General features: G+C 68.8%; 58 protein-coding genes (1 of these 58 cut by a window edge). 17 read left to right on the top strand and 41 right to left on the bottom strand.

All coding sequences use genetic code 11. The features are described 5' to 3' along the window. The 33 genes from IPJ59_RS31230 to IPJ59_RS31070 all read right to left on the bottom strand — a co-directional run. Positions 1 to 310, bottom strand: partial view of a hypothetical protein gene (locus tag IPJ59_RS31230; RefSeq protein ID WP_293274726.1) — the 5' portion only. It extends 299 nt beyond the left edge of the window; 310 of the gene's 609 nt are visible here — the first part of the coding sequence; it begins with the start codon at positions 308 to 310; its stop codon lies off the left edge, out of view. 55 nt (positions 311 to 365) lie between these two features. After that, a complete protein-coding gene (locus IPJ59_RS31225) occupies positions 366 to 1,121 on the bottom strand; it encodes a P-loop NTPase family protein (protein WP_293274724.1) in 756 nt (251 codons plus the stop codon). Beyond that, a complete protein-coding gene (locus tag IPJ59_RS31220; protein WP_293274723.1) occupies positions 1,109 to 2,359 on the bottom strand; it encodes a hypothetical protein in 1,251 nt (416 codons plus the stop codon). The genes IPJ59_RS31225 and IPJ59_RS31220 overlap by 13 nt, the downstream gene beginning before the upstream one ends. Before the next feature lie 4 nt (positions 2,360 to 2,363). Continuing rightward, positions 2,364 to 2,600, bottom strand: coding sequence for a hypothetical protein (locus IPJ59_RS31215; protein WP_293274721.1), 237 nt, complete (start codon positions 2,598 to 2,600; stop codon positions 2,364 to 2,366). 33 nt (positions 2,601 to 2,633) lie between these two features. Next, the gene (locus IPJ59_RS31210) at positions 2,634 to 2,864 is read right to left on the bottom strand and encodes a hypothetical protein (protein ID WP_293274719.1); all 231 of its coding nucleotides are present in this window, start codon (positions 2,862 to 2,864) and stop codon (positions 2,634 to 2,636) included. A 1-nt stretch (position 2,865) separates the two neighbouring features. Then, positions 2,866 to 3,387, bottom strand: a complete 522-nt coding sequence (locus IPJ59_RS31205) for a class I SAM-dependent methyltransferase (RefSeq protein ID WP_293274717.1) — start codon at positions 3,385 to 3,387, stop codon at positions 2,866 to 2,868. Positions 3,388 to 3,481: 94 nt separating this feature from the next. After that, the gene (locus IPJ59_RS31200; RefSeq protein ID WP_293274716.1) at positions 3,482 to 3,745 is read right to left on the bottom strand and encodes a hypothetical protein; all 264 of its coding nucleotides are present in this window, start codon (positions 3,743 to 3,745) and stop codon (positions 3,482 to 3,484) included. Between the two features lie 22 nt (positions 3,746 to 3,767). After that, positions 3,768 to 4,676 (bottom strand): hypothetical protein, encoded by a 909-nt coding sequence (locus tag IPJ59_RS31195; protein ID WP_293274715.1) that lies wholly within the window; start codon positions 4,674 to 4,676, stop codon positions 3,768 to 3,770. Positions 4,677 to 4,712: 36 nt separating this feature from the next. Next, complete coding sequence (locus IPJ59_RS31190; protein ID WP_293274714.1) at positions 4,713 to 5,318, bottom strand: hypothetical protein; 606 nt, start codon at positions 5,316 to 5,318, stop codon at positions 4,713 to 4,715. Then, positions 5,315 to 5,611, bottom strand: coding sequence for a hypothetical protein (locus IPJ59_RS31185; RefSeq protein ID WP_293274712.1), 297 nt, complete (start codon positions 5,609 to 5,611; stop codon positions 5,315 to 5,317). The genes IPJ59_RS31190 and IPJ59_RS31185 overlap by 4 nt, the downstream gene beginning before the upstream one ends. Continuing rightward, entirely contained in the window at positions 5,608 to 5,826 is a 219-nt protein-coding gene (locus IPJ59_RS31180) for a hypothetical protein (RefSeq protein ID WP_293274710.1), read from the bottom strand. Before IPJ59_RS31180 ends, IPJ59_RS31185 begins: the two co-directional genes overlap by 4 nt. Next, the gene (locus IPJ59_RS31175; RefSeq protein ID WP_293274709.1) at positions 5,823 to 6,509 is read right to left on the bottom strand and encodes an SDH family Clp fold serine proteinase; all 687 of its coding nucleotides are present in this window, start codon (positions 6,507 to 6,509) and stop codon (positions 5,823 to 5,825) included. The genes IPJ59_RS31180 and IPJ59_RS31175 overlap by 4 nt, the downstream gene beginning before the upstream one ends. Positions 6,510 to 6,520: 11 nt before the next feature. After that, complete coding sequence (locus tag IPJ59_RS31170) at positions 6,521 to 7,111, bottom strand: hypothetical protein (protein ID WP_293274707.1); 591 nt, start codon at positions 7,109 to 7,111, stop codon at positions 6,521 to 6,523. After that, positions 7,104 to 8,003 carry a peptidoglycan-binding domain-containing protein gene (locus IPJ59_RS31165; protein ID WP_293274705.1) on the bottom strand — a complete coding sequence of 300 codons (900 nt, stop codon included), beginning with the start codon at positions 8,001 to 8,003 and terminating at the stop codon, positions 7,104 to 7,106. The genes IPJ59_RS31170 and IPJ59_RS31165 overlap by 8 nt, the downstream gene beginning before the upstream one ends. Position 8,004: 1 nt before the next feature. Next, positions 8,005 to 8,352 (bottom strand): hypothetical protein, encoded by a 348-nt coding sequence (locus IPJ59_RS31160; protein ID WP_293274703.1) that lies wholly within the window; start codon positions 8,350 to 8,352, stop codon positions 8,005 to 8,007. Continuing rightward, the gene (locus IPJ59_RS31155) at positions 8,349 to 11,360 is read right to left on the bottom strand and encodes a hypothetical protein (protein ID WP_293274701.1); all 3,012 of its coding nucleotides are present in this window, start codon (positions 11,358 to 11,360) and stop codon (positions 8,349 to 8,351) included. The genes IPJ59_RS31160 and IPJ59_RS31155 overlap by 4 nt, the downstream gene beginning before the upstream one ends. A 198-nt stretch (positions 11,361 to 11,558) precedes the next feature. Then, the gene (locus IPJ59_RS31150; RefSeq protein ID WP_293274699.1) at positions 11,559 to 12,119 is read right to left on the bottom strand and encodes a hypothetical protein; all 561 of its coding nucleotides are present in this window, start codon (positions 12,117 to 12,119) and stop codon (positions 11,559 to 11,561) included. Positions 12,120 to 12,181: 62 nt separating this feature from the next. Continuing rightward, complete coding sequence (locus IPJ59_RS31145; RefSeq protein ID WP_293274729.1) at positions 12,182 to 14,272, bottom strand: helicase-related protein; 2,091 nt, start codon at positions 14,270 to 14,272, stop codon at positions 12,182 to 12,184. Next, on the bottom strand, positions 14,160 to 18,038 hold the full coding sequence (locus IPJ59_RS31140; protein WP_293274698.1) for an Eco57I restriction-modification methylase domain-containing protein: 3,879 nt from the start codon (positions 18,036 to 18,038) through the stop codon (positions 14,160 to 14,162). The genes IPJ59_RS31145 and IPJ59_RS31140 overlap by 113 nt, the downstream gene beginning before the upstream one ends. A gap of 22 nt (positions 18,039 to 18,060) precedes the next feature. Next, the gene (locus tag IPJ59_RS31135; RefSeq protein WP_293274697.1) at positions 18,061 to 18,726 is read right to left on the bottom strand and encodes a hypothetical protein; all 666 of its coding nucleotides are present in this window, start codon (positions 18,724 to 18,726) and stop codon (positions 18,061 to 18,063) included. A 170-nt stretch (positions 18,727 to 18,896) separates the two neighbouring features. Further along, the gene (locus IPJ59_RS31130; RefSeq protein WP_293274696.1) at positions 18,897 to 19,055 is read right to left on the bottom strand and encodes a hypothetical protein; all 159 of its coding nucleotides are present in this window, start codon (positions 19,053 to 19,055) and stop codon (positions 18,897 to 18,899) included. A gap of 479 nt (positions 19,056 to 19,534) precedes the next feature. Beyond that, the gene (locus IPJ59_RS31125) at positions 19,535 to 20,296 is read right to left on the bottom strand and encodes a hypothetical protein (protein ID WP_293274694.1); all 762 of its coding nucleotides are present in this window, start codon (positions 20,294 to 20,296) and stop codon (positions 19,535 to 19,537) included. Between the two features lie 2 nt (positions 20,297 to 20,298). Further along, positions 20,299 to 21,789 carry a hypothetical protein gene (locus tag IPJ59_RS31120; protein WP_293274692.1) on the bottom strand — a complete coding sequence of 497 codons (1,491 nt, stop codon included), beginning with the start codon at positions 21,787 to 21,789 and terminating at the stop codon, positions 20,299 to 20,301. A gap of 355 nt (positions 21,790 to 22,144) precedes the next feature. Further along, on the bottom strand, positions 22,145 to 22,585 hold the full coding sequence (locus IPJ59_RS31115) for a hypothetical protein (RefSeq protein ID WP_293274691.1): 441 nt from the start codon (positions 22,583 to 22,585) through the stop codon (positions 22,145 to 22,147). Continuing rightward, a complete protein-coding gene (locus IPJ59_RS31110; RefSeq protein WP_293274689.1) occupies positions 22,575 to 22,958 on the bottom strand; it encodes a hypothetical protein in 384 nt (127 codons plus the stop codon). Before IPJ59_RS31110 ends, IPJ59_RS31115 begins: the two co-directional genes overlap by 11 nt. Next, positions 22,958 to 24,439, bottom strand: a complete 1,482-nt coding sequence (locus IPJ59_RS31105; protein WP_293274687.1) for a hypothetical protein — start codon at positions 24,437 to 24,439, stop codon at positions 22,958 to 22,960. The genes IPJ59_RS31110 and IPJ59_RS31105 overlap by 1 nt, the downstream gene beginning before the upstream one ends. Continuing rightward, positions 24,436 to 24,738, bottom strand: coding sequence for a hypothetical protein (locus IPJ59_RS31100; RefSeq protein ID WP_293274685.1), 303 nt, complete (start codon positions 24,736 to 24,738; stop codon positions 24,436 to 24,438). The genes IPJ59_RS31105 and IPJ59_RS31100 overlap by 4 nt, the downstream gene beginning before the upstream one ends. Next, a complete protein-coding gene (locus IPJ59_RS31095) occupies positions 24,735 to 25,175 on the bottom strand; it encodes a hypothetical protein (protein ID WP_293274684.1) in 441 nt (146 codons plus the stop codon). The genes IPJ59_RS31100 and IPJ59_RS31095 overlap by 4 nt, the downstream gene beginning before the upstream one ends. Positions 25,176 to 25,177: 2 nt before the next feature. After that, entirely contained in the window at positions 25,178 to 26,050 is an 873-nt protein-coding gene (locus IPJ59_RS31090; protein ID WP_293274682.1) for a hypothetical protein, read from the bottom strand. 54 nt (positions 26,051 to 26,104) lie between these two features. Beyond that, positions 26,105 to 26,884, bottom strand: coding sequence for a hypothetical protein (locus IPJ59_RS31085; RefSeq protein WP_293274680.1), 780 nt, complete (start codon positions 26,882 to 26,884; stop codon positions 26,105 to 26,107). Between the two features lie 100 nt (positions 26,885 to 26,984). Continuing rightward, a complete protein-coding gene (locus IPJ59_RS31080; RefSeq protein ID WP_293274679.1) occupies positions 26,985 to 27,353 on the bottom strand; it encodes a hypothetical protein in 369 nt (122 codons plus the stop codon). Further along, positions 27,350 to 27,724 (bottom strand): hypothetical protein, encoded by a 375-nt coding sequence (locus IPJ59_RS31075; RefSeq protein WP_293274678.1) that lies wholly within the window; start codon positions 27,722 to 27,724, stop codon positions 27,350 to 27,352. The genes IPJ59_RS31080 and IPJ59_RS31075 overlap by 4 nt, the downstream gene beginning before the upstream one ends. Positions 27,725 to 27,795: 71 nt before the next feature. Continuing rightward, entirely contained in the window at positions 27,796 to 28,377 is a 582-nt protein-coding gene (locus IPJ59_RS31070; protein WP_293274676.1) for a hypothetical protein, read from the bottom strand. 297 nt (positions 28,378 to 28,674) lie between these two features. Between IPJ59_RS31070 and IPJ59_RS31065 the strand changes: the two genes are divergently transcribed. The 7 genes from IPJ59_RS31065 (at position 28,675) to IPJ59_RS31035 (ending at position 36,510) form a co-directional block, all read left to right on the top strand. Continuing rightward, complete coding sequence (locus IPJ59_RS31065) at positions 28,675 to 30,699, top strand: hypothetical protein (protein WP_293274674.1); 2,025 nt, start codon at positions 28,675 to 28,677, stop codon at positions 30,697 to 30,699. A 17-nt stretch (positions 30,700 to 30,716) separates the two neighbouring features. After that, positions 30,717 to 30,890 (top strand): hypothetical protein, encoded by a 174-nt coding sequence (locus IPJ59_RS31060; RefSeq protein ID WP_293274672.1) that lies wholly within the window; start codon positions 30,717 to 30,719, stop codon positions 30,888 to 30,890. Positions 30,891 to 31,094: 204 nt separating this feature from the next. Beyond that, on the top strand, positions 31,095 to 31,688 hold the full coding sequence (locus IPJ59_RS31055) for a hypothetical protein (protein ID WP_293274670.1): 594 nt from the start codon (positions 31,095 to 31,097) through the stop codon (positions 31,686 to 31,688). Positions 31,689 to 31,896: 208 nt separating this feature from the next. Next, a complete protein-coding gene (locus IPJ59_RS31050) occupies positions 31,897 to 33,840 on the top strand; it encodes a protein kinase domain-containing protein (RefSeq protein ID WP_293274668.1) in 1,944 nt (647 codons plus the stop codon). Continuing rightward, positions 33,837 to 34,772: a hypothetical protein gene (locus tag IPJ59_RS31045; protein ID WP_293274666.1), complete on the top strand. Its 936-nt coding sequence runs from the start codon at positions 33,837 to 33,839 to the stop codon at positions 34,770 to 34,772. The genes IPJ59_RS31050 and IPJ59_RS31045 overlap by 4 nt, the downstream gene beginning before the upstream one ends. A 10-nt stretch (positions 34,773 to 34,782) precedes the next feature. Beyond that, positions 34,783 to 35,478: an Ig-like domain-containing protein gene (locus IPJ59_RS31040; RefSeq protein WP_293274664.1), complete on the top strand. Its 696-nt coding sequence runs from the start codon at positions 34,783 to 34,785 to the stop codon at positions 35,476 to 35,478. Between the two features lie 264 nt (positions 35,479 to 35,742). Beyond that, positions 35,743 to 36,510, top strand: coding sequence for a hypothetical protein (locus IPJ59_RS31035; RefSeq protein ID WP_293274663.1), 768 nt, complete (start codon positions 35,743 to 35,745; stop codon positions 36,508 to 36,510). A 360-nt stretch (positions 36,511 to 36,870) separates the two neighbouring features. Here IPJ59_RS31035 and IPJ59_RS31030 read toward each other — a convergent pair whose 3' ends face one another. Together IPJ59_RS31030 and IPJ59_RS31025 are read right to left on the bottom strand one after the other, a co-directional pair. Then, positions 36,871 to 37,575 (bottom strand): hypothetical protein, encoded by a 705-nt coding sequence (locus IPJ59_RS31030; RefSeq protein ID WP_293274661.1) that lies wholly within the window; start codon positions 37,573 to 37,575, stop codon positions 36,871 to 36,873. Between the two features lie 115 nt (positions 37,576 to 37,690). Further along, entirely contained in the window at positions 37,691 to 38,485 is a 795-nt protein-coding gene (locus IPJ59_RS31025; protein ID WP_293274660.1) for a hypothetical protein, read from the bottom strand. Positions 38,486 to 39,149: 664 nt separating this feature from the next. Between IPJ59_RS31025 and IPJ59_RS31020 the strand changes: the two genes are divergently transcribed. Beyond that, the gene (locus IPJ59_RS31020; protein WP_293274658.1) at positions 39,150 to 39,563 is read left to right on the top strand and encodes a hypothetical protein; all 414 of its coding nucleotides are present in this window, start codon (positions 39,150 to 39,152) and stop codon (positions 39,561 to 39,563) included. A gap of 316 nt (positions 39,564 to 39,879) precedes the next feature. On the opposite strand, the gene IPJ59_RS31015 is transcribed toward IPJ59_RS31020, so the two are convergent. From IPJ59_RS31015 to IPJ59_RS30990, 6 genes are all read right to left on the bottom strand, one after another. Further along, positions 39,880 to 41,547, bottom strand: coding sequence for an RHS repeat-associated core domain-containing protein (locus IPJ59_RS31015; RefSeq protein ID WP_293274656.1), 1,668 nt, complete (start codon positions 41,545 to 41,547; stop codon positions 39,880 to 39,882). 222 nt (positions 41,548 to 41,769) lie between these two features. Further along, the gene (locus IPJ59_RS31010) at positions 41,770 to 42,327 is read right to left on the bottom strand and encodes a hypothetical protein (RefSeq protein WP_293274654.1); all 558 of its coding nucleotides are present in this window, start codon (positions 42,325 to 42,327) and stop codon (positions 41,770 to 41,772) included. 1,178 nt (positions 42,328 to 43,505) lie between these two features. Continuing rightward, positions 43,506 to 43,787, bottom strand: coding sequence for an RHS repeat domain-containing protein (locus tag IPJ59_RS31005; protein ID WP_293274653.1), 282 nt, complete (start codon positions 43,785 to 43,787; stop codon positions 43,506 to 43,508). Further along, the gene (locus IPJ59_RS38765; protein WP_293274651.1) at positions 43,777 to 45,816 is read right to left on the bottom strand and encodes a DUF6531 domain-containing protein; all 2,040 of its coding nucleotides are present in this window, start codon (positions 45,814 to 45,816) and stop codon (positions 43,777 to 43,779) included. Before IPJ59_RS38765 ends, IPJ59_RS31005 begins: the two co-directional genes overlap by 11 nt. Positions 45,817 to 45,818: 2 nt before the next feature. After that, the gene (locus IPJ59_RS30995; RefSeq protein ID WP_293274649.1) at positions 45,819 to 47,576 is read right to left on the bottom strand and encodes a hypothetical protein; all 1,758 of its coding nucleotides are present in this window, start codon (positions 47,574 to 47,576) and stop codon (positions 45,819 to 45,821) included. Between the two features lie 90 nt (positions 47,577 to 47,666). After that, positions 47,667 to 47,861, bottom strand: a complete 195-nt coding sequence (locus tag IPJ59_RS30990; RefSeq protein WP_293274648.1) for a hypothetical protein — start codon at positions 47,859 to 47,861, stop codon at positions 47,667 to 47,669. A 24-nt stretch (positions 47,862 to 47,885) separates the two neighbouring features. Here IPJ59_RS30990 and IPJ59_RS30985 point away from each other — a divergent pair, with 24 nt between their 5' ends. The 9 genes from IPJ59_RS30985 (at position 47,886) to brxC (ending at position 54,930) form a co-directional block, all read left to right on the top strand. Continuing rightward, entirely contained in the window at positions 47,886 to 48,311 is a 426-nt protein-coding gene (locus tag IPJ59_RS30985) for a hypothetical protein (RefSeq protein ID WP_293274647.1), read from the top strand. 163 nt (positions 48,312 to 48,474) lie between these two features. Then, on the top strand, positions 48,475 to 48,972 hold the full coding sequence (locus tag IPJ59_RS30980; RefSeq protein ID WP_293274645.1) for a hypothetical protein: 498 nt from the start codon (positions 48,475 to 48,477) through the stop codon (positions 48,970 to 48,972). Next, entirely contained in the window at positions 48,959 to 49,363 is a 405-nt protein-coding gene (locus IPJ59_RS30975; protein WP_293274643.1) for an FG-GAP repeat domain-containing protein, read from the top strand. Before IPJ59_RS30980 ends, IPJ59_RS30975 begins: the two co-directional genes overlap by 14 nt. Beyond that, positions 49,315 to 50,142 carry an FG-GAP repeat domain-containing protein gene (locus IPJ59_RS30970; RefSeq protein ID WP_293274641.1) on the top strand — a complete coding sequence of 276 codons (828 nt, stop codon included), beginning with the start codon at positions 49,315 to 49,317 and terminating at the stop codon, positions 50,140 to 50,142. The genes IPJ59_RS30975 and IPJ59_RS30970 overlap by 49 nt, the downstream gene beginning before the upstream one ends. A 712-nt stretch (positions 50,143 to 50,854) precedes the next feature. Further along, a complete protein-coding gene (brxE, locus tag IPJ59_RS30965; protein WP_293274639.1) occupies positions 50,855 to 51,352 on the top strand; it encodes a BREX-6 system BrxE protein in 498 nt (165 codons plus the stop codon). Continuing rightward, on the top strand, positions 51,328 to 51,459 hold the full coding sequence (locus IPJ59_RS30960; RefSeq protein WP_293274637.1) for a hypothetical protein: 132 nt from the start codon (positions 51,328 to 51,330) through the stop codon (positions 51,457 to 51,459). The genes brxE and IPJ59_RS30960 overlap by 25 nt, the downstream gene beginning before the upstream one ends. Beyond that, entirely contained in the window at positions 51,456 to 52,238 is a 783-nt protein-coding gene (locus tag IPJ59_RS30955; RefSeq protein ID WP_293274635.1) for a hypothetical protein, read from the top strand. Before IPJ59_RS30960 ends, IPJ59_RS30955 begins: the two co-directional genes overlap by 4 nt. Next, positions 52,235 to 52,870 carry a DUF1788 domain-containing protein gene (locus IPJ59_RS30950; protein ID WP_293274634.1) on the top strand — a complete coding sequence of 212 codons (636 nt, stop codon included), beginning with the start codon at positions 52,235 to 52,237 and terminating at the stop codon, positions 52,868 to 52,870. The genes IPJ59_RS30955 and IPJ59_RS30950 overlap by 4 nt, the downstream gene beginning before the upstream one ends. Next, a complete protein-coding gene (gene brxC / locus IPJ59_RS30945) occupies positions 52,870 to 54,930 on the top strand; it encodes a BREX system P-loop protein BrxC (protein ID WP_293274632.1) in 2,061 nt (686 codons plus the stop codon). The genes IPJ59_RS30950 and brxC overlap by 1 nt, the downstream gene beginning before the upstream one ends. Positions 54,931 to 56,122 lie beyond the last annotated feature (1,192 nt).

Below are 56,122 nucleotides of genomic sequence, written 5' to 3'. Positions count from 1 at the left end.
CTACCTCCTCGTCCGAGAATCGGCACAAGTCTTCGATCTCCCGACGCTTACAACAGCTGCACTCGTAAACCTGGGAGGGCCTCAGATCGCCGAGCCTGTCCGCAGCGCGAAGGATCGGACGCGAATGGGTGGCCTTGGCGACCAGGCCCACCAACTCCTCCAACGAAGCGAGCACAGCATCGTGGGTGATGAGCCTCAGCCGCCGCCATGACAGCGGCGGCCGATCAACATCGTCGTCGGACTCGGCCTGCTGTTCAGAGGACGATGGTTCGACCGCAACGACGGCCAGCGCCTGGAGCGTCAGGCCCATGCCGCGATTCATGAGGTGTCGCAGGAGGTGGATGGTCTGGTGCAGTGGCATTGCTTTAGCCCTGGCCGAGAGCAGAGACGATGCTGGCGAGCGCCGCTTCCTCGCGCGCGCGGTAGTTCCGGTGGATGCCCCGGCTCGCGGAGCCGGGCACATTCGGGAAGCTCCGGGGAGTCGGCGCGCCGGGCGGGTGCAGGCCCACGCGTGCAAGCACCTCGCTCACCAGCTCGAGTCCCTCTCTGGCGCCCGCCGACTCCACGTCGTTGGCCCACAGACACCCGGGCAGGATGTCGAGCTCAGGCCGCCGCGGGATCCGGACGTCAGCGAAGGTGACGCGCCCCGCGAGCGCCTCGGGCACCCGGAGCGGCGTCGGGTCGCTCGGATCGGGCAGCCTCTGGTTCCACACGCACAGCACCGGCCCCACGAGCTCCTCCGCGATGGCGCGCATCGCGTTGTGGAACGCCGTCGGCGAATCCATCAACATGACCCACAGGTCGGGGCGAAGGGCGTGCGCGACGTTGGAGCACGACCACACGTCGACCACGCGCAGGTCCCACGGACCGGGCGGGATAGCCTCGGTCGCGTCGGCCCATGGAAGGGTGGGCGTGAGGAACTGCGCCATGTCGTTGTTCTGGTCCAGCGAGATCCCCAGCGTCGAGAAGCCGAGCGCCTGGGCGTAGTAGACGGTGTGAGAGGCGGCGAGGGTGGATCCGACGCCACCCTTGCGGTTGAGGAAACAGATCGTTTTCGTTTTCATGGTTGTTGACTCCTGTGTTTGAACATCGATATCTCTGCGAGAACCTATGCGTGCCATCGGCCGTTGCTCCCACGCCACGGCCAGCGCGACAGCACCTGAACGTCGGCGATCACGCGATGAAGCAGGAGCGCAGAGGCGAGCGACTCCAGCGCCGGGCGGGCCCGCATGTTGGCACCCAGGCTGTAGAGCTTGCCTCGTTGCTGCTGAAAGCGGGGTTTGTCGTCGACGTGCATGACGTCGATCGTGGTGCCGCGCCACGTGAAGGTGATCAGGCCACGGTCGAGCCGGGTCGTCGTGTAGTCCAGCTCCAGCCTGGTCATCATGTAACCGAGCGCGGCTTCATCGACGAACAACTCCCCGGCGACCCAGACGGCGTGGCCGTCCGGGTTCATGGGCAGGGCTTGGCGACGCATGAGCCTCGTCCGTGCGTCGGTCTCGAGGTCCGGCCATTCCCCGCCCCAGGAGACGAGGTTGTAGTGCTCGAGCTCCACAAGGAAGTCCTCCAGCGTGACCTGCTCCAGCAGCGGGGTGATCGTGTAGAGCGGGCCCTCCTGCTCGGGGAAGCGGTGGACCCCGCTGTGCTTCGTCAACTGGATCGACCCGCGCTTCCAGGCCGGCACCACCACCCGGTCGTTGACGAAGTCGGTCCCGTGGAACCACTCGAGCGAGGTGAGCATCGCCTCATCCGCGAAGTAGTCGCCGGCGACCACGAAGTAGTGTCCGCGGGGGCGGGTCTTCGCGGCGGAGATTTCGGGTCGGCGACTCCATGAGTCGGCCATCCTCGGATTGAGCGCGGTCGGGTGCAGCGGCTGCGGTCGTGGCGTAATCCCGTCGCGGGTCTGTGTTGGCCAGCTCGGGTATGCGCCCCCGCTCTCGGCGAGCCCGTACTGCACGAGCAGCACCACGAAGTCCTCGAGGTCCTGGGACCCGCTCTCGTGCTCGATGCGATAGATCGCCGCACCGACCTGATCTGGGAGGGCCACACCTGCGGGGAGGATCTCGCCATCGACCCGGCGAAACACCACCTTCCCGCGCTGGTAGAGGAAGACCTCGACCACCGGTGACGGCCGACCCGGCTCGTGCGCCGGCCTGGCGTCGCCGGGCGCGGGCCCCGAACGCCGCGCGCCCGGGAGACGGCGGGCGAGGTCGTCGACCAGCGCCTGGTCGGCATAGAAGTGATCCTTGACCCGGTAGACGTGTCCGCGGCGGACCCGGGTCGACCACCACACGGTCGCACCGAGACCCGCGCCGAGGAACAGACCGGCTGCGGCTGCGGCGATTGTCTTTGTTTCCACCTCGTCACCTTCCTTCGTCAGACGCTATTTCGGGCGCGCCACAGGCCGCGGCAGCGCCCGACCCCGGACCGGGGGCCGGTGCAGTCGTGACCACACGCCCGTCGCCGGTCACGACCGTGACCCAGCCGCGCTCGTCCTCCACGATGGTCTTGCCATTGCAGGCACGCAAGAACGCCTGGCCGCGGGGCGACAGCGCCTGTGAAATGACCGCGTCACGAATACGCTTGCTTGGGATGAACATGGCTACCTCCGTTGATCGTGTTCTCGTCAGACGCTATTTCGGGCGCGCCACAGGCCGCGGTGACACCAGGCTCATCCCGATGGCGACCCCGACCAGCACCCCCACGGCTCCCGTGCACGCCGCGTAAACAAGGACGCGGTTCTGATCTGCGACGCCCAGACGGTGGAGGTCGCACCTCGCCTGACGCAGCTGATCGGCGAGGGCCTGATTCTCGGTCTTGAGGGCCACCATGGCCTGATCGAGCGTGAGGACGGGGTCAGCCATCTCAGCGCTTCCCCTTCCCCCTCGGCCAAAACGCGGCGGCCGCCAGCGCTCCGACCACGCCGGTGGCCACCAGCTTCTCGTCGAGGCCGACGGGGTGCATGTCGACCTTCGAGCCCACCGAAGTCGTGCCTCGCCAGCGCGCGTTCGGGTAGAGCCGGGCGGTGAGTGTCCAAGGCTGCACGTTGACGATGAAGACGTTGTCCGCGCTGCCGGCGATCCTGGCGATCTCGGCGAGCGCCGCCTCGAGATCGGGGACGTACTCCAGCACGCACGAGACGAACACGACCGACGAGTCCGCGGCGAGCTCCGGGACCGGGCCCTTGGTGATGTCGGCGACGATCGTCATCGGGCACTTCGGGCAACCGTTGAGATCCACGCAGACATCGCCGCAGCCGTATGCGCGGGCGAGCCGCGTGTGCATCCCGGCGTCCGGATCGCCGATCACGACCAGCCGACGGCCGAGCGCCGCGGCGCGCTCCATGGCCGACATGAACGCGACGGTTCGCTCGCGGAACCTGATCATGGCGGCGCCGCTCTCCACGAGCGCGGCGTAACCGAGGATCAAGCGTGCAGCAGTTCGAATGGACATTGTGAACTCCGATCGTCGTCGTGGGTCGTCACTCCAACCTCGACTCCGATGGTGGTGCCACGAGCCGACCCTGGTCGTCCTCGACGAGACGCCGGTCGGCTTCTTCGCCAACCATTCCTTCCAGGCGCACGACATTCTTGCGGAGCGCGCGAAGCTCCTCGTCCGTGGCATCCGCCTTCGCGCGGTCGCTCGTGAGCGAGGTGTGGACCCGGGTATGCGATTCGATGATCGTGCTGGAGACCTCGACGAAACATGCGCTGATCTTCGCGTCTACAACGCCATGAGTGTCCAAGGTCGCCGGGTCATTTGCGGGCTCATGAGTGTCCAGGTCGCCGGGGCGTTCGCGGCCGCCTGGGGCGGGGCTCCATGGGGCGTTCGGCCGGCTCGTTTGCCGGCGCAGCGACGGGTGCGGCGGCCGGCGCGACGACCGGCGCGGCGGCGGCGATGGGTGTGGCGGCTGGCACCGCGGCGTGTTCCTCGGTCGCGCTCGCTGTGGCGGCCGGCACGAGCTTGGACTCGAGGACCTGAATCCTGGCACGGAGCCCCGCAACTTCGAGGCTCTGGTGGATCATGCGGCCGCGGAGCTCAGCCTGCTCCACGGCGACAGCCTGCTCGAACGTTTGCAGGTGCCGCGCCACTTCCATCTTGAACGCGTTGAGAGTGGCCTCCAGTGAGCTCGTCGGGTCGGTGGTTGGTGCCGTTGCGGTGCGGGCCGTAGGTGCCGGTGCCTCTTGGGCCGTAGGTGCCGATGCGGCGCCAGGTGCCGATGCGGCGCTGGCCGCTGCCTGCCCGGCCCGCTTCGCGGCGGACGTGAACTCAGGTCGGAACGATGGCGGCGAGCCGTCGTTCGCCGGGCGTGGCGCTTGCGAGGATGCACGTCGTGGATCTCTCGCGCCTTCGCCAGCGCCGCCCTCGTCAGCACCGGCGAGCATGTCAGACACGGTGTTGTAGATGCCCATCAGGCCATGAGCGTGTGTCATGAGCTCGATCACCGACTTCGCTTTGGTTCGACCGGTGATATCGGCCAGCACCTCCTCGAGGTTGGCGATATGGACCTGTCCGTCCTTCATGACGTCGTCGAGCAGGTTCGGCTGCTGTCCGGCCTCGGCTCGCGCTTGGGCGTTCGCGTCCGCCTTGTCGAGCACCTCCTTGACATAGGCGCCCACTCGAATGAATGAGCGGAGCGCCTTCGGGAGCTCGACCTGTGCATTGAGCGTTTCCATCACACACCTCCTGTCATCACGATGTTTGTCAGTCTTTCACTTGCGGCTCGCCACGACGACCACCCCGAGCAGCACAGCGCCCCCGAGGACGTAGGGGGTCCAGCGGAGCAGCGTGGCGAGCCCGTCCGCGAGCCCGAGGCCCACCTTGCCGACCGCTGCGCCGGTCTCGATCAACACATCAGCGGCCGCCTTGCCGACCGCGGCGAACTCCTCGCCCCAGCGCGCGGCCCACACCGACCAGCTCGCGTCGTCGGCCGCGACCTCCGTGGCCAGCTTGTCCATCTTGGTCGCCCACGTCCTGCGGGGGTAGGCCGACTCGATGAGGGTCGTGACGGCTTCGCGGTGCTGGAACAGCGCCGCAGGGTCGTCCAGGGCGCGCGTCACTCCGAGGAATTGGACGATGGCATCGACCGGCGCGCGCGTCAGCAGCTCGGAGAGGAGGGCCCGCACCTCGCCGCTCTCGTGCTTGCTGGCGGCCGCCTCCGCGGCGACCTGCGTGGCGCCATACTTGCGGGCGTCGGCGACGTAATCCTCGTGCGCGTGGATGATGCTCGTCCACCACATGAGCCGGCTTTGTCGGTACTTCGCGGTCTCCGCCGATGTCTCCATCTCGAGGACCGACTCCTGCGCTTCGTCGTTCATCGTGCACCCTCCCCCGTACGCAACATCCTCACGCCGACCACCGGGTCGCGCGCCACGACGCAATAAGGGCCGGGGCTCGTCAGCCAGACGGGCTCTCCGATCCGTGGGCTCAGGTGTAGGCCGACCTGCGCGCCCTGCCGCTGCCGCGTGATGGTCACGCTGCCCTTGAAGATGATCAGGATCGCCATGGCGTCGTCCTCGATCGTCTCGATGAACGTCTCGCCGCGCATCAGGAGCAGCGCGCCGACCTGGTGGCGTTGACCGTGGAAGAGGCCGAGCAATGAGAACTTCATGGGGAGCGATCCTCCTGCGCTGGCCGCCTGGGCAAGCTGCTCTGCACACCGAGCACGAAGCCGACGACCGTGCCGATGACAGCGCACACGACCCCGGCCGAGACGGCCCCGGCGACGAACGCCTTGCGCGCGGCCGCCTCGGGCGACGGTATCTCCTCCACGAGCTCGACCGGCGGTCGATCCATCGGGATGCTTGTCTCGAGATCGTGGGTCATCGCCACCACCGCCTTCTGTATTCGTCGACGAGGTCCGCCCAGTGTGACGGCGCCGCCTCGACCGGGATGCCGAGCTGCGCCACCTCGGCCATCGTGATCGGCCACTCGTGCGGCGTGTGGTCGCCCATCAGCCGCGACATCGCCCGGTTGACGACGGCGAGCGGCGCGGAGGACCCCTGCCGGGCCGTGAGCGTGGTCCTCAAATAGTCCTCGATGGATCGGGCGTAGTCCCGGGCGCTCAGCACCTCGGTGTCCTGGCTCGCCTCGGGCATGTACTTCACGCGCACGCCCGAGACGATCGGGTCCACGGCCGAGAGCGCGGCGTTGCGGCCCATCTCCAGGCGCGTCGCGTTGAGCGCGATGAGCGTGCCGCCCGAGATCGCCATGTACGGCACGACCGCGGTGGAGGCCGCGAACCTCCGCAGGCCGTTGGCGATCATCACGCAGGAGAGGACGCAGCCGCCCTGGGTGTGGAGCACGAGCGTGAGCTCGTCGCCCGGTAGGTGCTCCATCGCCTCCAGCACCATCTCCGCGACCCGGAAGTCGATCACGGGCGTGATGATGGGGATCACCGTGGCGTGCCGCTCGATCGCGTGGGGCCCCTGCTGGCGACGCAGCAGGTAGGTCGCGCCGAGGAACGCGGCGCCAGCCACGGCCGTGGTGATGATTGCGGTCCTTTTCATCGCGGTTCCCATCAGTGGACATCGCGTCGGGTCGCCTGAGACGTGAGCTCGGCCAGCGTCGGCACCGTCGGATCCTCGCGGCAATACGTGGATGCGTGGAGCAGCACTTCGAGCATGTCCATCGGATCGGCGCCGCGTTTCGCCGCGGCGATGAAAGCCTCGTTCACGAGGCGAATCTGGTTCTCGTGTGTGCGACGAAGGATGTCGAGCGCACCGTGGGCCATCTTGATCGTGTCGCTGTCCCAGACGGGCTCTTTTGCTGGCTCCTGCCGTGGCGGCGGAATGTCGGCCTGCCTGGGGGCCTCGACTTCGTCGTCATCGTCGTCCCGCACGAGTCTGCAGATTTGTCGGCGTAGTTGCGCCATCTGCTCGGGCGTCGGGTCGGCGGGTGTCTCGGGCCGTGGCGGGCCGTCGCCCGCATCAGGTCGCGGAACTGCGCCCTCTGGCTTCCGCAGCCAGAGCCCGGGCAGGAGGTCCGTGGCGAACAGGGTGACGACCCGCTGCGCCGTCCGCTTCAGCTCGTCAGAGAGGTCGAGCTCGCTGATCGCCGCATTGATCACCCGGGCACCCTTGTGTAAGTATTGCGTTTTCGAGTCAGACATCACGCACCTTCCATTTCCAAATGAGCACACCCGTGGCGACCCCGGCGAGGCCGACGGCGCCGATCACGATCTTTCCGAGGAGACTGGCGGCCCTGAGAGGGTCAGCGCCGGTGGTGACCGCGGTCGCTCCGGCGCCGGGCTGGATGCTGCACTCGTCGCCGGCGCAACCCTGGAGGTCGGCCAGCTTGCGCTGGATCGCGTCCTCCGTCTTCGGCCCCCACTTGCCATCCGCGTCGACGCCGAGGGCTGTCTGTGCGGCCCGCAGGGCGGCCTCGGAGGCGGGGCCCCACGCCGCGCCGACGTCGCCCGCGAAGTAGCCGAGCGTGGCCAGGGCCTCGTGGCGCTGGCGTGTCTGCACGAGCGAGACCTTGGCGCCGACCATGCGCTCGACGTAGCTCGTCGGATTCTGCAGGCCGTCCGGCGGCGGCTCCGACTTCCACCACACGGAGTTTGCGACGCGCCCCTCGGCCGCGTAGGTCTCGAGGTGGATCATCCCGTAGGAGCCGAGGATCCGGCCGAGCTTCTCGCCCTTGCGGACCTCTCGCGCGGTCTGGATATCGAACTCCTTGTGCGAGCCGGCCTTGAAGCCGCCGAGCACCAGAAAGAGCCCGGTCTTGGTCCGCAGGAACGCGGCCTTGGCCCCCTCGCTCCACCCGCGGTCGATGCCGACGACGAGCGCGTCCTCGGGGGCGACGATCGTGGCGCCGTCGGGCGCCCCCGTGAGGTCGATGCCCGCGTGCCAGCGCTCGCAGGTCTCGAGCGTGCAGTTGAAGGGGCGCCCGCCGCCGACGCTCCACGTCGCGAACTTCGGCGCCACGCCGGGCAGCACCCAGGCCGGCGCCGGATCGCCAGCGGCCATCGGCAGCTTCTCCCAGTCGGTCGAGCGTGCCATGTTACTCGCGCGCCTCCCCGTCCGGCCCCGGCATCGGATTCGCCTCGAAGACCGCCATCTGGTGAACGAGGCCCGCAGAGCTGACCACCATCAGATTGGTCTCGAACTCCCGCAGCAGGGTCACGGGCACCACACGCAGGTACGCGCGACCGCCCGCGATTGCCTCGTGCATGGACTCCCACCCGTCCACCGTGATTGTTAGCACGCACGGCTGCCCGCGCATGTCGTGCTGAATGCACTGCTTGTGAACGACGAACCCGCCTTGGCGCTCGGAGACGTAGTTGTAGTTAATGTCCGGTGGCACATAGGTGCGCGTGGAGGGTTGGGTCTTGGTCGCTGGCTTGCTCATGCTTGCTGCTCCGTGTTCGCGTTCTTCTGCTGGTTGAGGAGGATGGAGGAGGCCCACCGTGGATCGGCGCGGCCCTCGAACTCGGCGTCCAGCAGCAGCTCCACGGCGCCGATGGCCGACTCGAACAGCTCGACGCCGGGCATGGGGTTACGCTGGGCCTCGTCGTAGACCTCGTGGCCGACGGCCTCACGCGCCCGGGCCTCGATGTCCTCGCGCGTGAGCAATTCGGGCAGGCCCGAGCGGGACCGGAAGATGTAGTAAACCGGCATGGCCTTCGCGTCGCCGGTGCGCGAGGACGCGGCGAAGCGCTCACGGAGTTGCTCCGGCGTCGGCTTGACGAGCGCCATCATCGCCGCAGCCGGGCGCACGAGCTGCGCCATCGTTCTCGCGGGTGCGGCGGCGGTAGCCGGCAGCGCCAGCGCGGCCCGATCGGCCGGTGTGACCTCGAAGGCCGGCGCGGCGCCCGGGAGGAGGGTTTGGCCGTCGCCGCAGCTCTTGGCGAGCTCGGCCGCCGCGGCGCTGATGCGTCGGAGCGCCTCGTGAATGCGGCGCGCGGCGTCGACGGTGCGGCCTTCGATGAGCTGGCGCCGCGCGGCGTCGTAGTAGCCCTGGGCCTGCTCGAGCGCCGTGGTGGCCCGCCGCTTGACCTCGCCCTGGCACAGCGGCGCGTCCAACATGGCGGCGGTCCAGTAGAGCAGGGTCCGCACGTCCGCGAGCCGCTTCGGGGCCTCGGCCAGGTGGTCCTCGAACGCGTTGATGTTGCTGTAGAGCAGGCGAAGGAACTCGTCCGGGTGGGTGTTGTCGTGGAGCGCGGCGCCAGGCTGGAGCCGCTCCGTGGCGTCCGACACGATCGACCACTTCGGGCGCGTGGCATCGCCGCGGACGCGGACCACGATCTCTCTCAGGGTCGCCCGCCCCTGACGAATGTGCCGCTCGAGCACGGTCGCCTGAACGCCGCCGTCGGCACGCACGCGGCGGAGCACGCTGTCGGGGACCACGAGCGTCCCCGAGGCAATAGCAGCGTCCGCGGTGGTCGGGACGGGCGAGGGACCGGCGCTGATCGTGGTGACGGGGACTGCGAGGAGGACCTCGCGCCACAGTCGGCGCATCAAGTCCGGGACCTTGATGTTGTCGCCCCGCGCGTCCGCCACGACCTCGGCGGCCTTGAGGAATACGCCGGTCGACTCGAGCCACACCTCGAGCTGCATCGCGTCCATCGGGGCCGGCTCGGCGAGCTCGGCGAGCGCCTCGGCGATGGCCCCGTAACCGTCGGCACGCTTCGGGCTCTGGCTGGCCTTCAGGTCGACGCCGCGGGCCTGTACGAGCCGCTCCATCATGTCGCTCAGGTCCTGCAGCGGCGAGCGGGCGTTGCCCTCGACGGCGTTCTCGGCGTCGGCGGCCGCCCACAGCGCGCGGTCCATGCGCTCGAGGATGGCGTCCTGGTCGTTCGCCGGCACGCGCAGGTCCAGCCAGCGCACGCCGTCCACGTCGTAGTTCACGACGTCGATCGCGGCGATCGCCTCGTCCGCGGAGCTGCCCTCGCGGAAGACGACGTACGTCTGAGTCCCGGCCCCCTGACGCTGGCTCGCCAGGCGAAAGCGGGGCTCGTCGTTGAATGTATCGAGGATCGTCGCAAGCTCCGACGATTGAGGCGCGCGGGCGGGCGATGCTTGGTTCTCCTCGGGGCGCTTGCCCAGGCCGAGCTTGTCGGCAGCCTTGCGCGCCCGCTTCAGGACTGGCTCGTAGCTCTTGCCGTCGGTGATGGCCGCCTCGGCCTGCCGAAGATAGCTCGCATACTTCGACGGGGGGAGCCCGAGCGCCCGGATCGCGCTGCGGGCCACCTCGTAGGTATTCGCAGGGTCCGCGGCCGGCGGGGTCGGCCTCGGATCATAGAGCTTCTGATCTCCATCCCAGACGCGACCATTGTACGAGATCGTATACGTCGGACCGTTCGGCAACACGATCCGTCCGGCCGGGAAGGTCGAGGTGCCTTCGCCACTCGCCTCGACGGCGCGGCGATACTCGCGGCTGGCTTCTTCCAGCGAGGAGACGCGCTTCTGAATGTCGAGCGCCGGATGGTCCGGGGTCGCCTCGCGCTGGATCCTGAGGATCATGGTCTGATCGACCGCGGCGCTGGGTCCTGCTGCGGTCGGTGTCGGCCCATCGCCCCGGTGCGGATCGTAGTGGTTGAGATCGGCGGCGAGGTTGCGGATGGCAGCCTTCCGGGCGGCTTCGTGGTCGAGGCCATTCTTGGCCGCCTCGTACGCGATGCCGAGACGAAGCGCCTCGGCCCAGGCGGCCTCCTCCTCATCCCGCGCGGCACGGAGCGCTGCCCCCATATGGGCCTCCTCGGCGGCTTCCTGCGCCGTGGGCGGGGACTGGGCGCCGGGCGGGGCGGTGCGCTTGAGGAGGATGGCCCGACCCGCCGATGTCGTCTTGTAGCGGGGGAATCCTCCGCCCTTGCCATCGAGAGCGACGACCAGGCCGCGAGCGACCAGCGCGTCCTTCGTCGAATCGTGCACTCCGGGCCACGAATGCGGCTCCCACGGCCGGGCGTCCTCCTCGGCGTGTAACGCGGCGAGCGCCTCCATCATGATCACCGAGAGCTTCTGCTCCGGCTCCACGGGCACGCCGAACCATTGTGCGAACGAGACCTCGCTCATCGCGATCAGCTCGGCGAGCTCAATGACGATCCAGTCGAAGCGTCGGACGACGCCGCCGTCCCCGTCGATCAACTCGCCTCGAAGGTCTACCTCGCGCTCCTGCCGTGGAGCCACATACAGGACCAGCTGAGGCCCGTCACTCGACTGGAAGCGGACGACGACCTGATCGCCGACCGCCTCGCTGTCTGCCGAGCCGTAGCGGTAGCGATCGATGCGAACCGAGCCGGTGAGCAGCTTTTGCAGCCTGCGAGCGACTGTCTTCGCCGCCTCGGCCCCCGCCCGTGGACGGGTGATGGGCTTGTTCCGTGCCTCCTCGTAGGGCTTCTCGGCCCTGTTCACGTCCATGCGGGGTGTCCGCTGGCCCTTCTTCTGCGCCGTGATGGCCGCGCCGATCTCGTCCGCGAGCGCGGGTAGATCCTCCCACGCGAGGAGCTCGCGTCGCAGGTTGTGATCGCCGAGCTCGACCGTGACGTCGACAGAAGCGGGTGCGTCGAAACATCGAAGCGAATCGTCAGCTCGGACTTGCTGCTCGCGTGCCGAAGCTCAATCTCCAGCGTGGTCGGGCGTCGGCCCCCCGATTGATACGTGCGGCCTCGCCTCAGGTGGTCGGAAGATCGCGTGCCACCGCATCCATGCGCGCCGGGCCCGCTCCTTCCCCCGGGGGCGCCCGGGGCCGCCGGGGCCCCCCCCCCCGGCCCCCTCGCCGGCCCCCCCCCCCCCGCAGGGCCGGACGAACTCCGGAGCCGCCGCCCTCGGCGTCGCCGGAGCTCTCCAGGTGCCGAGGCTGGGCCGGAAGCCGGCCGCGTACAGCGAGACCTCGGCGGCCCGAGGCGGGAGGCGATGGCCGACGAGCACCAGCTGGCCCTCGAATTCATAGCTCTGGCTCTGCTCGAGGCTGTCGGCGACGAGGACGTGCTGCACCCACGCCCGTGCCCTGGCGGCGGCGCTCGGCTCCCACTGCCATGAACGATCGTCCATCACGCTCTCGGCGGTGCGCTCCACCAGGAGCCGCCCGAGTCGGACACTCTTCGCGTCGCCCGTGGTCTTGAGCGTGATGCCGTGCATGATGTGGATGTTGATCGTGCCCGGGTACACATAGTCCACGACCAGGCTATCGGCGTTGTACCCCACGAATAATCCGTTCAATTCGGTCGGGAACGTTTCAATCACAGCATCCCCTCCAATCCAGGCGGGAGAATCGTGGCGAGCGCTACTTCAGAGTCACCCGTCGCATCAGTGACGGCCGCGTCGCGCTTCTCCGCGGCGCTGGACAGCAGGTCGAACGGGATGCTGCGACCCCACCACGCCTGGCCGAACTCCTTGAGCGCGGTGAACTTCTCGCCGCTCGCGGGCGCCAGCTCGAGGAACCGCTGCCATCCCGCTCTTGTGGGCAGCAGGATCTTGCCGTCGCGGATCTCGTCGCCGGACGCCAGCGCGAGGCCCTTCGGCCCCTCGACGGGGACCACGTCGCGGCCGTCCTTGACGAGGCCGTCGCGCAGCGCGGGCTCGTAGCGCGGCCACCACTTCTCGAGCCACACGTCGCTCGCGCCGCGCCAGCGGAGCATGCTGTAGCGGCCGAAGCGGAAGACCTCGGGGATCTTCTTGTCGAGGGCCGCGGCGGTGGCGGTGTCGTCGTCGTCGGGCCAGGCGGGGCCGCCGGTGCGCGGGAGGTGGCCGGGGAGGAGCGGCGCGTCGTTGACGAGGCCGGTGTAGTTCACGAGCTGCCACGAGGGTGAGCCCGCCGCACGCAGGCCGATGCGCACGCCCTCGTCGGTGTCGACGATGCGCCCGAACTCGAGGTGATCGAGCTGCTCCGCGCCGGCCCTGGGGCGGGCGATACGCAGGCCCTCGTAGACCGGCGGGCCCGTGTCGGGGATGAGCACCTCGCGGTCGCGGGCCGCGTACATCCACGGCGCCCACGGCCACGCGTCCGCGTCGACGCGCTCGAGGTCCGCCAGGCGCAGCTCGCCCTCCTCCCGCAGCCGGGCGGCCGCCTCCGCGTCGTCGCTCACGCGGGCGGCACGGAAGCGGGCGGCCGCCTGACGATAGAGGCGCGTGGCCTCGAGGGCGATCCGCTTGCGGGCCTCCTCGGCCTGCCGGCGCCGCTTGTCCTCGAGCATCGCGCGGGTCTTGTCCTTGTCGCGCGAGATCATCAGCAGGATGTCCTCGGGCGTGAGCTGCTGCTGGGCCGCGGGGTTATTGGTGTCGCGGACCTGCGACTTGATGAGCTCGCCGAGCCAGCCGGCCTTGCCATCGATCAGGCTGAAGCGGTAGCCATCGGTCGAGCCATCGGCGAAGTAGTAGTAGATCTGGACGATGCCGAGCGTGTTGCCCTGGCGGACGGCCCGGCCGTTTCGCTGCTCGAGGTCCGCGGGTGTCCAGGGTAGATCGAGGTGGTGGAGCGAGCAGGTGCGGACCTGAAGATCGAGGCCCTCGTTCATGACCGAGTTACCAATGATGACGTCTTTCTTCGGGGTGATCGCGGTGTTGCTCGGTCCGCCGCAGGTGCCCGGCGGAGGCGGCTCGGAGGAGAGGCCGTTGAACTCGCGGGCGATGCGGAGGCGGTCGGCGGACTTGGTCTCGGCCGCGTTCATGACGGCGATGCGGTCACGCGGGATCCCGTGCTCCACGAGGATCTCGACGAGCCACAGGTGCACGGCGGTGGGTTCGCAGAAGATGAGGTGGCCGCAATGCGGGCTCGCGGCCACGCGCCGGGCGCACTCGACGAGCTTGGGGCTCGAGTACTGCGGACGCGGGAGCGTGACCTTGACGATCTCGACCTCCCCCTTCTTGTTGTAGCGACGGCGATCGACCACGCCGCCGGTGAGCGCGGTGCGGTAGTTGTAGCCGTCCTCGAGCGAGCCGTGCAGGGCGATCAGCGAGAGGCGCGCGAGCAGGCCGAGGATCACGTTGCCGGGGCTGCTGTCGGGGTTCGGGTTGCTGAGGATCTCCTCGATGCGGGCGACGTAATGGCGGTACTTCGCCTCCTGGACCTCGTCCATGGCGATCGTGATGGTCTCCACCACCGGGCGCGGCAGCTTGAGGCCGACCTCCTGGGCCGTGCGGAACTCGCCGTAGCGGAAGATCAGGGTGCGCAGGTCCTCGAGGTTCTTGAAGCCGGTGACGGCGCTGCGGCGAATGATCTCAAAGGTGGAGTCCAGCACCTCCCGGATCTCGATCTTGAGGAAACGGTCGATGAACTGCTCGGGGTCGCGGATCCCCGCGCGCGTGAAGGCGGTCGGGTCGACGAACTGGATCAGGTTGTAGAACTCGAGCGGGCTGTTCTTCGCGGGCGTCGCGGTGAGCAGCACGATGCCGGCGCCGCCGGTGCGGCGGCGGACCGCGGCGGCGCGGAAGTCGAGCTGCCAGGCGCGGTCGGAGCCGTCGCCGCCGCCGCCCATGAACTTCGGGACGCCGTCCTCGCGGGCCTGCGGCATGTGCAGGTTCTTGAAGCCCGCGGCCTCGTCGACGACGAGCATGTCGATGCCGATGTCGTCCCAGGCGATGCCGGGGTCGTAGGTCCAGTCGTTCGGCAGCGCGAGGATCTCCTCGATCCACGCCTTCACGCCGTGCTCGAGCAGCGCCTGGTCGCGCTCGCTGAGCTTGTCCTTCGCCTTCTCGTTTCTTGGCCTGCTCCTGGAGCGCCCGCCGGCGCAGGGCCACCGAGCGCTGGACCGCCTCGACCTCCTCGACGTAGCGGACGACGGCGGCCTCGTTCATCTTGGTCCGGGCGAGCGCGTCGTAGCTGAGCACCACGACGTCGGCCTGGCCGCTCTGCAGGAGCTGCCACTTCTGGGCCCGCTCCTGCGGCGTGTCGGTCTCCGAGGTCATCAGCCCCTTGCGATCGCCGCGGCTGATCCGCTTGCGCTTCGAGCCGATCACCAGGACGCGATAGTCGGGGAGCGTGCACAGGATGTCGTCGTGCCACTTCCACACCAGCGAACTCGGCACGAGGATCACGGGACGCCGGACCACGCCCTCCTGGCGCGCGCGGGCGATGATCATGAGGGCCGTGTAGGTCTTGCCGACGCCGACATCGAAGGCGATGAGGCCGCCGAGCAGATCGAGGACGCGACGGGCCCCGGCGATCTGGTGCGCCCGCGGCTTGGGTGCCCCGGCGCCCCAGCGGGCGATGTACAGGGGCTCGGCGCTGTAGGTCGGGACGATGCGCCCGCGGGCGGCCCGGTTGTAGGCGTTGGTGAGGGCCTCGCGGCGCTCCGGGTCGGCGGCGACGTATTGCACGAACGACTCGGCCCACTTCTTGGCCAGGGCGACCCGTCGATCACCGAGGCTCTGCTTCGCCGCGGCCTTCTCCTCCCTGGTCATCGGCGGGGCGTCCCGGTCGCGCTTCTCCTGCGGCGGCCGGAACATCTCCGGGTCGTGGTTGTAGTAGCCGAGGAAGGTCAGCACGTCGGGCGACACGGGCGGCGCGTCGGCGTCGATATAGTCGTAGCCGCGGATCTGGACGAAGCCGCCGACGCGCTCGAGCTCGATGCGGCCGTAGTTCGCGTTGAGCGTGTTCGAGAGCCAGCCGCTCACGAGGGCGAGGTCGATGTAGCCGTGGCGCGGGTCGATGTCGGTGATGTCCTCGAACACCGCCGGCTTGATCGCGTCGAGCAGGCGTCGGACCTGAACGCGGGCTTGCTCGTCGCCGCGGGCCGCACGGGCCTTTGCGCGGTCGTGGCGCGCCCACAGCTCATAGCCCGCGAGGTACGCGTCGCGGGGGTAGAGCTCATCCCACGCGTCCCCGTCGAGGTTCCACTCGGCTTTGAGCAGGGCCGCGAGCGCGTCCTCCCGCGAGCGGGTGCCGCCCTGTTTGGCGTGAAACTCGAGGAGCTTCTTGACCGACAGCTCGCGGTGGGTGCGAAACAGCAGCTCGGCCTGGGCCACGACGTCATCGGCGGGGCCGGCGAACTTGGGCTCGATCCGCGGCGGCTCGCCGAGCGCCGAGATCAGGGTGCCGCTCCGGTCGAAGGCGTTGAGGATCTGCTGGGCGGCCTGGAGGCCGCGCTTGCCGGCCAGCTCGCGCAGCTCGGCGGACCTCGCGGGGTTCCCAAAGCTGGCCGCGAAGTCTCGCAACGCGGCGTTCAGCTCGGGCCACAGCGCGTTCACCCGATCGGCCTCGTCGGCGCCCAGGGCTGCGAGGTAGCGGTCGACGCGGGCGCCAAGCTCGAGCGCGTGGCGCAGGTCGCCGACGACATCCACGGGGATGCCGTCGTCGCCGCGGACGACGGTCTGGAAGTTGCCCGCCTCTCGCGGGGCGATCACGTTGAGCACGCAGCTCGTGCAGACGGGTCGCGGGGCGAGGGGCGGGAGCCGTGTGGGCAGCTCGCCCGTCACCTTGTAGCGCCAGCTCGTCGTCTTGCCGGCCTCGTCCTCGCCGCTGAACGGGCCGTCCTCCACCCCGAGCAGGTGGTCCTTGTGCTGGGCGAAGTAGTCGCCCTCGTGGATGTAGCGGTCGGCCTCGTCGACCTCGGCAAGCTCGCCGCCGCGGCTGCGCCAGAAGATCATGTCCATCACGACGGAGGCGCCGGGCACGTTCTCGTGGCCCTTGCGGTCGTGGCTCGGCAGGCGGAAGGCGCCGAGCAGGTGGTTGCGAAGTAAGAGCTTCTCGCGCAGGCCCCGGTTGAGGCTGCCGCTCAGGAAGCCGGCGGGGACCAGGAACACGCCGATCCCGCCAGGGACCAGCAGATCGAGCGCGCGGCGCATGAAGTACGCGTAGGCGCGCTTCTCCTTGTAGAACTCGTCGGGGTCCTCGCGGGCCATCGCGCCCCGCTCGCCGTACGGCGGGTTCGAGACGATGAAGCCGATCGTGCCGCGCACGCGCGCCGACTCCTCGCGGATCCACCGCTCGAAGGGCATGTGGTAGAGGTCGATATCGGGGCGCAGCGCGCGGAGCAGCGTCGAACTGACCTTCGAGTATTCGACGGCGGTCCAGTGGATGCGCTTGATCTGGCCGCTGGCCTCGAGCGCCAGGCAGAGGCGCGCGCTGAACCCGCCGAGGAGCCGCCCGATGCCAGCGCTCGGCTCGAGCGCGTGCACCACACCGTCGGCGCCCGCGAGCTCGGCGAGCAGCGGGCACAGCGTCTCCGCGAGCGCCTTGGCGATCCGAGGTGGCGTGTAATACTCGTGGATCAGCCCGAAGGTCTCGGGGATGAGCTCGGGCGGGAGCTGGCTCTCCACCTTCTCGATCGAGAGGCCACCCCAGCCGGAGTAGCCCGCAAGGATCTGTCGTTCGGCGGCGGTGAAGTCCTTGGCCTCCTTGCTCAGGACCATCCGCATCGCCTGCAAGTTGGCCTCGCGCCGCCAGGAGACGCCGCGCAGATCGGGCTCCATCTCCTCGGGCTCGTCGGGGGTCATGGATGCACCAGCGAGGGCGCGTGCGCGGGCCCAGAACGCCATCGCGTAGCGGTCGATCCGCGAGCCTGAAGCCGTCACCTCGATCGCGGCGATCTTCTTCTCGGTCTCGACAGTGATGGGCCCCAGCGCGCCGAAGCCGGCGCGCAGGTGCACGGTGCCGCGCCAGTCGCGGATCGCGGCCGTCGAACCCCGGGCCATCACGACGAGGGACGGATAACGACGCAGGAGCGGCACCGCGTCCCACCCGGCCTCGCGCAGCAGCACCGCCTCGGCGCGCATGCGGACGAAGGTCAGGGCCATCTCGAGGGCGTCCGCCTCGGCCTGCGCCGTGGCGTCGGCGCGGGCCTCGGCGTCCGCCCTGGCGACGGCTCGCTCGACCATCCTGGTCATTCGCTGCTGGATCCGCCGCACGACGACGTCGTCGGGCTGGTCGTCCAGTGCCCGCTCCTCGGGCACGAGGGCGGCGTAGGCGGCGAAGTCGTAGTCGTACTTCGGGCGCTTGCCCTTCTTGAGCCGCTCGGACCCGAGGACCGCGGCCACCATCTCCGCGAGCGAGGCGCGGTGCTTGGAGACGAGGTTGATGATGAAGGCCGGCGAATACTTGTCCGCGAGCGACGCCTGCCACCCCGGAATGATCTGATCGAGCGCCTGTGCTGGTGTCATTGCGATCCCTCGGTTATCGTCGTCATAAACCTTCGATCCTGGCCTTGCGCGCGAGCCTCCACAGTTCGGTGGCGAACGGGGCCAGCGTCTCCCTGGTGTTCTTGGGCGGCGGGGCCTTCATGTCCTCCATCAAGGCGAGGACCTTCTCCTCGGCCTTGCGCATGTCGGCGAAGAGGTGATTGAGCGTGCCGCGGCGGTAGGGGTGGATGTGCAGTCCGCCCATGTGATCGCGGACCGCGATCACTGTGCCGCTGGCGATGATGGCGATCGCTGGCGCCCCGGGGATGAGCAGCGCGACCGGGTCCCACCCGCGCTCTCGCAGCAGCATCGCCTCGGCGCGTACCAGCACGTACTCGCGGGCGGTGTTCTGAAAGACGTCCCACTCGGGGCCGCCCTCCGCGAGCTGGCGATCGATCCGCGCGTGCAGACGCTTCAGCACGGCGGCGTCCTTCAGGAGCTCACGCGGCCGCTCACGCTCCACGATCGCGTTGTAGGCTGCGAAGTCCTCGGCGGTGTCCGGCGCCCCGCCGCCCCGCGCGCGGAGGATCGGCAGGGCATCGGCGAGGATCGTGGCGATCGCGTCGCCGTTCGCCTGCTCGAGCCTGACGATCTCGTCGAGCGAGAACCGGGCGGACAGCTCCGTCCGCCACCGCTCGACGGCCTCCTTGAGTCGATGCTCAGCGGCCACGTCGCTCCTTCGTGGGCTCCTGTGGCCCGGTGGTAGTGGGCTCAGCAGGAGGCGAGTCGCAGGCGAGCCACGCGGCGGAGTAGTAGAAGATCTGGACGTTGTCCGGCCTGTGGCCGTGACGGATAGCCCGGCCGCCTCGCTGCTCGAGGTCCACGGGGGCTTTGAGTCGATCAGCGGCCATGGGGCTCCTTGCCGGGCGCTGCGGGCTTGAGGGGCTTGACGGGTAGCCCGACCTCGGCGGCTTCACGCAATGACACGAACGCGAGGATGCACAGCCGCAGATCGTCCAGTGACTTGAACCCGACTCGCTCGTCGGCGCGATGGCTCATGACTTCGTGCCTCCGACGTCCTCGCTGTGGGCATGCTCGTGCTCATGCGGGGCGTGCCCATGTTTGTGCTGGCAAGGGCCGCACGCGCACGTGGAGCCGCATCCGCCGCAGGAGGCGGGCGCGGCGTGTGCCACCCGGCGGGCGTGTCGTGGACGCTGAGCTGGCCGCGCTCGACCCACGTCCTGGCCATGGAGACCAGGACGCCGGGCGCGGCCGAGACCTCGTAGAGCGAGCCGCGCTGCTCTGGCAGCGGCGGGCGATCGCCGAGTAGCGAGCATGCGACCACGCCGCTCGCGCCGAGAATGCGCCAGCCGCCGTCCTGCATTTCCACGACATCGTGCGTATGGGCGATGTTACGAAGCGCCTGACTGTCGACATAGCGACGGCCCGCCCCGACGTATAACGCCCCTGGTGTGATCTTGCCCATTGATTACCTCCTACCCACGAATGTGCGCTGATGCGCACTGTGACAGCGCGCGCTAATCGTCGTCGTCAGTGACCAGCGACTTGACCTGCGCTCGGAGGCTGCGGAGCGCCTCCTCCTCATCCGTCGCCGAATGCGCCTCCGGCTCCTTCTGCGGCGCCTCGGACGGCGCCTCCGGCTCCTTCTTCGGCTTCCGCTCGCCGCGCGGCGGCGGGTCGTCCATGCTCGCGTCGGGCGGGCAGAATGCATTGACCTGCTCCGGCGTGATCTCGGATTCACGCATGCCGCGGTCGTGCAGCCGCTGGGCCACCTCTTTGGCGGCGGGCAACTTTCTATAGCAACCGAGGCGCTCGGGGAGCTCGTTACGCCGCTCGAAGAACAGCGCCCAGACGCCGTTGTTGAGGACCTTGAATTGGCCGGACCCCGAGCGCGCAAAGAAGCCGTCGTACCCCGCGTCCCGGGTCGCCTTCCACTCGAGCGTGCTCGTCTTGCGAGCCCGATTGGCCTGACGCCGCTCCGGGGGCCCCTCGTTCGCCGGCTCGGGCTCCCGCGGCGCTGGCTTGGCAGCGGCGGGCTCGCGTGGCGTCGACTTCGTCTCCGCGACGGGTTCGTGTGGCGGTGCGCTCCGCTCGGTGGCGGGCTCGCGGCTGCGCTCCCTGGACGCCTCGCGCGGCGCGGGTCTCTCCGCGGCCGGCTTGCTGGCGCGTTTGCCCGGCTCGCAGCGCACCGTGCCATTGGCTTGTTGCTCGATGACGACGGTCTCGCCGGTCTCCTCCTCTTCCAGCGTCACCTTTACGTGTTGCAGTCCCCACTTCATGATCAACCTCCTTGAGCTCTGACGTGTTTGATTCCGAGGGCGAGCGCGATCGATGAGACCAGCGCGGCGCCGCCGTAGATCGCGGGCTTGACCCACGCGGGTCGGTCCGTGGTGCTACCCGGATTTGGATCGAAGGCCAGGCCGCCCTGGGCCGGGAGCGGACGCGCGGGCGCGGGCTGCTTCGGGTCGAGCGGCTGACCCGCGGATTTCGGGTTGGCTCCGAACTTGGCCATCGCGGCCGCGCGCTGCATCGCGGTCGTCGGTACGCCGGCCGTGCGCAGGGCGTCGGCGTACTCCTTGTCGACCTCGCGCACGGTCTCGTACTCGACCTTCATGCGGTCGGGGTGGGTGAGCAGGCGCTTGCGCATCTCGATGCAGTAGTCACGCAGCACGGCGTTGCCGGGGCCGGCGAACGCGGCGTAGGCCGGGCGACCGTCGACCGCCACGGGCCGCACATAGGCGCAGTCGAGGCTGCGTGAGAGTCGTCGGCGCTGGAGCTGCGCGACCGCCTGAACGGCGGGCGTGATGATCGCGTCGTCGGCCCGGCGGTACTTCGAGAGCAGCAGATCGCCGGGGGGCCACGGGACGCAGAACCGGCCCTTGCCGTTCATGTAGGGGGACGGCGGCGGGGCCGTGTAGGCGCCGGTCTTGGCGTCGCGCAGCCACTTGCGGGCCAGGTCGTTGCCGTCGACGCGGACGCCGTTGACCTCGCCCTCCGTGAACATGCACGGGGTCCGTGAGGCCGCGGTCGCAAGGGCGCCGGTCTTGAAGGTGCCGTCCGTGACGAGGGGGACGATCGATCCGTCGGTGGCGTTGGGGCAGATGATGCCCGAGGCGTTGGCGCCGAGGCGCCACTCGCCGTGGACCTCGCGCGCGAGGTAGGGGAGGAGGTAGTCGCCGTGGCCCTGCTCCATCGCAGATGTGTAGAGCGCGGTGAACCAGTCGCGCCACATGGTCTCGAGCTTCGCGCAGTCGACCTTGTACGCGTCCGGGCCGCCCGCTGCGACCTGCTGCCAGGTGGCACCGGCGAGCTGTTGCAGGGCGGGGAAGAAGTCGCCGGTCTGCGTGAAGTCGCCGTAGCGGTGGATCAGGGTGGCGTCGTTGTAGAAGCGCAGCGAGGCGGCGGCGCCCTGCGGTCGGCCGCGGTATTGGAGGAGGCCGGCGACGCGGAACGTGCCCGGGATGCAGCCGTACATGCCGTTGTAGGCGACGGTCTTGTTGGTGAAGGGGGCGAGGACCTGGCCGAGCACGGTCTTGCCGTCTTTCTCGACGCCGTCGAGCAGGGACCAGGACGTCGCCTTCGTCGGCGGCGCGAACATCGGGGTCCAGTCCACGCCGGGGCCGTCGATGTTGATGAAGGTGCGGACCCATTCCTGGTCGACGTCGCGGTTGTATCTTCCCCAGGGCAGCCTGGCCTCGCTGCTCAGGGGGACGTGGTCATCGGCGGCCAGCCCCTTGAACAGGCCCGCGAGCGGCTTGCCGATGCCGACCACGATTCCGATGATCCAGCCGGCGACCGGGACCGCCGAGATCGGCGTTCAAGCGCGATGTCGATCGCACACTCGCCATGGCCCCGAGCAACTGTGCAGGGTCCGCCGTGAGCGCGAAGGGCACCGGCGAGGAGCCCGGCGATCGCGTCGGTCTTGGCGGGTTGATCCACGCGACCTTCCCCCCAGGCCTCAGCGAGAAGATCGCCGCTGAGCGTCGCCTTCTTCTTCCACAGTAGCTGAGTCGCTTGATTCCAGGCCTCGGCGCCTGCTTGGCTGAATCATCGCTTCCCCAACGGTGGTTTGGGCCCCCTTGGGCGCGCATCATGAGCGCCTCGAACGCAGGTTCGCCTGAGCCTCGTCACCCGGGAAACGGGCTCAGGAACAAGTCTGGGACCCGGTCGAAGATTCGGTTGTTTGGGTCGATGATCATGAGGCACTCTCGCAAACACCGACGCCGCATTTCATTGGTGCGCCGAGGGTCTGAGGGGCAGGCCAGCGTCGTCTCTTCACAGACGATCCGGCACACGCCCTGCGCCCTGCATTCATGGCGGTATCCTTCGATCGTGCGGCAGTCGTTGTCCGCTTCGCAGAGCTCGGCGCAATAACCGGTGGAGCACTCCAGCCCCTCGGCGCATTCCACGTCGCCGCACGCCTCGCCGAACTGAGCGCCGGTCGGCTCGTCGTCCTTGCAGCCGACGCCGACACCGAGGAGGAACATGAGGGGGATGAGGAGGGTGGGCTTGAACATGCAGGTACGGTAGCCCTGCGCGGTCTCGCCCGTCCAGCGTTCAAACTGCACGGGCGGCCTCCTCTCCGTGCTCGCGGAGGCAGGGGTCGGCCGAGCTCCGCACGAGGTTCTGGATCTCGGCGGACAGGGTGGGCAGGTCGCGGAGGACCGCGAGGCGGACCGCGAAGAAGCACGCGAAGCGGCGCAGCACGTGGTTGTAGGCAGGCGCGGAGACCCGGCCGCGTGGGCCGTCGAGGCCGGCGACGTGGAGGCTGCCCTGGTGGACGTGCAGGAAGCCGTTGCGGCGGTAGAGCTGCCCGGCCTCCAGGCGGCCGGGCGAGTACACCGGCAGGCGCGCGACGAGCGGGGCGGTGTGCTCGTTGAAATGCTGGTAGATCGCGGCGACCTGGCGGGCGTCCTGTCGCAGGTTGGTGGCGGGCTCCATCAAGCTGACGGCGAGCCGCAGGCCCTCGACCGCCGGCAGCGTGGACGACGAGACCCACCGCATTCCCGGGCCGCCGCCGTCGAGGCGCGAGCTGTAGACCCACGGGAAGGTGCCGAGGTGCAGCACGAGCGGCGTCTGCCAGCCGCACGTGCTCGCGGCGCGGGGGCGTGGGCCCTCCCAACCCTCGCCGAAGTAGGCCGGCGCGGTGTCGGGATAGAAGGCGCGGAGCGACTGCTCGCCATCGCTGTAGCATGCGCCCATCGGCAGCGTCGTGGGTCGGCGCTCGCCCGCCACAGCTCGCCGCGCTCAAGGCCGAGGGCGCCGAGCTGCTTGATGGCGGCGAGCTGCACGCGGGCCTGGGCGTCGCTCACGCCCGGTCGGCTGTCTCGCAGCGACCGCTCGAACGCCGCGAGCCCGGCCTCGCGCACCGCCGTGATCGGGTCCTCGCCGCGCACGGTTGGCGTCGCGGCGAATTGCTGGGAGAACGCGAGCAGCTCCGCGAGCGCCTTCCACTGGTTGCCAAACCAGGATTGCACGTCGACCCGCGAGCGGAGCCCGAAGTCGCCGACGAGCCCCGCGAGTCGGTCGATGTCCGCGCCGTAACATGTGAGCGTGGGATTCACAGCAGCTCCTTGGGCAGGGGCGCCGACGAGGCCGGCGAACACGGCGGGGACCCCGGGCCAGGCCGAAGGATCGAGCTTGGCCGGGATGGTCTGCGCGTCGGCGAGGTCGATACCCAGCTTCTCCGCATCGGCGAGGAAGCGGGCGCGCACCTCGTTGTATTTGGAGCCCCCGCGGCTGGCACCGAGCAGCCCAGGGTTGGCCCAGCCCACCTTGATGTCGGCGACGTCGTCGACGCGGTAGTGCTTCAAGATCCGCTGCATGTACACGGCGGCGCCGAAGGCCGCGGCCCGCGGCTGGAACACGATCTCCGGCGGCGCGTTCAGGAGCGGCGCCTTCGCCCCGACCTCGGGCACGCCGGTCCAGAGGAAGTACGGCGCCAGCGCACCGAACAGGCCGCCGCTGCCGAAGGCGGCCGCCTGTTCGCCGTAGCGAAGCGGCGGGTTGCGGTCCTTGTTGTTGGTGTAGGCTGCCAGCGAATCGTCGCGCTCGTCCTGCTCGTTGGCGGCGTTGCCGTTGTGGGCCGTGGTGATAAAGGCCGACTCGCGCGAGGCGACGATGGCCAGGTAGCGGGCAGCCCCGGGGATGCGCGCTACCTCCTCGACGAGCTGACAAAGCGGGCGCAGGTCGAAGGGGGTCTCGCCCCAGTTGCGCGAGAGGTCGCCGGTGACGTCGGCGGCCGTCGGCAGCGGCGGCAGGTCGATCTTCGGGGCGGGCCCTGGACCGGCAGGCGCGGGTCCAGGGATCGGCGCAGGCACGGTCGACGCAGCGCTCGCGCGCCGGCTGAAGAAGAGCGCACCGCCGGCGATCCCGGTGACGCCGATCGCGGTGGTGAGCGTGATCCAGGTGCTGCGATTCATCGCTTCATCGCCTCCCGCGCCTGGCGCTCCAGCTCGGCCTCGAGGCGCTGACTCTTGCTGTCCCGGGTCAGCGCGTAGACGGTGACGCTCGTGGCGACCAGCGCCGTGGCGCCGGCCGCCAGCACCGCGGGCTGCTTCCACAGCGGCACGGTCGTTTGCGTGGCCGGCACGCCCGGCGTCGGCGCGGGGGCTCCGCCCTGCGCCGGGGCGCCGCTCGTGGCCCCCGCGTCCTGACCCTCCTTGGGGGTGGTGCTCGGCAGCGCCCAACCCTGCGGCCGAATGTACCGGCGGATCGTCACCGTGTCCCAGCGGTCGAGCGCGACCTGCAGGGGCTCCCACGCGGCCCCTCGGGCGTGTTGCGGTCCGGGAGCTTGTTGCCCGGGTCGGCGTCGGCGCTGTCGACCTGGCCGCGCAGGAGCAGCAGCAGCGCCGGGGTGGCGGGCGGCTGCGGCACGCCGAGGTTGCCGACGCCGCCGCCGCCGCCGCGAGGCCGCACGTCGAGCGGCGGGCGGGCGGGCGCCTGCACGGCGCTCCATGGCCACGCGCTCGTCGGCATCGCCTGCACGCGCGCCATGAAGGCCGCGCGCGTCGTGTCCGACGCATCGTCGTAGGCGGCCTTGATGAGCAGGGCGACGTCCTGCTCGCGGAGCAGCCGCTCCGGGCCGGCGACGGTCCGCCTGGGGGTCGTCGTCAGACCCATGAGTGTGACCAGGCGATGTCGATCGAGCAGTGGCATGGTTAGAGGCCCCCCTCGTATCGACCGCGGAGACGATCGCCGGGGAACACGCGGACGATCTCGATGTCGGCGACCAGCCGGGCACCCGCGACAGCCGGAGCCGCCTCGAGGCCGATCATGTCGTCGTGGCTGACGAACAGCACCTTCGACCACAGCACCGTGGTGAGGCCGGACTCGACCTCGCGCGCCTCCCGGGTCTCCGCGTCGATGAGGTGCAGCTTGCCGCCCACCGCACCGTTGCCCGCGTAGCGCACCGTCAGGTAGACGCCCTGGTGGCGCGGGTACAGGGACAGCTGCGACGTGGGGATCGGGCCGATGTTGTTCTCGTTGGTGACGAGCAGGCCGCTCGACGGGTTGAAGACGAAGTTGGGCGCCCACGGCACCCCGGTGGGGTTCGGGGCGAAGGGCACCCCGGTCTCGCGGATGAAGCGCAGGCGCCGGACCTGCGCGAAGGTCTCGTGGCCGAGGGCGTATTGCACGTTGTCGCCCTCGTTGAGTTCGTTGACGATGAGCACCACCTGGGCTCGACCGCCCTCCTGGGTGAGCAGGGCGATCCGATCGCCCGGGAAGACGAGCACGTGCTGCACGTACGGCGTCAGCTGGATCTCCTCGCGGATCGAGTTCAGCGGGTCCGACGCGAGGACGCGGGCGATCGACTGCGGGTTGAACGACGAGCCGGCGAAGCCGACCAGCTTCGGGCTCGCGTCGCTGAACAGGCCGAAGAGCGTCGAGTCGATGACGCCGGCCGGGCCGGACACGTTGGTCTTGTAGTAACGCTGGCCGGAGACGGTGAAGTCGTCCCGGCTCTGCGGCATCGGCGAGACGCCGTCGAAGTCGCCGTCCTTGTTGAGCTCGATGTACAGTGGTTCGGTCATGACGTTCCTTTCTCCGAGGCCGGGCCCGCGTGCGAGGCGGGCCCGGCCCTGGCATCACATCGGCGCGGCCCCGGGGGTGACGCAGCCGCAGCGCTTCTTGCAGAGCGCGTAGAACTCCTTGTTGTTGTAATAGACGGTCACGAAGGCCGAATCGAGGTTGTTGGCGGCGCCGTTGTTCCTGATCACCAGGGCGAGCGTCTCGAGGCTGCCGATGTCGATCGAGGCGTTGCGGTACTCGGGGAAGGGCACGTGGATCTGCGTGCCGTCCTTGTTCAGGAACTGGTTGCCGCGCATCTGCGAGCCGACCTCGAGGCCGAGGCCCGTGCTCACGCCGCCGGGGAAGAGATAGAATTGCAGCGTGAAATCCAGGTAATTATTCGCGCCACCCGCCAAATTCATGTCGATGGCGATCTTCGTCGGCGTGTACCCCGGCCGCGACTTGTGGGTCAGGCGGATCATCTTGCCGGGCGGCACCGGGAAGGCGTTGACGAAGTCGCCGCCGAGCCCGGTCACGATGTCCTCGAGGTTGACCTGCGCGTTGTCGCTGTACTCGTCGAGCGTGCGCTGCGAGTAGTTGACCTGGCCGGGGCACACGTAGCCCTGCATGAACATGTCGGTCGCGTCGCAGCGCTGGCTGATGCTCCGGCACTGCCCCTCGACCTTCGCCACGCACGACTGGATGTAGGGGAACTGCTCGGCGCATTGCACCAAGCGGTCGATCGCCCCGGGCATGCACAGCAGCACCCTCAGCTTGTCCAGGGCATCCTGGCTGAAGACGACCTCACCATCGCGGCCGAGCATCTCGACCGGAACCAACTTGCCAATGTTGCTCATCGCATCTTCTCCTTGTTGAACACGCAAAAGGACCCTCATCCCGCGCCCGAGGACGCGGAAAACCATGACTGTACGTAATCGATTTAAGTAGACCGGACCTTCAGCCCGGTTTGGTTCCGGCCCCTCGGAGCAGCGCAGCGAGCTGCTGCTCGGGGTTTTGGGCCGGGCGGGCAGCGGCGCCGCGCATCAACACGTCAAACTGCTCGTCCACGGTCGCGGCGTCCATCGGCGAGCTCGCCGGGGTGCTGGCCACCGTCGGTGGGGGCGTCGCCGTCGGTGTGGTGACGAGGACCGGGTTGCTGTGGATCGCCCACGAGAGGACCAAGATGTCGCCGACGCTGCCGCGGACCTCGTCGGCGTTGGCCTCGAACTTGTACTCGAGGCCCTGGGCGTCGACCGCCTCGATCCGCGCTCGCGCCGAGTGCCCGGAGCGGATGGCCCGGATGTGCGCGAGGATCACCCCGGTCATGGCGCGGGCTCCTTCGGGAACAGGTGGCTGTAGAGCTGCGCCCCCGCCAGGTAGGTGGCCCCGCCGGCGACCAGCGCGGCGCGGCCAGGGAGGCCGAGCGGGGCCGCCAGCCCCGCCAGCATCGTCAGCAGGCCGAGCCCGCCGACCGGGGACACGCCGTACATGCTCGGGTTGCCGAGCGTGCGCTGGAGCAGCGCCCCGGCCACGGCGCCCGAGGCGGCCGACGCGGCCACCATGAGCGTGTCGATCGCCCGTCCCTGGCGCATCGCCCTGACGATGTCCGTGGCCTCGCTGTCGCTTTCTGCGTTGCGGATCGTCTGGGCGGTCTGCATGTCCTGCCCGCTGTAGTATGTAGTGACTGCTTCGGTCATCGCCGTGCCGAGGGAACGCGCCGCGTTCCCCATCATTTGGCCGCTCGACATCACTCCGACAGTATGTCTTCTCATTTCTTCCTCCCTTCGTGTCTTCCCTGCCATAGATTGTTCACACGATTCATCACGCCGTCGTTGGACGTGTCCATCATCAGTGTAACCGGCCCCCGCCGAGGGCGCGAGGGTTCGAGGCTCCGCTTGACCTTCGCCACGGTGACGGCTCGATCGATCGCGTCGATGTCATCGAGGCTCTGGTGGAGCAGGCTCCGGGCCCGGATGCCCTCCTCGAGCACCACCCGGTTCTGGGCCTGAACGAGCAGGCCGAACTCCCGGGCGCTATGGATGTGGAGCCGACGCAGTTCGCTGCAGTCCCGGCGCATCTCCTCCAGACCCATCGCCAGGACCCCCAGGGCCTCCTTCACGTCCGCGGGCGCCAGGTCCCGCGTCAGCCGGGACGACGCGTCGCGCACCTCGGCCGTCTGGTAGAGCAGCGAGGCCCGCTGCTCCGGCGGGAGCTCCTCACCGTCGATGTAGAGCGGGTGGTCGGGCATCGACTCGATCATCTCGACCACGCGGCGCACGAGCTCGGCGTTCGGTACCCAGAGGTTTCGAACGAGCTCCCCGCTGACTGATGTGACGACGATTCGCGGCACCGGACCCTGAGAAACCACCGATGCCAGGTTTTTCCGGAGGCCGTGAGAAGTATTTTCGCCCGCTGCGGGCAATAGCGATAGTGGGTAGATACGCCCGCGGGCTGATTCGTGCTCACCCGAGCCCTTATTTGCCGTTCAAGTGCGCCGGATGTCCTCGGCATTTGTTGCGCAAGTCGAGCCAAGCGCCCGCCAAGTGCGAGGTAAACGCAGTTATATCGCCTCCATCTGATCAGCGCAGATAGGCGCGCAAATTGAGTCTGGACGCTGCTGGGGCCGTCGCGTAGCGTCTGCCGTGTTGTGGCGCATCGTCTCGACCCGCTGATCCAGCGTGTACATGAGGAGCACCGCGAGTATCTCGCTCGCGGCGCTGGCGTGCCGCTCCGTCGACTGCGCGTCGACGCTGGCGTGATCGCCATCTGCGGCGATAGCGATGGCCTCGACCGCCGGGGCCGTCAGGCGATCACCTTCGTCCGACCGGACGGGCGGCTCACGCTCCTCACGCTCGCCGACGCGGCGGACGTGGACGCGCAGTGCGTCAGGTACAAGGCCGCTCCGCTCGCGCTGGTCGAGCCCTTCCGGGTGTTCTTTCGCGGCAAGCCCCGCGAGTTTCGGGCGACGGCGAGGCCGTTCCTCATGGGCGTGTGCGACTGCGAGGGCGAGACCATCCTCGTCGCCTCTATAGACGGTGGGCTGCTGTTCTGCGTCACCGTCGCCGACGGTGCGACCCGCACCTGGGCCCGCTTCGCGGAGGCGAGCTGGGCGCCCTTCGATCTGGACAACGCCCTGCGGATCCAGAGCGGGGAGGACCCCGTCGAGCAGCCGCAGGCCCCGCGTGCCCGGGGGAAGGGGCGAGCGCCGTCGCGGCAGGTCGAGGACTGCGACGACGTGGTCCAGGAGCACCACGAGCGCCTCGCCGCGGGGGTCGTCGCGGAGCAGCGGTGCATGTCGATCCTGGCGATCGCCTTCGAGCAGCTCCACCAGAAGGCCCAGCTGCCGAACGCCGCGTTCGCCGGCCGCTACCTCGAGGGCCGCAAGGAGACCGCCGCTGTCACGGCCGGGCTCCTGAAGGCGATCGCTGGCGGCTGCGGCGACCTGGGCGGGCGAGAGAGAGACATGCGCGAGACCCTGAGGGCATACGGCGTCGTGCTCCCGAGGGGCGCCCTCGCTGCGGTGCTGCGTATCTTCCTGCTGCTCGGCTGCCCGCTTGTGTCGCAACCTGAACCCGCGAAGGGCAGGAAGATCTCGAAGCGGTGGAATGTCGACGTGGTGGCCGCGCTGGACCCGAAGAACCCGAAGCACCTCTCGTTGCTCGAGTGGACCGACACGCCGCTGCGCAGGCGATCGACGCTCGCGGCCGAGGGTCCCCCGGGCGACGCGCAGGGGTCTGGATCAGCGGCGGCGGGAACGGAGCAGCAGGCGCAGGCGAACGAGCCGGCGGCGCCCGCCGAAGCGGCGGCCGGTGAGCCAGCGGACCCGGTGCCTGGTACGAGTAGCGCCGCTGCGGCCGACACGTCCGCCCGGCGAGGTTCGCCGTCGGAGCCGATACAGGCGTGTATCGCCCTCGTGCTCGGCACCCTGTCCCTGATGACCCAGGAGATCGTGCGGCTGCATCAGCGCCTCGATGCAGTGATCCAGGTGGCCGACGTCCCGGACATACCTGCGACCCAGGCGGCGGATGAGGGGCCGCGCGGGCCGGATGGTGCTGGGGCCGACGAGCAGGGGCGGGCGGACGCTCACCAGCATGAAGAGCAGCGCGGCGAGGGCCAACAACGAAGCGTCGACGACAGGGCGGCCGCTGTCGACGACAGCAGGGCGGCCGCTGTCGACGGCGACTCCGAGGCCGCCCACGAGCCTGAAGACGGCGAAGCCGGGGCGGCGAGCTCCGACATCCACGCGAGCGCGTATGTCGACGTGGACCCCAACACCGACGCGGCCCCGCATACGGACGCCGACGTGGGCCCGCATCCTATCGACGCAGGTCGCCCCGATATCGGGCCAAGCGCCAACACGCTCTTGAAGCGCACTGCGGGTGGGTGGGCCCTGAGCCTGGATCGCTGGAGCTTCGCCACCGTCGTGTTCATGGCGCTGTTCGAGGTCGAGGACCCGAGGCTGGTCCAGGCCGTGGTGCGAAGTGTCATCGCATGGTCGGCCGAGTCGGGATCCGTCGAATCGAGCGGCGAGCACTGGGTGCTGTGCCACCCCGAGACAGGCGCCCTCCACGGCCTCGCCTGCGCCGAACAACTACGGCCCGCCGAGGTCTGGCTAGGAGCGCAGCCAGAATGTGGTGACACGGGTCCCCGAGGGCCGCCGCCACTGGGTTGAGCCGGCACGGCCGGGTCGTGGCGAACCCACGTCCGGCGCGGGCCCTGGCTCGTCGTTGCGGCCTCGCCGGCAACATCGTCGGCGCCGCCAAGATCCTCGGCGTCACCCGGCACGCGCTCAAGCGCCGCATCATCAAGCTCGACATCCGATGGTCACGCAGCGCCGCGACGGAGCCCGAGCCGTCGGAGTAGCCGCGTCGGAGATCACCTCCGCGTCGACGGCGAGCTTTCTTCTCGGACCCCTGCTTTGCGAATCGAGCCCTACCTTACAACTACCGCGATCGATCGTCGGTGCTCGCGCGCCCGCGCCTTCGCCTTGCTGCACGCGTTCGTTGCATGCACGATGAACCCGTAGTGCGACGCGGCCCATGAGCGCCGCGCGCGAGGAGGCGTGTCATGTCGGATCAGCAGGTGCCGGGCTTCTACGCCGTCGGCGACGAGGACACCTTCCTCGTCAGCATGGACGGCCAGGTCTTCGAGGTCGTCCGGGGCGGCATGGCGGGCCCCATCCTGACGCGTGTCGACTCGCTGCCGCTGGGCGTGCCGCACGAGCTGATGGACGGCAGGATCTTCCTCCCGAGCGTGCTGCTGCAAGCGGCGCGGGTGCTCGACGCACCGAGCTCTCTGCGCGACCTCACCGACGACGCGCTTGATGTCCTGGACGAGGTGCTGTGGGGTGGCCTCGTCGGCGTCGAAGTGGCCCACGTGGACGGCTCCGGCGCGAGGCGCTGCTGGTCATCGAGGAAGACCGCGCCGTGCTCTCACCCCGCTGCCAGCACCTTCTCGGCGAGCTCTACACGACGATCTGCGGGCACACCTTCGCCGCGTCGACGGGTGACGGGGTGGCCGCATGACCACCTCGTCCGCGGCGCAGCTCCGGGCCGGGCCCGCGACCATCATCGTCGCGCTCGGCGACCGCACCATCCGCAGCCGCGCGGCGACGTCGGGCCGGGGCGCCGTGGTCCGTGGCTGGCGACATCCTCACCCTGAGCCCGCGCTCGGCGCTCGGCGTCATCGACCAACGCGACGCGCACCTCGCCCGCGCCGGGCCGGGTAACCGCGACATCATCGGGCCTCGCCGGACTTGCCGTCGGAGACCAGGGCCGGCATGGCGGCAAAAAATAGCGCCTATTTTGTGGCGTTTTGGGAAGTCTGAGCCCTGTCCACGCGCGAATCTGGTACCGTGAGGCGGCCCACCATGCACAACGACGACGAGCTCGAGGACGTTGAAGGCGGCGAGCCAGACCCGTACGACCCCTTCGACGACGACGACCCAGATGCCCCCAATTTGGTGCCGGAGTCCGGGCCCTCGCCGCGCGTGCTCCCCGGCGGCATCGAGATGCGGGAGCTCATCGGCGAGGGGGGCATGGGCAAAGTGTACCTCGCGTACCACCTGCGGTTGCGCTGCGACCTGGCCGTCAAGGTGCTGAACCCGGAGCTGAACCTGCGTGTCGACAGCCAGGAGCGTCTCCTGCGTGAAGGGCTCGTGTTGGCCAGCATTCAGCATGAGAACATTGTTAGGGTCCATCACTGCGACAAGACGCCGGATGGTCAACTGTTCATCGTCATGGAGAACCTGCGGGGCGAGAACCTGCGGGACCTCCGGGCCCGGGTCGGGGGGATGGACGCACTCGCGGTAGTGAAGATCGGGCTGCAGATTTGCCGGGCCCTCGAGGTCGCACATGACTTCGGCGTCATCCACCGCGATCTCACCCCCTCGAACGTGATGGTCGAGCCCGACGGGCTGGTCAAGGTCATCGACTTCGGGGTCTGCCGTCTGCAGGACACGTTCCACTCCAGGCATTCCCAGCGCTTCGCCGAGCCGCCGGGATCGCGGATGGCCACACCCGCCGGGGTACAGCTCGGCAACCCGGAGTACATGGCGCCCGAGCTGTTGCGCGAGCCCTTCGTGTCGCCGAACGCCCGCACCGATGTCTTCTCCGTCGCCGTGGTGCTGTTCGAGCTGCTGACCGACAAGCACCCGTTTCGCCATGGCGACCGCAAACGGGCGCGCAGCGTCCGCGAGCTCATGCCCGGAGTTCGAGTACATCGAGCTCGACGAGGCGCTGGGGGGCGCGCTGCGCAGCGACCCGGAACACCGCACGCAGACGATGGCGGCACTCGGGACGCCCTCGAGCTGGCCCACGACTGTATCCTCGCCCAGCGCGGCGAGGACCCCGACGCGCCGTCGCCCCGCCGAAGGCGGCCGGTGAAGCTGGTACGCCTCGATACGTTCCGCCCTCCAAAAGATCTGGACGAAGAGGGGGCGGACGATCAGCCCCGGGCTCGATTCCTCGAGATCGTTCGCGCCGATGCGCCCGCCGACGAGGGCGTCGAGGAGCCGATGCTGGCGCCAGTGGTCGCCCTGCGAGGCACGACCACGGGCCCGGTGCCGACGACCACCGAGACAGCCGAGGATGATGCGAACGAGTCAGCGTCGGATCGAGCAGCCCCGGCCGTCGCGCTCATGCTGCCCATTTCTGCAGCCCCTCCACCGATCTCGACACATGCCGCCCCCAACTGGCTGACGACCCACATGATCGGTCTGGTGCTCACGACTGGACTGGTAGGCGGTGTCGGCGTGACCCTCGCCTCCCAGCGAATCGGCGAGTCCATGCTCGCCGCGCCTGCCCGCCTCGCCGAGGCCGAGGCCGCCGCTGAATCCTGCGAAGGAGCGCTCGAGGAGACCCAGGCGTCGCTCGCTCGGACCACGCAGGAGCTGCGCATCGCCCAGCAGGCGAGGATCCCTGCGGAGCCACCGACGCCTGCAGCGACGCCCGTACCGCCCACGGTCACGCCACCGTTGCCCGTCGCGCCAGAGCCCCCAGCCTCGCCGCCCGAGGACGATCGCCGGGTCACGCGGTCACGTCACCGTGAGGTGCAGCGCTCGCTCGACAAGGTCATCGTCGGGGTTCGAGACTGCCAGGACGAGCTCGGCGGCGGCGAGATGACGCAACTTCGCACCCGCGTTCGTATCGCCCCGGACGGTCAGGCGTTGGCCGTGGAGATCGCCGGCAAGAGCGACTCGACGCTCGCCAAGTGCGTCACCGCGGCCATCCGGGTCCGGCGCTACGCAACGGGCGCGCAGGCCGAATGGGTCCGCCACGTCTTCACCTTCGAGTCGGAAAAGGAGGCACCATGACCCGCCAGCCCCGATGTCTCTGCATGACCCTCGTGCTTGCGCTCGCGTGTCCGGCGTCGGCGCTCGCGGCTCCGGCGAAGCCCGAGCCCGTCGACCTCAACGACATTGAGCTGCCGCCGGAGGCCGCGCGGCACAACGAGGACGGTATGAAGGCGTACGAGGCGGGCGACTTCGAGGCTGCGTACGTGGCCTTCAAGCGTTCCTACGCGAGCATGGACCCCCGCGTCGATCTCCACGCGCGCGACATGATCCTCGGGTCGCTGCGCGGCTCGCTGGGCAAGCTGTACGCAAAGACAGGTGAGATCCAGCATCTCTGCCTCGCACGCACGGAGCTCGTGCGTCACCTCGAGACCCTGCTGATCACCTTCGGCGAGGACACCGACCTCCAGGACATCCCGGGGATCAAGGCGCGGCTGCGACAGGTCAATTTGAAGATCTCCCAGCACAAGCCTCGCCTCGGCGAGCCCACATGCGACGGACCGCCGATGCAAGTCGAGCGGCCCGCACCACTCCGACCGCCGCCCGCGAAGATCGTGGCGCTGCCGCGGCCGCCGGATCGTGGCCGCCCGGCGCTGATCGTCGGCGCGACGACCCTGAGCATCGGCGGCGTGCTCCTCGGCGCCATGACCTACGCGCTGTTCATGCGCCGCGCCAGCGACGACGGCATCAAGGCCATCGGCGCGGCCGTGATGATGCAGCCGGACGCCCTGCCCACGCCGGAGCAGCGGGCGCTCGCGGACTCGCTGGCCTATGTCGGCGGCTACCATCGCACGACGGCGATCGCCACCGGCATCGCCGGTGGCGTGCTCGTGCTGTCGGGGGTCACGGCGTTGATCGTCCGCCGCGCCCGTCGCGGCAAGGTCTCCAAGCTCGCCCTTCAGCCCGCGCTGACGCCCACCGGCGCATCTCTCTTCCTTACCACTCGCTTCTAGTTGGAGCCCCATGCAGCACCGCCCCCTGAGCATCCTCCTCTCTCCCGGTCTCATCGTCCTCGCCGGGTGCCCTGTCGAGCAGACCTACGCCGACTTCATCGAGAAGTACGGCGGCACCTACTCGAGCCAGAGCGCCAGCGAATCCGACGGCGACACGGTGACCACCTCGGGCCAGGGCACGCCGACCACGACCGCCGGGCCTGGTGGTGGCGCGGAGGCTGGCGCGTCGAGCGGGGACAATGGGCTCACGACCGACGCCGGGCTGGGCAGCGATGCCAGCACCAGCACCACCGAGCCCTGGGTCGACGAGGTTCCGGTGCTCGGCGAGTTCGTCGTCCCGCCGGACCCGGTGCTCGCCGCCGGCTTCATCGAGCTAAGCGCCGACTGCACCGACGACGTGGGAGTCGCTGAGCTGCGCTTCCTCGTCGACGGGCAGCTGCTCGCGGCCGCGACCGAGCCGCCGTTCGTGGCGAAGTGGCTCGTGAAGTCGCAGGACCAGGCCGGCGATCACACCCTCGCCGCGGAGTGCGAGGACACGGCGGGTCAGGTCGTTTCGACGGACCAGGGATCTCCGTGGCCCCTCCCAGGCCGGGGTCGGTCGCCTGGTCGAAGGTCCACGAGGCGTTCAAGGGAAACGCGGAGGCGGCCGACGCCGCGGCGGCCTCGGACGGCTCGTGGTGGGTCTGCGGCTACACTGACAACCTGAGCGGGGGACGGCGGTGTGGGTCGCCCACTACAGCCCCGCGGGGAAGCAGCTCTTCAGCAAGACGATCTCCCGCGGCAAGGACCAGACCGGCCGCTGCAGCGGCATCGATGTCGCGTCGGACGACGGGCACCGGGCCGTACTAACGGGGGGCTACGGCCCCACGGGACTCTGGCCGAGCCTCTGGACCGCCCTCATCGACGAGACCGAGGTGCAGCCGGTCCTCGCCGAGTCGAACGATGCACTCGTCGCCTACTGGGGAACGACATGCTCGTCAACAAGTACGGGCAATTCGAGGTCGCCGGCCAGCGCATCGTCAATAACAACGACCTGGAAATGGCCCACCAAGTCTATACATACACACCTGGCGAGAACGAACTGGCGGCCGGGGCGGGGTTGACCTACGGATTCCCAAAAGTCCCTGATATCGCGTCTACGATCGTCCAGAACCAGGACGGCACTGTGACGCTGGTGGGGACGCTCTCCTGGGACAATAGGCCGAGGGCCGCGGCGGTCAAACTCGACGCCCAGCATCACGTTGTGGAGACGGATGAATGGCCGTTCAAGGCGGACCTTCCCTTGATGCAGAGCGCGGGAGCGCTCGACGGCGCGGTCGATGAGATGGGCAACCTCAGACTGACAGGTTGGTGGCGCGAGTCTCCCAATCAAGATAGCAAGATCCTCTCGCTGGTGGTCGATCCCGCGGGCTACCAGGTCGGCGAGTTGGAGGTAGAGCAATCCCCCAAGGTCGGCGACAATAAGGGTATGGGGGTCGCTATTCTCAGCGATGGGTCCGCCGTAACAGTGGCCTCGGTCACCACAGCGGGCCTGGACAATCTCGACATGTGGCTCCGTCGTGGTCAGGGGGAGGGTGGCATCCTCTTTCAGGGCCCGTACAACCGGCCCGACGAACCTCACCGCGTCCGTGCCAACCCGTTCGACCAGACCCTGGTCGTGGGCTATGAGACGGCGGTCATCCTGCAAGATGGGATGCCGACCGTCGTGCGCCGGGGCTGGCTCCGCGCGTTCGACTGATCACCCGGGCGGCACGAACTCCGCGCACGCCGTCTCGATCACCTCAACCGCAGCGGCGAGGCGAACTCCGATATCCTCCTCGCAGATGGAGCCCAACACATGGGTTGGGAACCCTTCCACGAACTTTCGCGTCGGTCTTCAGGATCTTCCCCACAGTCTTTGCCATCCGGCGGATCCGTGTCGACACTTTCCAGAATGCCGACGACCTGATCCCATCCGTATACCCCTTCTTGGCGGCGATCAGGCTCGCAGCCAGCCCTTCAGGGTCCCTGGCGAGTTGGTATCCGCATAGTCGGACAAGACGACGACCTGAGCATCGCGTCTGGGCGCAGGAACCTGCGTTACAACCGTCCGGGGCGTTCAGGGCGGGTCCGACGGCCTTGACCATGGCCTCGGATAGTACTGAGCTCCGCCGGTCTGTCCCACGTTCAAGATGCACTCGAACGCCGCGGCGAAGTCTACCTGTTCCTCGGACAGATAACGATGTCCTCCGGCCAGACTGCAGTCCTGATTGCTGGCCATAAAACCCACAGGGTAGCGTACGCCAGCGCCTAGCTCGTAGTCGCAATCCGTGACATACTTGGGGTTCGGATCGCAGGGAAACGGCCCATAATCATCACATGGCTTGTCCGGCACGCAACAGCTCGAATAGCCGAAGTAGCCGCGCCAGTCTGGATCGCCCTTGACCACCATGACATGCAAGTCGTACTCGGCCGCCTGCTCCTGCATGGCATTGAGGAACGCGGCGGTGCCGTTCCGGATGCGCAACGCGTCGCTCGTGCTGCCCTCGAGCTCAGATCCATCGATTGTGCCCCCGTTGTTGATCGCGAACAGGATGTCGATCTTGCCGCAGCCCTTCACCGGCCCGAGCGTCTCGAAGCCGGGCAGGTCTGGCTCGCCGATCGTGGTGGAGCTCGACGACGCTGCGGAGTCACCGGACGAACTCGTCAGATCTCCGAGCTCAAGCCCGTCAGGCTCCCCGAGCTCGGCCCGTCGAGCTCCCGCGGTGTGTGAGACGGTCGTGATCAGTGGTGGTGGTGGACGTCTGACTGGGCGGCCCGCCACAGGCGGCGCTCAGGAGCCGAACAGCAGGAGCTTTCGCGGGGGATCACGAGTGCGAGGCTAACAGGTCCCTGCCCACGTGCCAAGCGCGCCTGACGCCCGACGTGGCCTCCATCGATCATCCGGGCGGCACGAACTCCCCGCAAGCCGCCTGGATCACGTCGAGCGCGGCGACGAGGTTGGCGCCGATGTACTCGGCGCAGAACGAACCGAGCACGTGATTCGGGAAGCCCTCGACGAACTCTCGCGTGCGCTCTTCGGGGCCGTCATAGCAGTTCGCGTCGGGCGGCGTCGATTGCACGGAGCCCAGGATGCCCACGACCACGATGCCGTCTGTGTATCCGCCCTTGGCGGCGATCAGGCTCGCCGCCAGGCCCTCCGGGGTACCTGGCGAAGCGTCGTCCGGTTCGTCGGCCAGGACCACGACCACGAGCATCGCGTCCGGACGCAAGAAGCCTGCGTTGCAGCTGTCTGGCGCGTTAAGAGCAGGACCGATGGCCTGGGACATGGCGCTGAGGTATTTCTGTTCACCCCCCGTCTGCCCGACGTTCAGGATGCACTCCGCGGCAGCGGCGAAGTCGGGCTGCTCCGCGGTGATGTAGCGGCGATCGTCGACGAGTTCGCAGTCGCGGTTGCTGGCCATGAACCCCGCCGGGTACCGCACGCCCGCGCCGAGCGCGGAGTCGCATTCGGTGACAAAGTCCGGGTACAGATCACGGGAACGGTCCGTATTTGTCACACAAATTCTCGCCGTCGCAGCAATCGAAACCCCCGTTAGCGCCGCCACTGCCGGGTCGCCCTTGACCGCCATCACGTGCAAGTCGTACCCGGCCGCCTGCTCTTGCATCGCGGCGATGAACGCCGCCGTGCCGCTGCGGATGCTCAACGCGTCGGCGTAGCTGTCCGCTGCCATCGGCCAGTCAAGGCCACCCGCGTCGTTGATGACGAACAGGATGTCGATCTTGCCGCAGCCCTTCGCCGGTCCGGAGGTGTCGGGCCCGGGCAGGTCCGGCTCGCTCCTGTGGAGGTGCCCAGGTTCTCGACGCCGACTCGGTGCCGCTGGACGCGCTCGTCGTACTCCCTGAGCTCCGGCCCGTCGAGCTCTCCGAGCTGAACCCGTCAAACTCGACGTGGTGAGCGGGACGGTCGTAAGCCCGGTCGTGGTAGACGCCAGGTCTGATGTTCCGCCGCAGGCGCCGCTCAAAGGCCGAGTAACAGGATTTTCGCGGGAGAGCGCCTCGGTCTGCGCGCCACGGCCGCTTGACCCTGCGAGGTCGATCCGGCTCGTGACGGTTCGTTGACGTCACCTACCGAAGTAGGTAGATTGCGAGGAGACCGATCGCCGAAGGGCGAGCGACCACGGAGGTCAACAGTGAGAATCGCTACCATTTCTTGCTCCATTTTTCTTGGCGTTGGCTGTGCGGCCGGGCAGGCGGTCGAGATGGATGGCTTCACCCTGGAGAAGGCGAAGACCGAGGAACTCCTAGGCAAGCTGGAGCGTCGAGCCGCGTACGACCTCAGGTGCCCCGGGCCCGAGCTCAAGTACGATCCTCGCTGTTCGACGATGCTGGTCGGACATGCCCAAGCAGGTCGGCGTCAGCGGTTGCGAGCGCTGGGCTACCTACACGATGGAGTTCATCCCCAGCCGCTACGGGCCCGGAAACGACCAGGACAGGATGGCGAATGGACGTGACGGGCGTCCAGACCGCGAGGTAGGCCACTCGAGAGGAGGATGGGGTTCATGTCTCGCACGACGCGATGTAAACTCGGCCACAGCGGCGGCATTGAAAGACGTTGAAGCCGTCGCCCAAACCGCCATCGCGACGCATGAGGGCGATCTCCTCCCGGTAGCCGATCTGGACGACCTCAGCGAGATGCTGCGGCGATTTTGGTGTCCAGTCCTCGGAGAGGTCGGCCTCGGGTGTGATGTGTCGAGCGGACCGGCGGTCGCCTCGATCGCATCGAGCGCTTCGCCTGCTCCTGAGGATTGATCAGGGTGGTAAAGTGCTGCAACAAATGGGCCAGCATGGTCGTAATATTCCCAGCGCGGCAGGCGGTGTGCCGGCGAGCGTCGGGCGTGTTGCTCGCTCGAACCTGTCGGGCCAGGGAATTCCTCGCGGAGGTCGCCTCGCAGCCCGGCGGCGATCGTCCTCAGTGGCCTCTCGCAGCCGTGGTTCCCCAGATCGGAGAGTCATCGGACTTGGCCGGCCACCGGGACCACACCGCCCACACGAGTCATCGATCCACGGGACTGGGCTCGGTGTCGGGGAGGGTTCGAGCGGGTGAATAGGTGTCGAAGGCGTGAGATCATGGCTCCTTCTTGTGCGCATGATTCGTCGGTAACGCGCTTATGGTGAGGTTTGGGTTCCAGTCGGGGGTCCAGGGGCCGTGGGTCGACCAGCTCCTCCACGCCCCTCTGCCTCCAGGCTGCCCGAATTGCCACTGAGCGTGCATGTCAGAGTGTCCCTGCGGGTTGTCGGGCTGCCGGTAAAGCGAACCGATGCCCGAGACGTTGCCGCGCGTAAAACGGGCGACCAGTCGGTCGAACACCGGCGCGCGCTGCGATGAGGCCGTCGCCAATTCAGGATACTGGGCCCAGTTGCGCTGATGGTGGGTCCCGCGAAAATCACGGTGGGATTGATTGAGGCCCCGGGCGGCGGCCGGACTGAATCGTAGTCGCCAGTATTGCATCCCGACAGGGTTCAGCCCGCCGACGAGGAGTCCGAGGGCCGCACCGCGAACGCCGGACTCGCTCCCCGCCGAGGCCGCCTGGTGCCCATCGGCACCGGACCACAACTCCCCGGCCGCGGCCCCGGCGAATCCGGATGCGTAGCCGATCCCCGCGGCACCGAGACCGTGAGGGCTCAGGACGGCCCGCGCATACATCTGGACCGGGCTCTTGCCGCCCAACTCGCGCTCAAGCGACGCCCACGTGCCTCGCGGGATCGCCCCTGCGCGCAGGCTGCCCTGGAACAGGGCGCCGCCCACGAGGCCCGCTGCCATGCCGGCGACACCCTCGCGGGCGGCGCCGGAACTGGCGAGGGCCCACGCGTCGCCGCCACCACGCAGGCCGGCGTAGGCGCCCCCGGCAGCACCGGCAAGGCTGCCGCTCACGCCGCCGCTGACCAGTCCCGCGCCCGCGCCGCTGCCGACGCTGATGGCGATCGAGGTCTTGGCCCCGAGCGCGACCGGGGCGCGGCCGGCGACGCTGAGCAGGCCGCGCGTGATGCCCGCCGCGGCGCGGCCGAAGGTGGCGGCGCCGATGAAGCCCGCGCCGAACCCGATCGCGCCCGCGGCGAAAACGTCCCAGGCGTCGAAGTCGGCGCCGCTGCGCCACAGGCCGATGACATTCGCGGCGGCTCCGAACACGCCGAACAGCAGCGGGCCCCACAGCGCGCCGTCGGGGTCGATGCGGCCGACGGGGTTGTGACCGCAATAGGCGTAGGGCGACGGGCTGTCTGCGTGCAGGTTCGGATCGCGGGCCAGGAACACGCCGGTGATGGGGTCGTAGTGTCGGGCGCCCGCGGCGAAGAGGCCGGGGCCGCCGAGGTAGGGCATGCTGCCGAAACGCGGACCCTGGTCGACGGCGCTCGCGGGCGGCACAATGTCGCCGCCACCGTTCAAGATCGTCGGGTCGCCGAACGCGTCGTATTGATAGCGTTCGGCAGGGGTGCCGTTGTCATCCGTGATGAGGACGAGGTTCGCGGCGGGGTCCTCGTGGAGATGCAGGCGGCCGCTCGCCTCGGTCACGATCACGGGGGCGAGCGCGACGGGGTCGTGGAGGGCCTGGCGAAGGACGACCGCATCGTCGTTCTCCTCTTGCAATGCATGCTCGCCGAAGGAGAATCGGCGGGTGCTCTTGCCGTCCAGGAGGCCGCCGGACCAGCGACCCAGCGGGTCATGGCGGTGCTGGGCGAGAATGCTGTGGTCGGCGTCCTCGATCTGCACGACGCGGCCGAGGGCATCGTAGATCATGTGACGGTGTTGTTCGGCGGTGCGCCGGCCGTCGCCGTCGTAGACGAGCGTCGCATCATCGACGGCCGTGGTCGCGTGATGCGGACCCTGCTCGTAGGTGAAGATCGTCTCGATGCCAAATGCGACCCCGATCTCACCGAGCCGTGTATCCGCGCCGTCGAGCGTCCAGCTCTGCGTCAGCTCCGCGGCCGCAGCGCCAGCTCGGCGGCGGCGATGGCGGTGTCATGGTCGGCCTGGCTCGTGGCCTCCGCAAGCACGAGCGGGAAGTTTGCCCGCACCGAGGGTGAGACGGCCGCGGGCGTCGAAGTCGTGAACGCGGGTGCCCTGTGGGAGGGTTTGTTGCACGCGGCAGCGGTCGGCCCGGTCGTGGCGCAGGCGGGTCCGCGCGAGCACGGCCTGGGTAGTGCCGTCGATGTGCTCGAGGTCGGTGAGGCGGCCCTCGTCATCGTAGTGATGCCTGGTGATCGCTCCGTTCTCACGCAGGAGCGCGTGCACCCGAGCGGGGCCGAGGTATGTCAGCTCGCACAGGACGGTGCCCGGGGCGCCGCTGGCCGGGCCGACCGCGGAGGTGCCGGGCTTTTGCAGGGTGATGCTCGTCGTGCGGCCGAGGGCGTCGAGCTGGCGCAGCTCCTCGCGGCCATCCGGGAAGCGGAGTGTCGATGTCCGCTGCAGGTCGTCGATGTCCGCTGCGAAGGCGCGGCCGGCGAGCTCGTCGTGTCGCAGGCGGCCGAGGCTGTCGAAGCGGCGCGTCACGACCTCGTCGCCCGCGCTCGCCTGCACGAGGCGGCCGAGCGCGTCGTACTTGTAGCTGTGCTTTGGGACAGGTGTGCAGCCGGGGCCGGGCTTGGCCTCGAGGGTCGCCAGGCGACCGGCGGCGTCGAAGGTGTGGGTGAGTTCGGCGCCATCGGGACGCGTGAGCTTCGCCAGGCGACCCTTCGCGTCGTAGTTCGAGGATGACCTGCCCGCCGTCCGGGAGGGTCAAGGTCCGAACGCGGCCGAGCACGTCGTGTTGGAGCTTCGTCACCCTCCCGGTCGGGTCCGTCGCCGTGCGGGGGCGGCCGGCGAGGTCGAACTCCTGGCTGTAAACGAGATCGAGGCCGCCGGGGTCGAGGTGCTGGCGCATCGCTTCACCGAGCAGGCCGAAGCCGTGGCGGGTGATGACGCCGAGCGGGTCCGTCTGCTCGACCATGAGGTCCCGGGCGTCCCAGCGAAAGCTGCGCACGGCGCCCGAGGGCCGCAGCGTGCTCGTGAGCCGCCCGCGAGCGTCGTGCATGAGCTTGGTCGAGCGCGTGCGCTGACCGTCGGGGCCCTGGTCATCTTCGGTGACGAGCTCGGGCAGACCGTTGACGCCGAAGTCGACGCGGCTGCGGTTGCCGAGCGGGTCCTCGGTGACGCGCAGGCGCATGAGGCCGTCGTACTCGAGCGACCACGCCTCCCCGGTCGGCTCCACGCGCCGCACGCACAACCCGTCGGCGTCGTGCCAGCGCGTCGACGTCAGCGCTGCCCCGTCGTCGGGATCGGCGACGAAGGCATGGACCGTGCTGCGGAGGAGCCGGCCGCGCTCGTCGTACGCGAGGCTCATACGTGCGAGCAGGCGCTCCGGGCCACCGTCGCCGGGGTCGCCCTCGATGTCCTCGCCGAGCACGCGGTCCATCGGGCCCCACGTCGTCCGCACACGCGCGCCACCCTCGAGCACGGCCAGCGTCACGCGGCCCCAGGGGTCGCGCTCGAAGCTCCGGGCCGCTCCGTCGGCGTGGAACTCCTGCTGCACGCGGCCGACGATGTCGTAGACGGTCCGTGCCGTCAACGCCTCGGGCAGACCCTCGCCGAGGATCTCGCGGAGCAGGCACCCGCGTTCGTCCCACACCCTCGTGGTGCGCAGCCCGTCGGGCCCGACCTCGCGGAGCGGCGCCCTCTCCCAGTCGCGCACGAACTGCCACTGCGCGGCCGATCGGTGTTCACGCCGACGATGATCCGCTTCGGTGGCCGAGCGGCGTGTACTCGAAGAAATCCTCGAGATTCGGCCCCGCCAGGTTCACGCCCATGACTTCGCCACGCGGGCGGATGACTCGCCGGAGGCGCTGGTGCCAGTCGTACTCGTAGCGCGTCGGCGTGGCCTCGCCGTCGATCGCGGGCGGCTCGACCGCGTCGACGAGGCCGAGGGCATTGTAGGTGTGACGCCAGGTCGCGCCGCCTGGAGCTGTCCATGAGGACAGGTGGCCCGCGGTATCATAGTCCATCGCCGTGACCTGGTGGACGCCGTCGGGATCGCCGATCTGCTCGCGGAGGAAGCCGGTCTTGGACGAGCCCGCGGGCTCGTACACATACGCCTCCACGCGGCCGGCGGGCGAGGTCTGGCGGATGACCTGGCCGCGGTCGTCGTACTCGTAGCGCGTCACTGCGGCCTGGTGCTTGCCGTCGGGGAGGGTCGCGTCCGGCCAGTGGACCTCGCGCAGCTCGCCGCGCGTGCCGAGCGCGAGGTCCAGGTCGTAGCGCAGGCGGACCTTGGCGCCGGTCTCGTGGGTCAGGTCGCGTGGCTGCTGGAAGGTCGGCTCGTACGTCGCGCGCAGCACCACGCGGCTCGGGACCGGGAACAGCCCGCCGGCGCGGCTCCACGCGCAGCAGGTTGGCGCGCGCGTCCGTGTTGCCTGAGTCGAACGTCCACTCCGGTGCGGCTGCCGTCGGGCAGTGTGGAGCGCGGTGAGGTGGCCGTCGGCGTCGAATTCTCGCCGCGTGACCGCCACCCGAAAAAGAGCCGTCTCGCGCGAGCCGCACGCGCTCGTCCAGCAGGTCGCCGCGGTAGTTGAAAGTGTAGGTCCACAGCGCGCCGCCCGGGTCGACCATGCAGCTGCGCACGGCCGGCACGTTGACGAACTCGGCGGCCTCGGGGACCCACTGGAGCTGCTCGTAGCCGAAGCGAAACACAAAACCGCCGGCTTGCTGGGCGACGACGCGGCCCCAAGCGAACGACGAGGGGTCGGCCTCGTACACGTTCTCGAGCACGGTCTGCTTGGCGTGATCGATGATCCGCGTGATGCAGTGACGCAACACGGGATGCGGGGCGCGCGTCGGGTACTCGTACGCGGTCAGGATGCCGTCGGGGAAGTTGGTGATCGGCGGCGTGGCGAAGCCGATCAAGTGGGTCGCGGTGTCGTCGTGGAAGTAGCGGGCGCGTCGGCCGCTGTGATCCTCCACCGCCTCGAGGATCCCGCAATGGCCGTAGAAGAAGCGCAGGCCGCGGCCGTCGTCGTCCTCCACGGACTCGAGGAGGTTCTTCGTGCCGTAGTGCAGCTCGACGCGGTTGCCGAAGCGGTCGCGGATCGACGCGAGCGGGATGCGCTCGGCGTCGGTCCACCCCAGCGGGCGCTCGAACAAGTAGACGAGGCCGTGGCGGGCGCGTACGAAGTAGCGCTGGTTCGGCAGGCGCTCGAGCAGCTCGAAGACGCCGCGCGGCGGTACGAAGGTGGCACCGTTCCAGCGAAACACGTCCTCGTGCAGCGCACCTGTCCCGCGGGCCACGTCGCCGCTGGCCAGCTCGCGCAGGTAGACGTTCCAGTTGTGGTCCCAGTTGAAGCCGAAGGGGCCCCAGAACGGCGCGCCGGACAGGTAGCGTCGCACGAGGGCGAGCTCGAAGAACGGCGACGGCACCTCGAGATCGACCGACATCAGTGCCAGGCGGCCGGAGACGAGGTCGACCGGGTCGCCGCCCTGGGCGGCCTGCTGCGCGACGTCGCCGGTGTGGGTGCTGCGCTCCTCGCCCTCCGGCGGGTCGCCACGCAGGCCGCGTTCGACGGTCTTGCTCGCGGTCTCGAGGTCCTGACCCTCGGCCATGGCCTGCTGCTGCACCTGACCCTCGCTCGCGGGCTGCGCGGGGTCGGCGAGCGCCTCGGCCGGCGTGCGCTCCTCGCCCGGCTCGCCGTAGGCGCCACGGACGATCTTGACCTCGGCGGCCTGACCCACTGGCGCCGGGGCGCCCTGAGCCTTCGCCGAGTCGCCGCCGATCGGCGCCTTGTCCTCGGGGTCTCCCTCCTCGGTCGGTTGGACGACAGCACCCTTGACCTGCTCACCGCACCCGGCCCGCGCCGCCGCGCGGTTGATCCGCTGGACCACCTCCCCGGGGGTGTTCTCGAGGAAGCTCGTCCCGGCGCCGTTGACAAAACGAACGGCCGCGCAGACATCACCGAACTCGAACTCCCCACCAGGCGGCAGGCTCTTCTGGCCGTCGGTGATCGGCTTGTTGGAGCGGTTGCGGATGCGGTAGCGCGGCATGGTCAGCCCTCCTCCCCGGCAGCGAGCGCCTCGATCGCCCGGAGCCGCAACTGGCGCGCGTGCGCCTCCGGGATCCCCAGACGACGCGCCGTCGTAGCCACCGGCGCGTGCAGCAGCGTGATCGCGTCGATGGTCTCGCCGCTCGCCGCGGGGCCACCCGGCGCGCCGGCAGCGTCGACCGAGATCATCGGCGCCTCCACGGTTGTGACGATCGCGGCCACCCGCTGCGCGAAGGCATCGGTCTCCTCGTAGCGGCGCGCACCGACCGGCACGCGGGCCGAGCTGGTCGTGCTGCGCACCATCTCGTCGCGGATCTTGGATGCGAGCCGCCGGCTCTCCTGCATCCGCGTCGGGCTCGACGCGCCACGGTGGACCTCGATGCGGCGATCCAGCGGGCGCTCGTAGGTGACGGACGCTGACGAGAGCTTGCCGAGGTCGACCGGCTTGTCGCAGCAGCAGATCTGACGCGCGCTCAGGAACAACGAGCGCACGTACTCCTTGACCTCGGCCTCCTTGCGCCGCAGCTTGACGACCACGTCCACGTCGAGCGTGCCGTCGTGATAGATGTCCTCGCGCTCGCCGGCCTTGATCTTGCCCTCCTCAAAGCGCCAGCTCACCTCACCGGTGACGGTGAGGTGGTGGCCGTCGTGGACCACCGTCGGGCCCTTGGTGACGCGCTCCCCCTTCAACGTCGCGGTCGTGTAGCCGGCGATCTCCCAGCCCTTCGGCGCGTCGAAGTGGACGATGGCCGACTTCTTGCCCTCGCCGGAGTCCTTGCCGATCGAGTTGTCGAGATTCGGCGCCTTGGCCGTGAGGCGGAACTCGACGACCTTCGTCGTCTCCTCGTGCTCGAGCACCGGCTCCTTGGACAGGTGCGCCGTCTCGAGCAGCACGCCGACGCAGAAGCCATCCATCTCGCGCGGACGGACGACCGCGAGGAACACCTCCTGGATGCCCTCGAGCGCGCGGGGTCCGTTGATGAAGGTCGCCTCGGACTGGCGGATGTGCGGGCGGGGCTCCATCAAGAACAGCGCCCGGTTGGTGCCGACGTGGAACGCCTGGAAGAGGTTGTACATCTGCGCGAGCTGGGTCGTGTGCGACGCCAGCTCGCGGCGCTCGACGCTCTCGTCGGTCATGCGGACGTTGCTGGTCTGATATCCCGTCGTCGAGATTGTCCCCTCCTGCTTCTGCACGCCGACCTGACCACCGCCGCCGGTGCCGCCGTAGGTGAAGTTGGTGCCGAAGTTCCAGCCGTTGTCGATGTTGTAGTTCTCCGTCGTCTGGGCCGACGCCGAGCTCTTCCCGACCGAGAGCGTCGAGCTCGACCCCGACAGTACCTCGCCGGTCTCGGAGACCATCTCGTACAGCTCGCGCTTCTTCGGCTCGAAGTCGGCGAAGTACGGGAAGTCGCGGCGGTCGCCGCCGCGGGCGGCCTCCGGCGGCGAGACCGTGACGTGCAGCAGGGCGCCGTGGCAGGGGAACGCCTCCTCGAGCATGTCGGCGGCGCGCCGGCCGAGCTTGACCTCCAGCTCTGGCGCGAAGGGGGCCAGCGTCACGCAGACCTTCAAGTACGAGACCCGCGAGTGCGGCAGCGGCTGGAACTCGTCGGGCGGGTCATGGCGGAACACGGCGATCGACGAGCGCCAGCGCGGCGGCACGATCAGGTCGCAGGGCTCCGGGTCGAGCATGTCGCCGGTCACGCAGATCCGGCGCCAGGGGATGTCGGTCGGGACAGAGAGGGAGGAGAAGTTGCTGGTCACGGTCGGTCACTTCCTTCGAGGCAAAAGACGCCCTGGCGGCCGCGGAACGCGGTCGCAAAGCCGGTCTATCTAGTTGGTGCGCGGCGGGGATCAGGAAGGCGCCGACGTGCCGGACGGAGCTCCTCGGACGGCGGCGAGATCGTCGGCCACGTCGGCGAGGGTCCGCAGGCGCATGTCGACCGTGCGGCCAGTAGCGACGGCCTCGGGCGGGAGGTCCTCGACCGCCTGCAGCATGGCCCGTTGTCCTGGCGCGGCCAGCAGGTACACGGTCCCGGACCCGGTCACGTAGTAGGTCCGGGTCCGGGTCTCGTGGAAGCCACGCGCGGGCCGAAGCCCGGGTTGCTCGGCGACGGTGAGCTCAAATTCGTCGACAGACGGCTCTTCAACATGCCGCTCGACGGCGAGGTCATCGGGCCGACGGTCGTGGTCGATGGTGGCGCCTATGGTGGCTCCGGCTGGGTGTTCGTAGGCACGCTGACGGGGCGTGTGTCGGCCTATGCCGTGGAACCCCACGTCGCCACGCCCGATCCCATGTGGGAGGACGCGACCGCGGATCCGGAGACCTCGCTGCACATGTCGACCAGCGGCGCGTGGTACGGGGGGTGCAGTCACAGTTGTGGGCTCGCGCTGAGCTACACGTGTGCGAGCGTGTGCCCGAACGATAGCGTCCCGGGCGGGTTCGGGTCGATCGAACTGGGCGCGGACGCGGGGGTGCGGGTGCTCGCTGCGTACTGATGGGTCACTGCTGCGAGGGCTGGCTGGTGCTGCGGCTGGTTCGTCGCCGCCGCTGCCCTCCCGCTCTCGGGCCGCGCCCTACTCACCCTCGCCCCCAAATTCCTGCACTGAACTTAAGACTCTCTCCTCCAGACAACCTCCGTAACCAACAAGTGATGCACTCATGAAAACATATGAAACCTTGACGAGTATTTTAGCCCTCGGTGTGATGGTTAGCTGTGGCAACGGCGGCACCCGCACCTCCTTGAGTGATTCGGCGACGGATTCGGGCGTGAATAGCTCGCTCACCGCCGACCCCGCCACAGGCAATTTCACCATGGGTATGCCCACCAATGGTGTCACTTCTAGTGATAGCGCGAATGGCAGCATGACTGGTGAAATCACTTCGAATGATGTCTCCGCCAGTGGTATGACCACCAGCAGCACCAGCGAGGGCAGTACCACCGGTGACCCTGGACCGGTGAACAGGTGCAAGATTCAGCCGAATGGCGATGGTGTGGGTGCCTGCGATAAGATGCCTCCACCCGAAGCCTTCGAACCAATCATCGAGTGGGAGTGGACATCTCCAGCTGACAGTAAAGGTAGCATGGTCACGCCGCTGGTTGCCAGCCTTACGGATGATAACGGCGACGGCGTGGTAGACCTATGTGACACCCCCTGATATTGTCGTTGTTGTTTATCAGGGCCTTCTTAATCCGAGCGATCGCTTCGGTCATATCTATGTGCTCGACGGCGCTACTGGTGCGTTGCACTTCAAGATCGAGGAGGCTATTTACCCATACGCAACTCCGGCCGTCGGTGATATCGATAACGATGGCATCTCAGACATCGTCGCTGTGGGTTATGATGGCCTCGACTCCTACCTGATGGCCTTCGACCATGACGGTGCAAAAAAATGGAAGAGCACCACTGTCACAGAATCTAGTACAGGATCTGATTGGTTTTCGCTTCTCATTGCAGACCTCGACAATGACGGTGATCCCGAGTCTTTAGTGGATACCAATTGTTCGATCATCATGGTGTATTGCAATGGGCTGGCGCCGACTATGTGATGACGCACCCACAGCCCGCAGACCTTGATGGTGATGGTGATCTCGAACTCATCCTTGAAGACGCAGCCTACCATCACGATGGTTCGGTCTATTACAAGCTTCCAGGTATGGGTACTGCCTGGCCGCAGGTTGCCAACCTCGACGAGGATTCTGAGCCCGAAGTCTTATTGACCGGCGATAGCATCGTGGTGCTCGAACATACGGGTGAAGTCAAAAGCAAGTTTCTGAATGGCAGCTACTTTGCGTCGACTATTGCGGATTTTGACGGCGATGGCATCAGCGACTTTGGCGCCAGCCGGCTCACTATCTTCTCCACCACCCGTGTGAATGATGGGACAGAAATTTGGAGTGCTCCAATTTCTGACTTCACCGGCCTTGCCGGTGGCTCGGCCTTTGACTTCAACAGTGACGGGATTTTTGAGGTGGTCTATGCCGGCGAACAAAATGTCTTCGTATTTGGCGAAAGCGGTCAGGTTCTCATGCAGATTCCCCATTCATCAGTGACATATGTAGAATACCCCGTGGTTGCCGACGTGGACAACGATGGCTCGGCCGAGATTGTCGTCGTCTCTAACTACGGAGACGGCCCCACAGTGCAGGTCATTGGCGACAAAGAAAATCGCTGGCCCCAAGCCCGGCGGATCTGGAACCAAGACTCCTACCACGTCAATAACGTCAATGAAGATGGTACCGTTCCACAGTACGAGCAGCCCTCGTGGAATACCCACAACACCTTCCGCGCCAACTCGACGCTCAGCTCCGGCGGTGCCTGCCAGTGACGCACCCCCAGCTAAGCGATTTATGGATGGCAAGCGCGGCGGGTAAGATGCGTTTGAGGGCCTCGTCGATCCAGCCGGCGATGTTCGCCAGCCGCCCGGCGATGGCGGCCAACATCCTCGCAGCTCCAAGCCTCGGTCGGCGGCAGCCTCAACGAAGTGCGGGCGGCGTTGCAGCGGCTGATCGCCAACCAGCAGGCCAGTCGGGCCGAAGCCCGCAGGCACATGATGTCTGCGAGGTACCACTGCTCAGGCCCGCCGCCCGCACCACGAGTTTGTGCCCGGCGCCTGCGTCACCGCAGACGATGTGGGATGTGGGCGCCGCGCTCGGACGCGCGTTAGCGCCGGACCCGTAGGGCTCACCCGCCGCGCCTCGACGCCGGCAAGGCGGGTAGAAGCGCGTGTCGTGTCGGCTCGTCGTGCATCGCAAGGCTTGCCACACGCGACCACCCACCTCGAGATGGCGGATCAAGCTCGCCCGCGCCCGCGCGTCGGCGACGATGATGCGGGGTCGGTGAGATGACCCGCCTTCTCTGCAAAAATCGAGACTGTAGTGGGGTGCTCGGCCGTGAAACCGGGGCTACACTCAGCCCTTGTCTCTGCGCGCCTTACGCGCGCGAGTGCGCGTGGGGGATTGAACCTCGCGCCCCTGAGCTGGTAGAGTGCGCTCGCAGACGTCCACCCCGGCGTCGGGCGGCACGGAGCGCCACCTTCCATGGCCGGACAAACAGCTGCAACGACCAGGCCGGGCATCACCGCGCTCACCTCAGAAGTGGACCGGTTGCTGGCCGCCCAGATCGTCGTCGCGTGGGCCGGCGAGGGCCACGTGGGCGAGGAGCGGCGGCTTGGCTGGTGGCGCTGCGATCTTGTCAGCGAGTACGGCGGCCTGGACCTGTTCCAGCGGCTGCTGCCGACGACTGCCCCATGGGCCGTGCTTCAGGCGGTACGCGAGGCTGCGCGCCGCGTCGACGCCGCAGAGCGGGCCCTGGTCAACAACCCTGATGGCGTCTGCTCGCTGTACCGGCTCGGTTTCGAGATCGACGAGCGGGCCGAGGAGCGCCTGCGCGAGCTCAAGCGTTCCAGGCAACCGCCCCAGACGGTGCTGCCTGGTCTGGACATCATCGAGAAGGCTGGAGCCGCAGCGACTTCGCCGCGTGGGTGGATACGCACGGCAAGGCCAACCATGTCGTGGAGCCCATCGGGCGGCGCCTGACCGGCGAGCGCCCGGCCACGCTCGACGTGCTGGTCACCCGCCTCGTCGCGGGCCTCGCGGGGTTACCTGAGAAGTACCCGCTCCCCCACTACCGGGGGGCGAAGTGAGCCAGGCCGAGACCACCCAGGTCCACACGCGCCTGCTCAAGTGCTCGCTCGAGGTCGAGGACGCCCGCGCATACTGGCAGCGCACGGCGGTCGCGGGCGCCTCTGTCACGCCCGCCCTGGCCTTCGACGAGTACTGGTTCGGCGCGCGCAGTCTCGACACCGTCAAGGTGCTCATCAGCAACTTTCGCGCCCGCTTCGCCGAGTTCCCAGCCGCGCTCGCGGTCCTCCAGCGCTGGCCGCAAATGGACCCTGCCACCCGGCGCGTGCTCTGTCACTGGCACCTGCAGCTCTCCGACCCCCTCTACCGCGACTTCACGGGCGCCTTCCTGGTCGACCGTCACGCCCAGCTCCGGCCGCAGGTGCGCCGTGACGGAGTGATCACCTGGGTCGGTGAGCAGGGGCCCGGTCGCTGGACCATGAGCACGCGGATCCAGTTCGCCAGCAAGTTGCTCTCGGCGGCCTTCGCGGCCGGCCTCGTCACCAGCAACCGCGACCCTCGCCCGCTCGCTTTCCCACCCGTGAGCGACGCCGCGCTGACCTACATGCTGTACCTCCTGCGCGAGGTCACCTTCGCCGGCAGTCTGCTCGACAACCGCTACTTCGCCTCGGTCGGTCTGCAGGGCCCCGAGCTCGACGCCCGTCTCCGTGGCCTGGACGGGCTTCGCTTTCGTCGCCAGGGCGAGCTGATCGAGTTCGGCTGGTGCCACCAGGACCTCGCCGGGTGGGCCGCGGAGCAGTTGTTCGCCGCGTCGGACCTTCGCCTGGGAGCTTCGTCATGACCCAGCCCCTGTTCCCGTCGTCGTCGCTCAAGGACAAGTTCGCCGCGCTGCGTGCCGATCTCCTCCACGAGCACGGCCCGCAGATCAGCACGATGCGAAACTACCGCTTCGCCATCGTCCAGTACGAGCCGGCGCAGGAGTTCGCGCTGCGCGGTGAGGTCCAGCGCCTCGGCGTCGAGCTGCGCAAGGGCGGCTGGTTCGTGCTCTCGATCTCACTGCGCCAGATCCTGCTCGACCGCATCCGCGCGGAGGACGACGACTTCCTCGAGCGGGTGACGGAGATGGAGCGTCGCACCAGCGCGCGTGACCAGGCCCGCGGCCGTGAGTACCTCAAGTCGAAGCTGATCCCGCTGATCGAGGGCGAGGACGGCCTCGCGGGCGAGTGCGCCGCGATGATCCGCCAGCACGTCAAGGACCACCCCGAGCGGGTCGATCGGACCCTCGCGCTGATCGGGCGGGCAGGCGCGATCTACCCGTTCTTTCGCTCCTCGGCGCTGCTTCACGAGCTCGCCGGTCACACCGACAACGTCCCGGTGGTGCTGCTCTACCCGGGCCTTCGCCACGGCCCGAGCTCGCTCTCATTCATGGGGATCCTCGATCCCGACAGTGACTATCGACCACGGATCTACTGATGACCCAGGCGACCTCCATCCGCGACCTCTTCCTCGCCGACGTCACCCGCCCCATCCCGCCGGTCGTCTGGTTCAACGAGCAGAGCCCGGAGAAGCTGGCCAGCGAGGTCTCCGAGTACATCATCACGGGCGGCTGGAACGACGGTCACCCGAACAAGCGCCGGATCCCCATCGGGATCCACGAGCACTACGTCAACCTGCTGCGGGCCATCACCGCCGAGCTGGACAAGGTCGGCGGCCCCGATCTGCCGACCTGCTGGATCTCCGGGTTCTACGGGTCCGGCAAGTCGAGCTTCGCCAAGCTCCTCGGCCTCGCGCTCGACGGCGTCGCGCTCCCCGACGGCCGCGCGCTGTCCGAGGCCCTCATCGCCCGCGACACCACCGAGCGGCGCGCCGAGCTGCGCGAGGCCTGGGACGCGCTGCGCCGCAAGATCGACCCGATCGCCGTCGTCTTCGACATGGCCGGCACCAACCGCGACGGCGAGCACCTGCACCACACCGCCGTCCGCCTGGTGCAGGAGCGCCTTGGCTACTGTAGTCCGACGGTCGCCGACTTCGAGCTCAAGCTCGAGCGCGACGGCGAGTGGACCCGCTTCGAGCAGGTTGCCCGCGACACCCTCAAGAGGCCGTGGTCCGAGGCCAAGCTGCGCAAGTTCGCCGAGGAGGACTTCTCGCTGGTGATGTCGCGGATGTTCCCCGACCACTACGTCGACCCGACCCGCTGGTTCGAGGTCCGCGCCGGCACTAGCGCGCGCACCGAGTCGCCGGACGACGCCGTCAAGGCGATCGGCGACATGCTGCGCCTGCGCCGGCCCGGGCGCGATACGACCCTGTTCCTTGTCGTCGACGAGGTCTCGCAGTTCGTGCTCGCCAACAAGGACCGGCTCGACCGGCTGCGTGCCTTCGCCTCCGCGCTCGGCAGCGGCCTGCGCGGCAAGGCCTGGCTAATGGCGCTCGGCCAGCAGAAGATCGACGAGGACGCCGGTGAGGCCTTCCTGGTGTGGGCCAAGGACCGCTTCCCCTCGCAGCTGCGGATCCACCTCGACAACACCAACATCCGCGACGTGGTCCATCGGCGCCTGCTGCAGAAGACCCCCGCGGCCGAGAAGACCCTGCGCGGGCTGTTCGAAACCCACCGTGCGGACCTCAAGCTGTTCGCATACAAGTGCGAGGCCATCACCGCCGAGGACTTCATCGAGGTCTACCCGCTGCTCCCGGGCTACGTCGATCTCATCCTGGACATCACGTCGAAGATCCGCGACCGCTCGACGCGCGCGGCCGGCGACGACCAGGCGATCCGCGGCCTGCTCCAGCTGCTGGGCGAGCTGTTTCGCAGCCAGCACCTCGCCGACCGGAAGGTCGGCGACCTCATCACCCTCGAGCACGTCTACGAGATCCAGCACACCGCCCTCGACTCGGAGACACAGAGCAGCATGGGGCGCCTGCTCGCCGAGTGCGCCGATGATGCCTCCGGCTTTCTGGTCCGGGTCGCCAAGGTCGTCGCCATGCTCGAGCAGGTCCAGGACGAGGGGCCCGCGACCACGCGCGACCTGATCGCCCAGTGCCTCTTCGATCGCCTCGACCGGGGCAGCCAGGTCAGTCAGGTCACCGAGGCGCTCGAGGAGCTGAGTCGCCGCAACCTCCTCAGTTTCTCGGAGAAGCTCGGCTACAAGATCCAGTCGACCGCCGGAGATGAGTGGGTGGGCGAGCGTCGCGACATGGGTGTCGGCGGTGAAGCCGTCTCCGGGAGGCCGTCCAGCACGCCCTGCGCCACCTCCTCGCCGAGCCCGAGCGCCCCCGCCTGCAGGGCCGCCCGTTCCATTGGAAGAGCGTGTTCTCCGACGGCCAGCGCAGCGACGATGTCGTGCTCTTCGATCCCCGCGATGACGCCGCCGTCTGGGTCGACTTCCGCTTCCTCACCAAGGACGAGCGCAAGGACACGATCTGGATCCCGCGCAGCAGCGAGCACGCGCTGCAAAATCGGATCGTGTGGGTCTGCGGCGAGCGAGCGCCGATCGTCGAGGTCGCGCGCGAGCTCGGCAAGTCGCGGGCGATGGTGAAGAAGTACCACGATCGCCGCGAGTCGCTGCCGACCGCGCGCCGCAACCTCCTCGATCGCGAGCGAGACAACGCCGTGGCGCTGGAGAAGCGCCTGCGCGACACGATCGCGGATCGCTGGATGGACGGCCAGATCTACTTCCGCGGCCGCAGTCTGAGCCCCGGGGACCTCGGCTCGACCTTCGCCAACGCCCTGGTGGCCGTGGCCGAGCGGGTGCTCCCCGAGATCTATCCGCACTTCACCACGCTCAACCTGACCCCCGCGGAGGCACTCCAGCCGCTGCGCACCGACCTCGCCGGGATCTCGAGCAAACTGGTCCACGACCTCGGGATCTTCGAGCTCGACGCAGGCCGCTACGACCCCACCTGCTCGGGCCTCGTGCCGCGGCAGATCCGTGAGCGCATCGAGGCCGAGGGCGGCCTCGGGGCGACGAGCTTGCTCGCCCACTTCTGCGGCCCTCCCTATGGCTACACCGTCAACGTGATCAAGGCCTGTGTCGCGGGGCTGCTGCGCGCCGGCAAGATCCGCATCACCCGAGAGGGCGGCGCCGAATTCACGAGCTTCGCCAAGTCCGGGGTCCAGGACGCCTTTGATAAAGAGCGGGAATTTCGTCGTAACACCTTCCATCCCGCCCAGGTGCCGCCGAACCCGCAGCTGCGCGCGAAGATCTGCAAGCTGCTCGAGCAACACTTCGAGATCCAGGTCGAGCGCGACGACAACCTGATCGCCGACGCCGTCTCGACCCACTTCCCCGAGGCCGCCCGGACGCTGCGTGATGTCGAGACGCGCCTGATCGCCTTGCCCGGGAAGCCCGAGCCTCTCGCGGTGCTCATCGCGCTACACACGGCGCTGGAGGCCGGCGTTCGCAGCTGTCGACAATCCACGCGCACCGTCGAGACCCTCGGCAAGCACCTCGACGCGCTGCGCGACGGCCTCACCGCCCTCGCGGAGCTGCGCGCCGAGCTGACGGACGACGCGCGCAAGGCCGTGCAGCTGGTCGCCGATGTCCGTGACCACCAGGCGGCGCAGCTGCAGGAGATCGGACGCCTCGACTCCGAGGGCGAGGCAGCGCTCGAGCGGATCGCGGCGCAGCTGGCCCGCGAGCGGCCGTGGAAGGACATCGCCGTGGTCGATGCCGATGTCCAGGCGCTCCGTGCCGCCTACGTCGCCGAACGCCACGCTCGCATCACCTG

It is taken from the genome of Nannocystis sp. (assembly GCF_016714285.1).
Classification (GTDB): domain Bacteria; phylum Myxococcota_A; class Polyangia; order Nannocystales; family Nannocystaceae; genus Nannocystis.
The sequence above is the reverse complement of the archived record's forward strand: the minus strand, read 5'-3'. Positions and strand labels throughout refer to the sequence as shown.

What these genes read in the sequence shown, in the direction of transcription:
- brxE (WP_293274639.1), top strand. Translation starts at nt 50,855, where the DNA reads ATGGCCGGACAAACAGCTGCAACGACCAGGCCGGGCATCACCGCGCTC.
- IPJ59_RS31035 (WP_293274663.1), top strand. Translation starts at nt 35,743, where the DNA reads ATGCTCGTCAACAAGTACGGGCAATTCGAGGTCGCCGGCCAGCGCATC.
- IPJ59_RS31185 (WP_293274712.1), bottom strand. Translation starts at nt 5,611, where the DNA reads ATGAAGTTCTCATTGCTCGGCCTCTTCCACGGTCAACGCCACCAGGTC.
- IPJ59_RS31090 (WP_293274682.1), bottom strand. Translation starts at nt 26,050, where the DNA reads ATGACCGAACCACTGTACATCGAGCTCAACAAGGACGGCGACTTCGAC.
- IPJ59_RS31075 (WP_293274678.1), bottom strand. Translation starts at nt 27,724, where the DNA reads ATGACCGAAGCAGTCACTACATACTACAGCGGGCAGGACATGCAGACC.
- IPJ59_RS31205 (WP_293274717.1), bottom strand. Translation starts at nt 3,387, where the DNA reads ATGATCAGGTTCCGCGAGCGAACCGTCGCGTTCATGTCGGCCATGGAG.
- IPJ59_RS31040 (WP_293274664.1), top strand. Translation starts at nt 34,783, where the DNA reads ATGCAGCACCGCCCCCTGAGCATCCTCCTCTCTCCCGGTCTCATCGTC.
- IPJ59_RS31015 (WP_293274656.1), bottom strand. Translation starts at nt 41,547, where the DNA reads ATGATCTACGATGCCCTCGGCCGCGTCGTGCAGATCGAGGACGCCGAC.
- IPJ59_RS31190 (WP_293274714.1), bottom strand. Translation starts at nt 5,318, where the DNA reads ATGAACGACGAAGCGCAGGAGTCGGTCCTCGAGATGGAGACATCGGCG.
- IPJ59_RS31140 (WP_293274698.1), bottom strand. Translation starts at nt 18,038, where the DNA reads ATGACACCAGCACAGGCGCTCGATCAGATCATTCCGGGGTGGCAGGCG.
- IPJ59_RS38765 (WP_293274651.1), bottom strand. Translation starts at nt 45,816, where the DNA reads ATGCCGCGCTACCGCATCCGCAACCGCTCCAACAAGCCGATCACCGAC.
- IPJ59_RS31170 (WP_293274707.1), bottom strand. Translation starts at nt 7,111, where the DNA reads ATGTCTGACTCGAAAACGCAATACTTACACAAGGGTGCCCGGGTGATC.
- IPJ59_RS31165 (WP_293274705.1), bottom strand. Translation starts at nt 8,003, where the DNA reads ATGGCACGCTCGACCGACTGGGAGAAGCTGCCGATGGCCGCTGGCGAT.
- IPJ59_RS31130 (WP_293274696.1), bottom strand. Translation starts at nt 19,055, where the DNA reads ATGAGCCATCGCGCCGACGAGCGAGTCGGGTTCAAGTCACTGGACGAT.
- IPJ59_RS31195 (WP_293274715.1), bottom strand. Translation starts at nt 4,676, where the DNA reads ATGGAAACGCTCAATGCACAGGTCGAGCTCCCGAAGGCGCTCCGCTCA.
- IPJ59_RS31005 (WP_293274653.1), bottom strand. Translation starts at nt 43,787, where the DNA reads ATGGACTATGATACCGCGGGCCACCTGTCCTCATGGACAGCTCCAGGC.
- IPJ59_RS31180 (WP_293274710.1), bottom strand. Translation starts at nt 5,826, where the DNA reads ATGACCCACGATCTCGAGACAAGCATCCCGATGGATCGACCGCCGGTC.
- IPJ59_RS31175 (WP_293274709.1), bottom strand. Translation starts at nt 6,509, where the DNA reads ATGAAAAGGACCGCAATCATCACCACGGCCGTGGCTGGCGCCGCGTTC.
- IPJ59_RS31105 (WP_293274687.1), bottom strand. Translation starts at nt 24,439, where the DNA reads ATGAATCGCAGCACCTGGATCACGCTCACCACCGCGATCGGCGTCACC.
- IPJ59_RS31125 (WP_293274694.1), bottom strand. Translation starts at nt 20,296, where the DNA reads ATGAAGTGGGGACTGCAACACGTAAAGGTGACGCTGGAAGAGGAGGAG.
- IPJ59_RS31225 (WP_293274724.1), bottom strand. Translation starts at nt 1,121, where the DNA reads ATGGCACGCATAGGTTCTCGCAGAGATATCGATGTTCAAACACAGGAG.
- brxC (WP_293274632.1), top strand. Translation starts at nt 52,870, where the DNA reads ATGACCCAGGCGACCTCCATCCGCGACCTCTTCCTCGCCGACGTCACC.
- IPJ59_RS31215 (WP_293274721.1), bottom strand. Translation starts at nt 2,600, where the DNA reads ATGTTCATCCCAAGCAAGCGTATTCGTGACGCGGTCATTTCACAGGCG.
- IPJ59_RS31110 (WP_293274689.1), bottom strand. Translation starts at nt 22,958, where the DNA reads ATGGAGCCCGCCACCAACCTGCGACAGGACGCCCGCCAGGTCGCCGCG.
- IPJ59_RS30950 (WP_293274634.1), top strand. Translation starts at nt 52,235, where the DNA reads ATGACCCAGCCCCTGTTCCCGTCGTCGTCGCTCAAGGACAAGTTCGCC.
- IPJ59_RS31045 (WP_293274666.1), top strand. Translation starts at nt 33,837, where the DNA reads ATGACCCGCCAGCCCCGATGTCTCTGCATGACCCTCGTGCTTGCGCTC.
- IPJ59_RS31085 (WP_293274680.1), bottom strand. Translation starts at nt 26,884, where the DNA reads ATGAGCAACATTGGCAAGTTGGTTCCGGTCGAGATGCTCGGCCGCGAT.
- IPJ59_RS31160 (WP_293274703.1), bottom strand. Translation starts at nt 8,352, where the DNA reads ATGAGCAAGCCAGCGACCAAGACCCAACCCTCCACGCGCACCTATGTG.
- IPJ59_RS31210 (WP_293274719.1), bottom strand. Translation starts at nt 2,864, where the DNA reads ATGGCTGACCCCGTCCTCACGCTCGATCAGGCCATGGTGGCCCTCAAG.
- IPJ59_RS31050 (WP_293274668.1), top strand. Translation starts at nt 31,897, where the DNA reads ATGCACAACGACGACGAGCTCGAGGACGTTGAAGGCGGCGAGCCAGAC.
- IPJ59_RS31155 (WP_293274701.1), bottom strand. Translation starts at nt 11,360, where the DNA reads ATGGACGTGAACAGGGCCGAGAAGCCCTACGAGGAGGCACGGAACAAG.
- IPJ59_RS31025 (WP_293274660.1), bottom strand. Translation starts at nt 38,485, where the DNA reads ATGGCAGCGGACAGCTACGCCGACGCGTTGAGCATCCGCAGCGGCACG.
- IPJ59_RS31055 (WP_293274670.1), top strand. Translation starts at nt 31,095, where the DNA reads ATGTCGGATCAGCAGGTGCCGGGCTTCTACGCCGTCGGCGACGAGGAC.
- IPJ59_RS31095 (WP_293274684.1), bottom strand. Translation starts at nt 25,175, where the DNA reads ATGCCACTGCTCGATCGACATCGCCTGGTCACACTCATGGGTCTGACG.
- IPJ59_RS31020 (WP_293274658.1), top strand. Translation starts at nt 39,150, where the DNA reads ATGCCCAAGCAGGTCGGCGTCAGCGGTTGCGAGCGCTGGGCTACCTAC.
- IPJ59_RS30980 (WP_293274645.1), top strand. Translation starts at nt 48,475, where the DNA reads ATGAAAACATATGAAACCTTGACGAGTATTTTAGCCCTCGGTGTGATG.
- IPJ59_RS31080 (WP_293274679.1), bottom strand. Translation starts at nt 27,353, where the DNA reads ATGACCGGGGTGATCCTCGCGCACATCCGGGCCATCCGCTCCGGGCAC.